At 44.4% G+C, this 56,546-nt stretch carries 60 protein-coding genes, 2 tRNA genes, 1 other RNA gene, 6 pseudogenes and 1 riboswitch (1 of these 70 running past the window's edge); of the genes and pseudogenes, 21 read left to right on the forward strand and 48 right to left on the reverse strand.

What is annotated here, in order from left to right:
- Positions 1–256: 256 nt before the first annotated feature.
- From BLR88_RS10535 to BLR88_RS10570, 8 genes are all read right to left on the reverse strand, one after another.
- Positions 257–523 (reverse strand): pro-sigmaK processing inhibitor BofA family protein, encoded by a 267-nt coding sequence (locus tag BLR88_RS10535; RefSeq protein WP_057897160.1) that lies wholly within the window; start codon positions 521–523, stop codon positions 257–259.
- Between the two features lie 63 nt (positions 524–586).
- Complete coding sequence (locus BLR88_RS10540) at positions 587–1,537, reverse strand: CPBP family intramembrane glutamic endopeptidase (RefSeq protein WP_091260627.1); 951 nt, start codon at positions 1,535–1,537, stop codon at positions 587–589.
- Positions 1,538–1,703: 166 nt separating this feature from the next.
- Positions 1,704–2,300, reverse strand: coding sequence for a recombination mediator RecR (recR, locus tag BLR88_RS10545; protein ID WP_057897162.1), 597 nt, complete (start codon positions 2,298–2,300; stop codon positions 1,704–1,706).
- 23 nt (positions 2,301–2,323) lie between these two features.
- The gene (locus BLR88_RS10550) at positions 2,324–2,644 is read right to left on the reverse strand and encodes a YbaB/EbfC family nucleoid-associated protein (protein ID WP_057897163.1); all 321 of its coding nucleotides are present in this window, start codon (positions 2,642–2,644) and stop codon (positions 2,324–2,326) included.
- An 11-nt stretch (positions 2,645–2,655) separates the two neighbouring features.
- The gene (gene dnaX / locus BLR88_RS10555; RefSeq protein ID WP_057897164.1) at positions 2,656–4,368 is read right to left on the reverse strand and encodes a DNA polymerase III subunit gamma/tau; all 1,713 of its coding nucleotides are present in this window, start codon (positions 4,366–4,368) and stop codon (positions 2,656–2,658) included.
- Positions 4,369–4,521: 153 nt separating this feature from the next.
- A complete protein-coding gene (locus tag BLR88_RS10560) occupies positions 4,522–5,988 on the reverse strand; it encodes a PAS domain-containing sensor histidine kinase (protein ID WP_254778298.1) in 1,467 nt (488 codons plus the stop codon).
- A 102-nt stretch (positions 5,989–6,090) separates the two neighbouring features.
- An RNA gene (ffs, locus tag BLR88_RS10565) (signal recognition particle sRNA large type) lies at positions 6,091–6,354 on the reverse strand.
- Between the two features lie 131 nt (positions 6,355–6,485).
- The gene (locus BLR88_RS10570; protein ID WP_057897165.1) at positions 6,486–7,208 is read right to left on the reverse strand and encodes a hypothetical protein; all 723 of its coding nucleotides are present in this window, start codon (positions 7,206–7,208) and stop codon (positions 6,486–6,488) included.
- 457 nt (positions 7,209–7,665) lie between these two features.
- On the opposite strand from BLR88_RS10570, the gene BLR88_RS10575 reads away from it, so the two are divergent.
- Positions 7,666–8,292, forward strand: coding sequence for an IMEF encapsulin system ferritin-like cargo protein (locus BLR88_RS10575; RefSeq protein WP_236781992.1), 627 nt, complete (start codon positions 7,666–7,668; stop codon positions 8,290–8,292).
- Between the two features lie 25 nt (positions 8,293–8,317).
- Positions 8,318–9,166: a family 1 encapsulin nanocompartment shell protein gene (locus BLR88_RS10580; protein ID WP_057897167.1), complete on the forward strand. Its 849-nt coding sequence runs from the start codon at positions 8,318–8,320 to the stop codon at positions 9,164–9,166.
- Between the two features lie 45 nt (positions 9,167–9,211).
- Here BLR88_RS10580 and BLR88_RS10585 read toward each other — a convergent pair whose 3' ends face one another.
- Together BLR88_RS10585 and BLR88_RS10590 are read right to left on the reverse strand one after the other, a co-directional pair.
- Positions 9,212–9,694 carry a hypothetical protein gene (locus BLR88_RS10585; protein WP_057897168.1) on the reverse strand — a complete coding sequence of 161 codons (483 nt, stop codon included), beginning with the start codon at positions 9,692–9,694 and terminating at the stop codon, positions 9,212–9,214.
- A 409-nt stretch (positions 9,695–10,103) separates the two neighbouring features.
- A tRNA-Ser gene (locus tag BLR88_RS10590) sits at positions 10,104–10,196 on the reverse strand.
- A 414-nt stretch (positions 10,197–10,610) separates the two neighbouring features.
- Here BLR88_RS10590 and BLR88_RS10595 point away from each other — a divergent pair.
- The 3 genes from BLR88_RS10595 to BLR88_RS10605 are packed head-to-tail and all read left to right on the forward strand — an operon-like array spanning position 10,611 to position 13,801.
- Positions 10,611–11,201 carry a TetR/AcrR family transcriptional regulator gene (locus tag BLR88_RS10595; RefSeq protein ID WP_057897169.1) on the forward strand — a complete coding sequence of 197 codons (591 nt, stop codon included), beginning with the start codon at positions 10,611–10,613 and terminating at the stop codon, positions 11,199–11,201.
- A gap of 33 nt (positions 11,202–11,234) precedes the next feature.
- Entirely contained in the window at positions 11,235–12,593 is a 1,359-nt protein-coding gene (locus BLR88_RS10600; protein ID WP_091260629.1) for an HlyD family secretion protein, read from the forward strand.
- Between the two features lie 2 nt (positions 12,594–12,595).
- Positions 12,596–13,801 carry an ABC transporter permease gene (locus BLR88_RS10605; protein ID WP_057897171.1) on the forward strand — a complete coding sequence of 402 codons (1,206 nt, stop codon included), beginning with the start codon at positions 12,596–12,598 and terminating at the stop codon, positions 13,799–13,801.
- Positions 13,802–13,876: 75 nt separating this feature from the next.
- On the opposite strand, the gene tadA is transcribed toward BLR88_RS10605, so the two are convergent.
- The 9 genes from tadA to BLR88_RS10650 form a co-directional block, all read right to left on the reverse strand.
- Positions 13,877–14,347 (reverse strand): tRNA adenosine(34) deaminase TadA, encoded by a 471-nt coding sequence (gene tadA / locus BLR88_RS10610; RefSeq protein WP_057897172.1) that lies wholly within the window; start codon positions 14,345–14,347, stop codon positions 13,877–13,879.
- Between the two features lie 163 nt (positions 14,348–14,510).
- The gene (locus tag BLR88_RS10615; RefSeq protein WP_091260658.1) at positions 14,511–15,149 is read right to left on the reverse strand and encodes a cyclase family protein; all 639 of its coding nucleotides are present in this window, start codon (positions 15,147–15,149) and stop codon (positions 14,511–14,513) included.
- A gap of 5 nt (positions 15,150–15,154) precedes the next feature.
- Positions 15,155–16,708, reverse strand: a complete 1,554-nt coding sequence (gene zwf / locus BLR88_RS10620; protein ID WP_254778300.1) for a glucose-6-phosphate dehydrogenase — start codon at positions 16,706–16,708, stop codon at positions 15,155–15,157.
- A 265-nt stretch (positions 16,709–16,973) separates the two neighbouring features.
- Entirely contained in the window at positions 16,974–17,681 is a 708-nt protein-coding gene (locus tag BLR88_RS10625; protein WP_057897174.1) for an alpha/beta fold hydrolase, read from the reverse strand.
- 10 nt (positions 17,682–17,691) lie between these two features.
- On the reverse strand, positions 17,692–18,828 hold the full coding sequence (locus BLR88_RS10630; RefSeq protein ID WP_057900184.1) for an acyl-CoA dehydrogenase: 1,137 nt from the start codon (positions 18,826–18,828) through the stop codon (positions 17,692–17,694).
- A gap of 4 nt (positions 18,829–18,832) precedes the next feature.
- Entirely contained in the window at positions 18,833–19,693 is an 861-nt protein-coding gene (locus BLR88_RS10635; protein WP_057897175.1) for a 3-hydroxybutyryl-CoA dehydrogenase, read from the reverse strand.
- Positions 19,694–19,715: 22 nt separating this feature from the next.
- On the reverse strand, positions 19,716–20,477 hold the full coding sequence (locus tag BLR88_RS10640) for an enoyl-CoA hydratase/isomerase family protein (protein ID WP_057897176.1): 762 nt from the start codon (positions 20,475–20,477) through the stop codon (positions 19,716–19,718).
- A 208-nt stretch (positions 20,478–20,685) separates the two neighbouring features.
- Positions 20,686–22,053 (reverse strand): sigma-54 interaction domain-containing protein, encoded by a 1,368-nt coding sequence (locus BLR88_RS10645; RefSeq protein WP_091260633.1) that lies wholly within the window; start codon positions 22,051–22,053, stop codon positions 20,686–20,688.
- A 406-nt stretch (positions 22,054–22,459) separates the two neighbouring features.
- Entirely contained in the window at positions 22,460–23,173 is a 714-nt protein-coding gene (locus tag BLR88_RS10650; RefSeq protein ID WP_057897178.1) for a serine/threonine-protein kinase, read from the reverse strand.
- A gap of 479 nt (positions 23,174–23,652) precedes the next feature.
- Between BLR88_RS10650 and BLR88_RS10655 the strand changes: the two genes are divergently transcribed.
- Together BLR88_RS10655 and BLR88_RS10660 are read left to right on the forward strand one after the other, a co-directional pair.
- Positions 23,653–23,934 (forward strand): hypothetical protein, encoded by a 282-nt coding sequence (locus tag BLR88_RS10655; RefSeq protein WP_057897179.1) that lies wholly within the window; start codon positions 23,653–23,655, stop codon positions 23,932–23,934.
- Complete coding sequence (locus BLR88_RS10660; RefSeq protein WP_057897180.1) at positions 23,931–24,593, forward strand: PspA/IM30 family protein; 663 nt, start codon at positions 23,931–23,933, stop codon at positions 24,591–24,593. The genes BLR88_RS10655 and BLR88_RS10660 overlap by 4 nt, the downstream gene beginning before the upstream one ends.
- A 74-nt stretch (positions 24,594–24,667) precedes the next feature.
- On the opposite strand, the gene BLR88_RS10665 is transcribed toward BLR88_RS10660, so the two are convergent.
- Together BLR88_RS10665 and BLR88_RS20385 are read right to left on the reverse strand one after the other, a co-directional pair.
- Positions 24,668–24,946, reverse strand: coding sequence for an HU family DNA-binding protein (locus tag BLR88_RS10665; RefSeq protein WP_057897181.1), 279 nt, complete (start codon positions 24,944–24,946; stop codon positions 24,668–24,670).
- A 159-nt stretch (positions 24,947–25,105) separates the two neighbouring features.
- Positions 25,106–25,231: a hypothetical protein gene (locus BLR88_RS20385; RefSeq protein ID WP_257721581.1), complete on the reverse strand. Its 126-nt coding sequence runs from the start codon at positions 25,229–25,231 to the stop codon at positions 25,106–25,108.
- A 37-nt stretch (positions 25,232–25,268) separates the two neighbouring features.
- On the opposite strand from BLR88_RS20385, the gene BLR88_RS10670 reads away from it, so the two are divergent.
- Complete coding sequence (locus BLR88_RS10670; RefSeq protein WP_091260635.1) at positions 25,269–25,490, forward strand: hypothetical protein; 222 nt, start codon at positions 25,269–25,271, stop codon at positions 25,488–25,490.
- Positions 25,491–25,551: 61 nt separating this feature from the next.
- On the opposite strand, the gene cobA is transcribed toward BLR88_RS10670, so the two are convergent.
- The 16 genes from cobA to BLR88_RS10750 form a co-directional block, all read right to left on the reverse strand.
- Positions 25,552–27,027, reverse strand: a complete 1,476-nt coding sequence (gene cobA, locus BLR88_RS10675; protein ID WP_091260637.1) for a uroporphyrinogen-III C-methyltransferase — start codon at positions 27,025–27,027, stop codon at positions 25,552–25,554.
- Positions 27,024–28,436: a cobyrinate a,c-diamide synthase gene (locus BLR88_RS10680; RefSeq protein WP_057897184.1), complete on the reverse strand. Its 1,413-nt coding sequence runs from the start codon at positions 28,434–28,436 to the stop codon at positions 27,024–27,026. The genes cobA and BLR88_RS10680 overlap by 4 nt, the downstream gene beginning before the upstream one ends.
- Before the next feature lie 17 nt (positions 28,437–28,453).
- Entirely contained in the window at positions 28,454–29,599 is a 1,146-nt protein-coding gene (locus BLR88_RS10685; RefSeq protein ID WP_082705816.1) for a cobalt-precorrin 5A hydrolase, read from the reverse strand.
- A complete protein-coding gene (gene cobM, locus BLR88_RS10690; protein WP_057897185.1) occupies positions 29,596–30,372 on the reverse strand; it encodes a precorrin-4 C(11)-methyltransferase in 777 nt (258 codons plus the stop codon). The genes BLR88_RS10685 and cobM overlap by 4 nt, the downstream gene beginning before the upstream one ends.
- A complete protein-coding gene (gene cobI / locus BLR88_RS10695; protein WP_057897186.1) occupies positions 30,369–31,079 on the reverse strand; it encodes a precorrin-2 C(20)-methyltransferase in 711 nt (236 codons plus the stop codon). The genes cobM and cobI overlap by 4 nt, the downstream gene beginning before the upstream one ends.
- Positions 31,076–32,284, reverse strand: coding sequence for a bifunctional cobalt-precorrin-7 (C(5))-methyltransferase/cobalt-precorrin-6B (C(15))-methyltransferase (locus BLR88_RS10700; RefSeq protein ID WP_057897187.1), 1,209 nt, complete (start codon positions 32,282–32,284; stop codon positions 31,076–31,078). Before BLR88_RS10700 ends, cobI begins: the two co-directional genes overlap by 4 nt.
- Positions 32,263–33,369: a cobalt-precorrin-5B (C(1))-methyltransferase gene (locus tag BLR88_RS10705; protein WP_057897188.1), complete on the reverse strand. Its 1,107-nt coding sequence runs from the start codon at positions 33,367–33,369 to the stop codon at positions 32,263–32,265. The genes BLR88_RS10700 and BLR88_RS10705 overlap by 22 nt, the downstream gene beginning before the upstream one ends.
- A gap of 2 nt (positions 33,370–33,371) precedes the next feature.
- Positions 33,372–34,022: a precorrin-8X methylmutase gene (locus BLR88_RS10710; RefSeq protein ID WP_057897189.1), complete on the reverse strand. Its 651-nt coding sequence runs from the start codon at positions 34,020–34,022 to the stop codon at positions 33,372–33,374.
- Positions 34,000–34,800 carry a precorrin-6A reductase gene (gene cobK, locus BLR88_RS10715; protein ID WP_057897190.1) on the reverse strand — a complete coding sequence of 267 codons (801 nt, stop codon included), beginning with the start codon at positions 34,798–34,800 and terminating at the stop codon, positions 34,000–34,002. Before cobK ends, BLR88_RS10710 begins: the two co-directional genes overlap by 23 nt.
- A 1-nt stretch (position 34,801) precedes the next feature.
- Complete coding sequence (locus tag BLR88_RS10720) at positions 34,802–35,722, reverse strand: sirohydrochlorin chelatase (RefSeq protein ID WP_091260639.1); 921 nt, start codon at positions 35,720–35,722, stop codon at positions 34,802–34,804.
- A gap of 20 nt (positions 35,723–35,742) precedes the next feature.
- Entirely contained in the window at positions 35,743–37,359 is a 1,617-nt protein-coding gene (gene cobJ / locus BLR88_RS10725; RefSeq protein WP_091260641.1) for a precorrin-3B C(17)-methyltransferase, read from the reverse strand.
- Between the two features lie 24 nt (positions 37,360–37,383).
- On the reverse strand, positions 37,384–38,229 hold the full coding sequence (locus tag BLR88_RS10730) for an energy-coupling factor ABC transporter ATP-binding protein (protein WP_091260642.1): 846 nt from the start codon (positions 38,227–38,229) through the stop codon (positions 37,384–37,386).
- Between the two features lie 5 nt (positions 38,230–38,234).
- Positions 38,235–39,026 (reverse strand): cobalt ECF transporter T component CbiQ, encoded by a 792-nt coding sequence (cbiQ, locus tag BLR88_RS10735; protein WP_175493606.1) that lies wholly within the window; start codon positions 39,024–39,026, stop codon positions 38,235–38,237.
- The gene (locus tag BLR88_RS10740; RefSeq protein ID WP_057897195.1) at positions 39,010–39,321 is read right to left on the reverse strand and encodes an energy-coupling factor ABC transporter substrate-binding protein; all 312 of its coding nucleotides are present in this window, start codon (positions 39,319–39,321) and stop codon (positions 39,010–39,012) included. Before BLR88_RS10740 ends, cbiQ begins: the two co-directional genes overlap by 17 nt.
- A gap of 6 nt (positions 39,322–39,327) precedes the next feature.
- Complete coding sequence (locus BLR88_RS10745; RefSeq protein WP_057897196.1) at positions 39,328–40,086, reverse strand: energy-coupling factor ABC transporter permease; 759 nt, start codon at positions 40,084–40,086, stop codon at positions 39,328–39,330.
- A gap of 199 nt (positions 40,087–40,285) precedes the next feature.
- Positions 40,286–40,498: riboswitch (cobalamin riboswitch) on the reverse strand.
- A 257-nt stretch (positions 40,499–40,755) separates the two neighbouring features.
- A complete protein-coding gene (locus BLR88_RS10750; RefSeq protein WP_091260646.1) occupies positions 40,756–40,959 on the reverse strand; it encodes a CDGSH iron-sulfur domain-containing protein in 204 nt (67 codons plus the stop codon).
- Between the two features lie 311 nt (positions 40,960–41,270).
- Here BLR88_RS10750 and BLR88_RS10755 point away from each other — a divergent pair, with 311 nt between their 5' ends.
- Both BLR88_RS10755 and BLR88_RS10760 read left to right on the forward strand, forming a co-directional pair.
- The gene (locus tag BLR88_RS10755; protein WP_057897198.1) at positions 41,271–41,480 is read left to right on the forward strand and encodes a hypothetical protein; all 210 of its coding nucleotides are present in this window, start codon (positions 41,271–41,273) and stop codon (positions 41,478–41,480) included.
- 338 nt (positions 41,481–41,818) lie between these two features.
- A complete protein-coding gene (locus BLR88_RS10760; RefSeq protein WP_322787666.1) occupies positions 41,819–41,962 on the forward strand; it encodes a helix-turn-helix domain-containing protein in 144 nt (47 codons plus the stop codon).
- 65 nt (positions 41,963–42,027) lie between these two features.
- Here the strand turns inward: BLR88_RS10760 and BLR88_RS19550 are convergent, their stop codons facing one another.
- Positions 42,028–42,183 carry a hypothetical protein gene (locus BLR88_RS19550; protein WP_156423973.1) on the reverse strand — a complete coding sequence of 52 codons (156 nt, stop codon included), beginning with the start codon at positions 42,181–42,183 and terminating at the stop codon, positions 42,028–42,030.
- 286 nt (positions 42,184–42,469) lie between these two features.
- Here BLR88_RS19550 and BLR88_RS10770 point away from each other — a divergent pair, with 286 nt between their 5' ends.
- Together BLR88_RS10770 and BLR88_RS10775 are read left to right on the forward strand one after the other, a co-directional pair.
- Positions 42,470–42,784 (forward strand): hypothetical protein, encoded by a 315-nt coding sequence (locus BLR88_RS10770; protein ID WP_082705818.1) that lies wholly within the window; start codon positions 42,470–42,472, stop codon positions 42,782–42,784.
- 1,064 nt (positions 42,785–43,848) lie between these two features.
- Positions 43,849–44,055, forward strand: coding sequence for a hypothetical protein (locus BLR88_RS10775; RefSeq protein ID WP_057897200.1), 207 nt, complete (start codon positions 43,849–43,851; stop codon positions 44,053–44,055).
- 96 nt (positions 44,056–44,151) lie between these two features.
- Here the strand turns inward: BLR88_RS10775 and BLR88_RS19955 are convergent.
- Both BLR88_RS19955 and BLR88_RS10785 read right to left on the reverse strand, forming a co-directional pair.
- Positions 44,152–44,259: pseudogene (locus BLR88_RS19955) on the reverse strand (ATP-binding protein); the annotation flags it as partial.
- 90 nt (positions 44,260–44,349) lie between these two features.
- Positions 44,350–44,562 (reverse strand): annotated as a pseudogene (locus BLR88_RS10785) (helix-turn-helix domain-containing protein); the annotation flags it as partial.
- Positions 44,563–44,880: 318 nt separating this feature from the next.
- Here BLR88_RS10785 and BLR88_RS10790 point away from each other — a divergent pair.
- Positions 44,881–45,087, forward strand: a pseudogene (locus BLR88_RS10790) (tyrosine-type recombinase/integrase); the annotation flags it as partial.
- Between the two features lie 180 nt (positions 45,088–45,267).
- Here the strand turns inward: BLR88_RS10790 and BLR88_RS10795 are convergent.
- The gene (locus tag BLR88_RS10795) at positions 45,268–45,465 is read right to left on the reverse strand and encodes a hypothetical protein (protein WP_057897202.1); all 198 of its coding nucleotides are present in this window, start codon (positions 45,463–45,465) and stop codon (positions 45,268–45,270) included.
- A 212-nt stretch (positions 45,466–45,677) separates the two neighbouring features.
- On the opposite strand from BLR88_RS10795, the gene BLR88_RS10800 reads away from it, so the two are divergent.
- Positions 45,678–46,409 (forward strand): CsxC family protein, encoded by a 732-nt coding sequence (locus tag BLR88_RS10800; RefSeq protein WP_091260650.1) that lies wholly within the window; start codon positions 45,678–45,680, stop codon positions 46,407–46,409.
- 246 nt (positions 46,410–46,655) lie between these two features.
- On the opposite strand, the gene BLR88_RS20390 is transcribed toward BLR88_RS10800, so the two are convergent.
- Both BLR88_RS20390 and BLR88_RS10805 read right to left on the reverse strand, forming a co-directional pair.
- Complete coding sequence (locus BLR88_RS20390) at positions 46,656–46,790, reverse strand: hypothetical protein (RefSeq protein ID WP_257721582.1); 135 nt, start codon at positions 46,788–46,790, stop codon at positions 46,656–46,658.
- A gap of 159 nt (positions 46,791–46,949) precedes the next feature.
- Positions 46,950–47,759: a copper amine oxidase N-terminal domain-containing protein gene (locus tag BLR88_RS10805; protein WP_057897204.1), complete on the reverse strand. Its 810-nt coding sequence runs from the start codon at positions 47,757–47,759 to the stop codon at positions 46,950–46,952.
- A gap of 338 nt (positions 47,760–48,097) precedes the next feature.
- On the opposite strand from BLR88_RS10805, the gene BLR88_RS10810 reads away from it, so the two are divergent.
- Positions 48,098–48,466 (forward strand): MmcQ/YjbR family DNA-binding protein, encoded by a 369-nt coding sequence (locus tag BLR88_RS10810; protein WP_057897206.1) that lies wholly within the window; start codon positions 48,098–48,100, stop codon positions 48,464–48,466.
- A 7-nt stretch (positions 48,467–48,473) separates the two neighbouring features.
- Here BLR88_RS10810 and BLR88_RS10815 read toward each other — a convergent pair.
- Positions 48,474–48,858, reverse strand: a pseudogene (locus BLR88_RS10815) (ArpU family phage packaging/lysis transcriptional regulator).
- A gap of 384 nt (positions 48,859–49,242) precedes the next feature.
- Here BLR88_RS10815 and BLR88_RS10820 point away from each other — a divergent pair.
- The gene (locus BLR88_RS10820; protein WP_057897207.1) at positions 49,243–49,452 is read left to right on the forward strand and encodes a helix-turn-helix transcriptional regulator; all 210 of its coding nucleotides are present in this window, start codon (positions 49,243–49,245) and stop codon (positions 49,450–49,452) included.
- 1,133 nt (positions 49,453–50,585) lie between these two features.
- Here the strand turns inward: BLR88_RS10820 and BLR88_RS20550 are convergent.
- Positions 50,586–50,903, reverse strand: coding sequence for a transposase (locus BLR88_RS20550; RefSeq protein ID WP_057897209.1), 318 nt, complete (start codon positions 50,901–50,903; stop codon positions 50,586–50,588).
- 473 nt (positions 50,904–51,376) lie between these two features.
- On the opposite strand from BLR88_RS20550, the gene BLR88_RS10840 reads away from it, so the two are divergent.
- The 5 genes and pseudogenes from BLR88_RS10840 (at position 51,377) to BLR88_RS10855 (ending at position 54,066) form a co-directional block, all read left to right on the forward strand.
- Entirely contained in the window at positions 51,377–52,882 is a 1,506-nt protein-coding gene (locus BLR88_RS10840) for a malate:quinone oxidoreductase (RefSeq protein WP_057897210.1), read from the forward strand.
- 320 nt (positions 52,883–53,202) lie between these two features.
- Positions 53,203–53,301, forward strand: a pseudogene (locus tag BLR88_RS20555) (tyrosine-type recombinase/integrase); the annotation flags it as partial.
- Positions 53,302–53,310: 9 nt separating this feature from the next.
- Complete coding sequence (locus BLR88_RS20140; protein WP_156423975.1) at positions 53,311–53,478, forward strand: hypothetical protein; 168 nt, start codon at positions 53,311–53,313, stop codon at positions 53,476–53,478.
- A 24-nt stretch (positions 53,479–53,502) separates the two neighbouring features.
- A pseudogene (locus BLR88_RS10850) lies at positions 53,503–53,715 on the forward strand (tyrosine-type recombinase/integrase); the annotation flags it as partial.
- A 54-nt stretch (positions 53,716–53,769) separates the two neighbouring features.
- Entirely contained in the window at positions 53,770–54,066 is a 297-nt protein-coding gene (locus BLR88_RS10855) for a tyrosine-type recombinase/integrase (protein ID WP_236781934.1), read from the forward strand.
- 100 nt (positions 54,067–54,166) lie between these two features.
- On the opposite strand, the gene BLR88_RS10860 is transcribed toward BLR88_RS10855, so the two are convergent.
- From BLR88_RS10860 to serS, 3 genes are all read right to left on the reverse strand, one after another.
- Positions 54,167–54,243, reverse strand: a tRNA-Arg gene (locus tag BLR88_RS10860).
- 224 nt (positions 54,244–54,467) lie between these two features.
- Positions 54,468–55,265 carry an SDR family oxidoreductase UcpA gene (gene ucpA, locus BLR88_RS10865; protein WP_057897211.1) on the reverse strand — a complete coding sequence of 266 codons (798 nt, stop codon included), beginning with the start codon at positions 55,263–55,265 and terminating at the stop codon, positions 54,468–54,470.
- Between the two features lie 177 nt (positions 55,266–55,442).
- On the reverse strand, positions 55,443–56,546 hold the 3' portion of the coding sequence (serS, locus tag BLR88_RS10870; RefSeq protein ID WP_057897212.1) for a serine--tRNA ligase. It continues 183 nt past the right edge of the window; 1,104 of the gene's 1,287 nt are visible here — the last part of the coding sequence; its start codon lies off the right edge, out of view; the stop codon is at positions 55,443–55,445.

Genomic DNA, 56,546 nt, shown 5'->3' on the forward strand with positions numbered 1-56,546 from the left:
ATCAACTTTGAAGCTGACCTTCACTTTCATGGGATATTTACCTCGCACACAAACGAGTGTCACTGTTCAGTTTTCAAGGAACTTCTTTTATTTCGCCTCTTTTTAGTGGCGACTTTATAAAATTATCATAAACAATTTTAGGTGTCAATATCTTTTGTTCATTTTCTTGAACAAAGTTTACATTAACAAAAATAAAAGCCCGTAACGGCGGACTTTTGATAATTTATCATAGTTAACAATCCATCGGCAACAAATTTTATAGAATAAATTGCTTTATAATAACAAGTGCGACCAGTCCCGGAAAGCCTAAAAAACCCGTAATCGTAACAGTAACAGGGTTTACAGGGATTTCAAAAGAAAAAGACTCGGCAACAAGGTTAAAAAGAAAAAGAATGATACTTCCAATCACAACGTTCCCTAATCCCCATCCAATCCATTTTACCCACCCCCATGCTGACTGGTTCATTAAAAGAAAAACCAACACAGCCACCGCCACGACAAGTCCAATTGTTAAATTATCCATTCTTCCGCTCCTTTCTTTAATTCTATGGGGATCATGACCATGGACTGAAGATCTACTTACATTTTATTGAAAAAAATAAATGAGCACAGTAATCGTATTATTTAGCGCATGAAACATAATGGGAACCCAAATGCTTTGGTAATAATGGCGTAAAAAACCTAAAATCAGTCCCATTGTAAATAGCGGTGGAAACAAAACAGGATCTACATGAATCACGCTAAATAATAAACTGGAACCCAATATACCAGCCAAAGCACCAAATCGCTCTACCAACGCCGTTTGCAACACACCGCGAAACATCGTCTCTTCGGCCACCGGCACAAACAAACCAACAAGAATAATTTCAATCATACTTGCAAACCAGCTAACATTTTTGGCCTGCAATACCTCACCGGAAATTTGTTCTTCCCGCCAAGAATCCAATTCAAAATTAAAATAATCAGCTATCGGTACTGTAACCACCAAATCAAGCAAAAACGTAGAAAATAAATAAAAAATAATGATGACCCAAAGTAATTGTTTACCTTTAGCAGGGCGAACAAATCCTAAGTCACGCATTCTGTCCTTAAAAAGTAAAAGCGCCAACAACAGCATTATGAACTGCGACAAAAATGCTTCAAAAAATCCCCAGATAGAATGTTCGGAGAACCAAGGGTATTGAAAAAACAGATAAAGAAGGGAGATAATTCCGTGAAAGATCTGATATAAAGCGAAATAATACATAGCATATCTTCCGGAAACTCCTGTTTCCCAACCAAGAAATTCATTTTTCCTCATTTTTAACAGGGCGGGAATAAAAAAGAAAGCAGGAATAATACTTAAAAATAAAGTACTGACAAAAAGAAAAAAACTAAATAAGGTTACTTCTTCAGACGATTCTACACGCCATTTCCCTTGCTCGGTGGGCACCCACTGCAAAAATGAAAACTCAAGCCCTATGCTGGACGCATAACCCGCCAGCAATAGCAAAGCAGAAAAAAACGCTATTTTTTCCCACCGTTCATTTCTGTTCACATACTCACCTCTCTATACCCTGTATCAGCATATTTATTCACTTTGTCCAACAAAAAGAACAAACATAAAATAAAAAGCGGCGTTTCAACAAATACTGGTCCCTGATCCTCAAAGAGGATGACCACAATGTTGAACATACCGCTTTCTTTTGAAAAGGATAGCACTTCTATAGCTCTCGTCTTCCTTCCAGCGCTTTCGAAATGGTCACTTCATCTGCATACTCCAAATCTCCGCCAACCGGGAGGCCATGAGCAATTCGAGTGACACGAATGCCAAACGGTTTCACCAATCGTGAAATATACATAGCCGTCGCTTCTCCCTCGATATTGGGGTTGGTAGCCAAAATCAGTTCTTTTACTTCCTCATTTTCTAGGCGGCGTAACAACTCTGGAATTCGGATATCTTCCGGCCCTATCCCCTCCATAGGGGAAATCGCGCCGTGCAATACATGATAATATCCATTATATTCCCGCGTTCTCTCCATCGCAACCAAATCTTTCGGTTCTTGTACAACACAAATTACGGACTGATCGCGAGATGTATCGGAACAAATCCGACAAGGATCCACGTCGGTAATATTCTGGCACACAGAGCAGTACACCAAATTTCGCTTAACATTTACCAATGCCTTCGCGATCTCTAAGACATCATCTTCTTTCATACCCAACACAAAAAAAGCCAGACGTGCTGCCGTCTTTGGCCCAATGCCTGGCAATTTCATAAATCCGTCAATCAGTTTCGCTATCGGTTCGGGATAATACACGTAGGTCTCCCCTATATCTCAGATTAGAATAATCCTGGTAGCTTCATGCCTCCGGTAAATTTACCCATACTTTTTGCCACCAGTTCATCAGCCTTGTTCATCGCTTCTGTAACCGCAGCCAGCACCAAATCTTCCAACATTTCTACATCATCGGGATCTACAGCTTCCGGCTTAATTTTTACCCCCAGTACTTCTTTATGACCATTGACCGTCACGGTCACCATACCGCCGCCGGATGTGCCTTCCACCGTCTGTTCCTTCAACTCTTCTTGCGCTTTTTGCATTTGCTGCTGCATTTTTTTCATTTGTTTCATCATGTTTTGCATATTTCCGCCACCAAACATATTGTTTCCTCCTAATCTTTTATATCTACCAAGTCTTCACCAAACAACCTTACCGCTTCCTCCACGATAGGATCAGGTTGCGATTCCGCTTCTGTATCTTGCTTCGCTCCCCCTTCGGTAGAAACAGCCAAAGATTCACTGATTTCTTTCCATTGATTCTCCATTAACGTAAACAATTCAATGGGACGGTTGATAAATCCTTTTACAACTTCTTCAATGAGCTGCTTATTCAGTTCACGGGCCGTTGTTTCGCAATGAATCACGCTTTTAAAACAAACGACCAATCCCGTCTGAGATAACGCTACAGGACGGCCGTCCAGAAGCCATGCATGTAGACGAAAACTTCTCGCTTTCACCTGCTGGAGAATATCCGGCCAAATGGCGCATAGCCGTTTAAGTTGAGGTTCAATGGAATTGGCTGCTACTTCCCGGATTCGCGCGGTCGGAATTTTCACAGTCGGCTGCATGCTAGAACGTCTTGTTTCCCTGCGAGACGTAGAAGCCAAAAAGCTTGCCTGTCCTGTAGCGCCTCCTTGTTCCAACTGTTTAACCTGTTTCTCTAACATATGAATACGCCGCTTTAGTTGCTCTACATCTTCAGATAAACCTTCCGTCTCAGCAGCGGAAACCTGGCTTTCACCTTTGCTCTGACAAAGCTGAATCAGAATGAGTTCCAGCATGATTCGAGGCTGACTCGCCCGTTTCATGTCATGTTTCGCTTGATTCAGCCTTTCAATGATAAAAAACAAGCGGGAACGATCAAACGTATCCCCAAGCCCCTTAAATTCGGGATCAAGTATCATACGATCCTGAATCTCTTCCAATTGAGGCGCCGTCTTATAAAGTAGAAGATCACGAAAATAAAACAATAAATCATCCAAGAACTGATCCGGACTCTTACCGTTCTGAACAAGGCGCTGTACAATATCCAGCACGTCGGAAGCGGAACCTTCCTCAATACTTTTGGCTGCCTCCGCCAGCATCGTATGCGGGGCAGCGCCGGTAATCGCCATCACATCTTCAAGTTCAATTCTCTCGCCGCCGAATGAAAGCGTCTGATCAAGAAGACTGAGTGCATCACGCATACCGCCCTCCGCCATACGCGCGATAAACGTAAGCGCCTGGTCAGAAACCTGCACATTCTCCCCGGAAATCGCCTGCTTCATCCGTTTCACAATTAACGCGCTGCTAATACGCCGAAAATCAAAGCGCTGGCAACGCGAAATAATCGTGGCTGGAAGTTTATGTGGGTCGGTTGTAGCCAAAATAAAAATAACATGAGCCGGTGGCTCTTCTAACGTTTTTAATAACGCGTTAAACGCTTCCGGCGTCAGCATATGAACTTCATCAACAATATATACTTTATACCGAACTTGCGTTGGCGCATACTTCACTTTGTCGCGGATATCGCGAATCTCTTCAATACGGCGGTTGGAAGCGGCGTCTATTTCCATGACATCAACAACTGAGCCTTCCGTAATCCCACGGCAGGCAGCGCATTCGTTACACGGCTCAGGTGCGGGTCCTTTCTCGCAATTCACCGCCTTGGCCATCACTTTGGCCGCGCTCGTTTTCCCTGTTCCCCTTGGTCCATTGAATAGATAAGCATGGGAAAAACGCTGTTCTTTAAGCGCATTCTGCAAAGTCCGCGTTACATGCTCCTGGCCTACAATGTCCGCAAACGTCTGCGGACGCCAAATTCGATACAATGCTTGGTAAGCCATTTTGCATCTCCATCTTTCCTGTGTGCATCTATTACAGTCTGCAAACTTCCATTACTCTATACAAATGCAAAAAAATGCACAGCCAATTAAAATTTTATGCGACTTTCATTATACCACTTTCTTTACTCGTCGGAAAAGGGAAAGAGAAAGCGGCTAGCAAGAAGGAAGGAGAACATGAAAAATGGTTCCGTAGCCTTTGTTCGACACTCGAATGCTACCACCCATGTCATGAACAATCTTCTGACATACAGGCAAGCCAAGACCTGTTCCTTCTTCCTTCGTTGTAAAAAAAGGCTCGAAAATTTTATCAGCTAAATATGGAGGAATACCAGGCCCAGTGTCATGGATGGTGATCTCTACATAACTATCCGTATGGAAAAGCCGGATGGTAAGCGTCCCCTGTCCTCCCATCGCTTCGATTCCGTTCTTCGCAATATTCAAAAAAACTTGCTTCAGCATCTCGCTATCGCCCATAACAAGCGGAAGTGGACTTTCTTTTTCCACCAATACTTCCACTCCGTGCAAAAGAGCCTCATTCTCAACAATAGGAAGAATTTCCATAAATACCTGCTCTACATCAACCAGCTTGTACTGAATTTCTTTCTGCTTGCTTAAAAGCAAAAATTCGCTTACCAATTCATTGATACGCTTGATTTCAGTCAACATAATGTCTGTATAACCCTTCTCTCTTTCCATTCCTGCTTCTACAAGCGATTTGCGGATCATTTGCAGAAATCCGTTGATGGAAGTTAACGGATTGCGTATTTCGTGGGCCGTTCCAGCAGCAATCTGACCAATCATGGCCAACTTATCGCTCCGCTCGATTTTATCTTCTAGAGAGCTCATATTTGTCACATTTTTAAAAATATAATATCCGCCCGTAATCTCCCCTGCTGCATCTCTTAACACATTAGAGTCCACAATCAATTCGAAGCGTTGATTGCCATTAAACCAGGAATAGGCTTTATCGGAAACGGTAACTCCTTTTAGCAAAGCTGAAGAAATAACCCCCTGCTCTTCCTTCATTCCTGGAAACGCATCCTCAATGGTGCGGTTAATTACATGACACTTCTCTACGCCAAGTATCTTGCAGGCTTCCTCACTAATTTCGGCGATACAAGCATCCTCATCTAATATAATAATTCCCAGATTAATGTTTTTGATAATTTGCTGGTAAAAACAAGATAACAGCGAATGATTGGTGTTCTCCTGGATAGTGGGTAGAGTAATATAATGCGCCTCTTCTCCTCTGAAACTATAGCTGTAAATCAGTATATCACATGCACACGTTTTCCCGGAGCGTAACTTCAATAAGCCGCGCGGCACACGGTTTGACTTTTCGCTCATAATCCGAAAATGCTCAAGCCATGCACCAAAAGAATCTTTCGTCACAAACAAATCATAGTGGGTCTTCTTCTTTATTTGTTTATACGTATGACCAGTTGCCTGAAGCAATATCGAATTCGCTTCTATCACCCGCCCCTCCTTGTCGAAAAAAAAGGCGGCGTAAGGAATACTATGTAAGTGACACATTAACTCATCCATACCCATTCTTAACTGCAAAATGTTTCCCGGCATCTTATCTCTCACCCCATCTCCGGAGATATTTACCATATTCATATATTCTGTTTATTTCTACAAACTCCTTTTTTGGGGCTTGGCTTTATTTATGAGAAAAACTCCTAGCGCTTTTATACGCTAGGAGTTTTTATAAAACTAAAGCCGCACACCTGCCGTCGATACGCTCATCCGGGCGAATCCATGTAGTTAGCTCAAACCAGGCTCCCCTACGGCACACGAAATGATCCACTTATGGCTGCTTCCTTCCGGACCTGACCAGGTTCATGGGTTTCCGTTGCGCAGGACCCGGTTCTCAACACCACTTTCACAGACCTGACCCCACATGAAACGCACCTCGGGCAGGAATTCAACCCCGCTATAGCGGATTGCGGGTGCAGGGCACCGCTACCTCCCCGTCTAGTACGGCAAACTTATACACAATGTTTAGTTGCAGCATCGCTGCCTAATTATCTTATCAAAAAAGAAAAGACCGCGCAAGCCATACCCAAGCGACTTGCTCCTGTAAGTTATGGCACAGCAAAAATATCTTGTCTTGTTTACTTTTCTTGTTCAAGTTTGTCGAAGTTAACCAATTTATTAATTTCCTGAATCATCGCCGCAGCTTTATCAAATGACCCTTTCCCATTCGTAATATATGTATTTATCTCGATAAGCAGCCCGGTGACTTCCGGAAGTTCGAGCATATCCATATATTTTTGCAGTTCAGTTGTCCGTTTCATAATATCAAACGCCAATTCTGTTGAATACGGCCGTTTTGTCATCTCCGCAATTTCTTCGGTCATGACACGCACAATAGGAGCAATTTGCCCACGAAAAGGAGAGGCGCCCTCAGGTATTTTGGTAGCACGCCCTTCACGGTTAATTACAATTCCGTTCGTATATTTCGCATCTCCGGTAAATGGATCAATGGACATTTTATCAGGGCGTCCTTTGCGCGGCTGTTCCGCAGGTTTTTCAAAAGGCTGTTCGATAATGGAAAAGGTATCTTGTATTTTTTCCAAACGAGGATCCGAAACCGGAATTTTGGGCTTTTCCACTTTTTGATACACAAGGCTTTTGCGCATTTCTGCTTCAAATTCGGAAGGTGTAGCATTCTCGTCGATGTTGACTTGATAAGGCGGCTCGTTTATAGACCCAATATCTGTAATGTTTTCATCGTCCGCCTGCACATTCTGCATAATAGACGACACGATAAAAATTCCGACACTAATAACGGATGTTGCAACAATCAAGGATAAAACAATGCTTCTCTTTCTCATGTAGATTCTCCTCTTTCCCCTTTCTCAAAAAGGAAAAGCCATTCTTCCTCTAAAGAAATTCTTACATGTTTCCGCATTTTAGTCCAGAAATTTTTTCTCTTTAATAAGTCAATAAAAATAAGTCAATAAAGTTCCCGACGAGGCAAATTTCTTGGAGGCTCTCCTAACCATTCTGTATGTCTTCTAATAAGCCATGCCTTCCGCTAAGCCGATCCAACAAATTTTTCGGCAGATTTGTTCATATGTCAGCATATTGCCTTTGATCCATAAACTGAATAAAGTCGTTGATATACTGAAATTTATATGGAATTCCTTCCTCAGTGAAACTTAAAAGGACGTCATGTTTACATTACTTTTCCTAGCTATAATGTTTTAGCAATTGGAAATCCTACCTAATGGAATTGTAGTTATCATCAATTGTATTTTATAAAACCCTGTAAAGAGGCGAAATGTGATCATGATTGAACATTTATTAGAACTTTCCCATGTATTCAATCGCAATCGGGATAGAATCCGTATCTTTATGGACATGCTCTCTCCCGTGATTGCTCAAGCTCAAGACGAACATGAGCGCCTTTATTTTCATCACATTTACGAAGAAGAAGAACAACGGCTAGAACGGCTTGATGAACTTATGCCTAAATTGTCCCGCTTTTTAAATAACGAGCAGACGATTCGCATCACAAATCAAGAGTTCATTCATCTTCTCCAAGATATAAACCTGGAAAAATTGGGTCTGCACAACTTTTTGGAGCATCTGGATTTAGCGATGTACCACTTTAAAGACGAGGAACATAACCAAATGCTACATTCCATGTTAGAGCAAACAAAAGCGGATTATTTATGGGTAAAAAAAATTCTTTCTCTCATGAACGAGAATTTTCCTTCTAATAATTCCGTATCCGTCAAGGAATCAGAAAAGCATAATGTATTAACAGCAGCCCATGATCATGAACATGAAGCGAAAGAAAAAAAAGAGGCTCATCTTTCAGTCCCTGCGGTAAATTCAGCATTTCCTAAACCAAGCCTTTCTGTACGCCACAAGAAAGGATTAACCGTAGGAAGTCTTAAAACGTTACGTTAACATCAAACCAGGAGGTTTCAACATTATGGACAAACTAAGAAAGTTCCCTGATTCTCCTCTGACCGAACAGAATTGGAATAGAATGGAAGAAATCGTAATAGAGGCAGCCAGAAGACAGCTTATTGGTCGCCGTTTCATTGATATTTACGGGCCATTGGGAGAGGGAATTCAAACTGTAAATAACGATATCTTTGAGGAGCCTCAAGATGGAGGAATCAGCCTACGCGGAGAATCTTTAGAGCTGTCCCAGCCTACTCGTCGGGTCAATTTGTCTATCCCTATGTTATATAAAGACTTTATTCTTTACTGGCGTGACCTAGAACAAGCAAAAACGTTAGGAATCCCTATTGATATGAGCCCTGCTGCGAACGCCGCCGTCCAATGCGCCCGTTTGGAGGATAATCTTATTTTTAACGGTTCTCCTCAATTTGAACTTTCTGGACTCATGAACGTCCCGGGTCGTCTTACCCACATCCGTGGTGAGTGGATGAAGTCAGGACAGGCTTTCGAAGATGTGGTTGAAGCGATTAGCAAACTACAGCAAATGGGATACACCGGCCCTTATGCTATGGTCTTATCTCCTGAACTCTACTCCCTTCTTCACCGCGTTCACCCTGGAACCAATGTCTTAGAAATTGAACACGTGCGCGAACTCGTAACGGACGGTGTATTCCAATCACCAGAAATTAAAGGAAAGGCTGGCGTGATTGTAAATACGGGCCAACATAATTTAGATCTGGCCATTGCCGAAGACTTTCACACCGCTTACCTTGATACCGAGAATATGAATCATTTGTTCCGGGTACACGAAGCAATTGTTCTCCGTATCAAACGCCCCAGTGCAATTTGCACTCTGGAGGATTCTGACAGTTAAAACAAAATCAAAAGAGGCACCTTCACAGGTGCCTCTTATCTTTTTTTATGCTATTCTTATCCGATTTCCCCTTTTTTTGTCTTCTCTCCTTGGTTCCATAAAGGAGAGATCAACCTCATTGGCAGCTACATTCACTCCAATATCATCTACCAATTGTTCCACTTCTTTTCTGAACGTTGGGGTACAGCTTCCTGCATTTGCTTGAAGTAACTTTTTTAAGTATTTTAGCTTTTCAACCGTTTTGATCTGTCTATAAGATTCATTTGACATTTCACAAATGCGCTTATGAACCGGTTCTAAAATAATGCTGATTTCATCGACATGAGCAATAAATTGCTTTCCTTGCTCTGTAATAAAACCTACAGAATAAATGGCGTTACCAGCCATTTCAATACTCGTGATCACGGCATTCGGGAATTGTTCTCCACTGCGCAAGCGAAGGTATTCTACCTCAATAACTCCGCCCAGTTTTCTCTCATTAGACAAAACAGTGTGGATATCCATCAAACCTTTTACTTGATACCCCATTGCTGTCCCCCTCTATTACTCGTAAGCGCTTTTGTTGATATTGATTCTCAGTTTCATACTACTAAAGGACAGGACTCTTGTCAATAGTAAGAATCATTCTCGTCCCTTCCAATCCGTAGAAGTCAAAAATAACATATTGGTTCAACTAACAAACCACGTATGCTTCTTACGCCCAATACGGTTGTCACGTACATTCATTTTTTCAACAAAAAACCTCCTTCCATGTTTATCCATGTTAGGAGGCATATTCATAACATATATGTAACTGTAGAAAAATAGTTCTCGCTCATTCACCTTGCTAATTTTCGGATGAATCAGTCGCCTCGATTTCAACTATATCAACGTATCGCTTCCTGAATACACTAGCGTTCAAAAATGTTGATTTATCAAGCTTTGCATATGATATGTATGGCGGAGATGGAGGGATTTGAACCCCCGCGCGCCTTGCGACGCCTAACTGATTTCGAGTCAGTCCCCTTCAGCCGGACTTGGGTACATCTCCGCAAAAACTAAAACATGGAGTCTAGAAATTATGCTAGCATAATCTCTTCGGAAGAATCAACCCTCCACTTTCCTTTGCCACAAAATAACGATACATATACATAATTTGTAACATTGTCGTTACAATAAACAACGACATTTCCAAGTCTGATACGAACGATTACCTTAATTATTCAGAGATTACAGACCGACCTGTTTGGCTTTCGGCGTACTGGCTATCATATTCATCCAGCAATAGTGATCCCGTTCCAAACTTCCAAAGAAGTATAAAAAATATAAATTTATGCCCTCTTGCATAAAGAAAGTACTTTTTATACCTAAATCTATAAGTATTGATTTTCCTCTTCTTCCCTTTTATAATAAAAAATGAATTTGAACTGACTAGTCAGTATAAAATGAGGTGGACAAAAAAATAATGCGCGCAAAAACGAAAGAGCTAATTTTCCAAGGAGCGCTTAAAGCGTTCGCAGAAAAAGGCTTTAACGAAACGACAATGGAACAAATCGCCGAAATTTGCGGCGTGGCCAAAGGCACGCTCTACTACAACTTTAAGACGAAAGAAGACCTGTATATATTCGTTATGGAATCCGGCGTCCAGAATTTTATAGGCATGATTCATGATTATGTGGACGTAGTGAACAAAAACGACTTCCGACAACGTGTCATTCGGTTAATCGAGGCTCATTTGGACTTTTTTCAGAACGAACAGGACTTCTGTCGTTTGCTGCTCAGCCGAAGTTGGGGCACACAGGAACGCCACCATACCATCCGCTACGTGCTGCAGGAATACTTCGTGCTTCTGGAACAAGAACTGCAAACGGCGAAAGAAAAAGGTAAGTTGCCGTCAAATATTGAAGTGAACGCCGTCGCCAGCAGTTTCTTCGGCATGATTGGTTTTACGGCTATGCGCACCATCATTCACGAAGGAACGCTCGACAATCCGGGACTGCGCTATAGCCTACAAAACTTGGCCCTCCATATGTTGGGCATTTTCGAAGAAGATTAATTGTAAAGATAAATAAACAGAGGTGGGAGAGAAATGAAAGCTATCCGTATCATTATGTTCAGCATCATGGTACTGCTGATCGGAAGCGGTGCGTATGCTCTGTCTTCTTACGGGGAAACAGGCCGCATCAAAGCGGCTTCTGTCAGCCAGCCAATCTCATATGTGGAAGCGACCAACATGAATGTAAGCTTTAAGATGAGCGGACGCATCAGCGAAATTTATGTTAAAGAGGGCGACCACGTAAAAAAAGGGCAGCTTCTGGCCCGTCTAGAAAGCAAAGAGCTACAGGATAAGGCGGCGCAGGCGCAAGCGACTCTAAACAAGGCAAACGCCGGCGTTGAACAGGCACAAGCCGCTCTAGAGGCAGCAAACGCCGGCGTTAAACAAGCGCAAGCAGGTGTATCGGCAGCTGAGGCGAAAAAGACGCAGGGCCAAAACGCGGTTAACGTAACCGCCCAGACAGCCGAACGCAAAGTCGCGCAAGCACAGGCGGCCGTAAAAGCTGCGCAAGCGCAACTGGACGCACTAAAAAATGGGGCCCGTAAAGAAGAACGCGAACAGGCAAAAATTAAAGCTAGTGCTGCGAAAGAAGCGTTCCGTATCGCAGAAGATAACTATAACCGTATGAAAACTCTATTTCAACAAGGCGCCGTACCGCAAGCGAAAGTGGATGAAGCAAAATTGAACTATGAGAAAGCAAAAGCGGAATACGAAGCAGCGCAAAAGCAATTGGAAATGGTACAAAACGGTCCGCGTCCAGAAGAAATCAAAGCCGCTGAAGCGCAGCTTGAACAGGCGAAAGCCGCAGCGGCACTGGCGGAAGCAAGCAAAGGAGAAGTTAAACTACGCGAAAGTGATGTGCAAGCGGCAGAAGCAGGTATTTCTCAGGCGTCGTCTTCCGTTTCTTCAGCTCAAGCCAACGTTACCAAGGCGCAAGCGACTGTGAACGAGGCAAATGCCAGCGTTGAACAGGCACGAGCGGCGCTGGCGGAAGCGAAAACATACCTTAGCTATACGGAACTCCGTGCGCCGAGTGATGGGATCATTACCTCTCAATCAGCACAAATCGGTGAACTGGTAGGAGCCGGTTTCCCGGTATTTACAATCGAAACAACACAAGATCGCTGGGCCAAATTCTACTTCCCAGAAACCGAGCTCAGCACCCTTAAAGTCGGCGATATTGTGAATATGAAACTGATTTCAACTGGAAAAATGGTTAAAGGGAAAGTTACCGTCATCGAACCAGCCGCCGATTTTGCGATTCAAAAACCAAGCCAAAAAATGGGGGATACGGATATACGCTCGTTCGGCGTAAAAGTTACGTTAATCAATTTGCCGGATACCGTAGCCACGGGTATGACGCTGCAATGGCAAGGTAAAGGGGCGAAGTAACAATGCAATCTCCGCTCAAAGTGGGAGACATTATCCGCGAAGAGTGGCTCAACATTCTTCGCGACCGCCGTCTCTTTGCCATTCTATTTCTGGTACCACTGCTTTATACAGCGCTATTCGGCTACTTGTACAGCACCCAGCGTCTCGTTGACATTCCAACGGTCGTCTTCGATGGCGACAATAGTCAGTTGAGCCGGCAAATCGTTCAAGCTTTCGAGCAAACCGAGGCATTTCATATTATCAAGCACACGTTATCGGAAAACGAAGTGCAACAAACGATAGAAAGCGGGCAAGCACGCGTTGGAATTATCATTCCAAATGATTTCTCCACGCGCTTAAAGCACGGAGAAAACGTACCGGTATTAACCTTGGTGGACGGCAGCAATATGCTCTTCTCCAACTCGGCTACCCGTGCGGCCAACCAGGTAGTTACGACGTTCAGCTACGGGGTGTCTTCTGTTAAACTTAAACAACAAGGATTGCAGGACGAACAAATTGCGGCGACTTTCGCGCAGATTCCGTTCCGTTCCCGCGTTCTGTATAACCCGCTGTTTAATTATAACGAGTTTCTTGTATACGGCCTTATTGGTGCTATCCTTCAGCAGGTGCTTCTGCTTGGCGTAGCACTGACTGTGACACGGGATAAAGAAAAAGGCATCTGGAACCGTTTCGCAGTATGGCGCGGCTTACCCTGGAGAATCGCGTACGCGAAGACCGCTCCGTACTTCCTTATCGGACTTGTGAACAACGTCAGTGCATTTGCACTTGCGCTGTACGTGTTCCACCTGCCTTTCCGGGGTTTATTCCTGCCTGCATTTGCATTAGCAATCAGCTTTGTGTTCGCTCTGCTCGGCATCGGATATTTGGCGAGCCTCTTCTCCGGGAATCAAGTAGGATCGACCCAGATTACGATGCTTATCGCGGTACCATCCTTCCTTTTATCCGGCTTTACATGGCCGTTTGAAGCAATGCCGCACTCCTTGAACGTATTGGGGCACCTGCTTCCGCTCACATATTTTCTGGATGGGGTACGCGAAATATTTATCAAAGGACATGGTTTCGAAGCGATATGGCGGGATTGCGTGACGCTCGGACTTATGGGGGCCGTTACGTACTTTATCGCTTTCGTGATTACTCCGCTTTTTGTGAAGGCGGAAAATCAAGCTGAAAAGCAAGAAGAAGTGCGCCAGCCCTTTTTCCCTGCTTGATTACGGTAAAGACGTTGCCTAATACTGAAAAGCGCGAAAGGCCAGCAATAAGGCTTTCGCGCTTTTTTGATCAGCTTATTCTGTTTTCTTTTTTCGTTTTTCCCGCAAAGCGCGAAAAAAATCTTTCAGCAATGCGCTACACTCCGCTTCACAAATTCCCTGCACCACTTCTACCTGGTGATTAAAACGTTCTTCCTGAAGCAAATTCATCAAACTGCCGGCGCAACCTGCTTTCGGGTCCATCGCACCGTACACAACGCGGGGGATACGCGCCTGCACAATCGCACCCGCACACATTGGACATGGCTCCAATGTGACATACAGCGTTGTTCCAAGCAAACGCCAGCCGCCTAGCGTTTCGCTCGCTTCCTTTATGGCGATAAGTTCGGCGTGCGCAATCGGGTCTTTTGCAGTTTCCCGCAGATTGTATCCCCGGCCCACCACTTTACCGTCTCGCACAATGACGGCACCAATCGGTACCTCGCCAAGCGCTTCCGCTTTTTTCGCCTCTTCAATCGCAAGACCCATATAGTATTCGTCACTCATCTATCTCACCATCGTATTTTCTTTTCATTCCGCTTTATTTTCGCAATTTCTCTAGTCTCCTGTCAATTTTTATACTGCTATTAAGCTTTAAAGCAACATAAGGGGGGTTACCCCTACCACGAAAAACGACCTCCCAACTAAATGAGAGGCCTAGCGCATATCACTATTTTTTGATTGTCAATCCTGCAAAAAGTAAAACACGCGCCGGAGCTGCTTCCGTCTCAAGCACTTTCAGCGGTGCCGCTACCATAAAATATTCTCCCTCCAGCACCTCGCCAAGACGCAATCCTTCAAGAATAATAACACCGGCTTCGAACAATGTTTTATGTGTGGGATGGCCTGGCTGATCGCGCTCGATACCAAGCGCGTCAATTCCTACGCCACGCACCCCAATATCCGCCAGGTAACGGGCTCCATCTTCCGCGAGATAAACAAAATCGACCGTAAAATTATCTGTTAATGAGTTGTATGTTTTCAACAAAACAAACTCGTCTTTTTGCAATTGAAATTTCTCAAGATCTGCGCGCGTAATGCCGCCATTTACTTCCGTCACGTCAAGCACGCGGCAAAAACCCGACAGACGCTCTACCGGAATATCCGCCATCGTACCGCCATCAGGCAACATATGCAGCGGAGAATCGACATGCGTTCCTGTATGCATGTCCATGTCAATCCGTGATTCCCGGGCAGAAGACCTATTAAAATCCTGAACTACCCGGATATGGGGCTGCTTTTCTTCTTTATTCTTATACACTGGCATACCATGATAAATCGGCATTGATATGTCATATATTTTGTACATCGCCATTATTCCTCTTCTCTTTGATATTTCGGTCGTTCCACCGCTCTGATTGTTTTACGTTCGCGATGATCGCTTCCTGTCCACCAGCGTTTCCCGTCTTTCTGCAACAACTCATGTGCTTCCACTGGTCCCCATGTACCCACTTCGTATTCCGCAAGCGAACACGGGTCTTTATCCCAGGCGCAACGGATCGGATCGATAAACTTCCAGGCGAGCGCTACTTCGTCCCAGCGCGTGAAAAATGTAGAATCTCCCAAAATCGCATCATGAAGAAGACTTTCATAAGCTTCTGGTGAAGCGGCTTCGCAATCGTTGCAATACTCCATCCCAATCGGAATAATTTGACTGTCTGTGCCCTGCTTTTTCGCATTTAACAACAAAGTAATCCCTTCGTTCGGTTGAATACGAAAAATAAGCAGATTCGGCATTAAATCGTTATTTTTATTAAAGTACAACCGTTTCGGCAACTCTTTAAACTGAATCACAATTTCCGTTAATTTCTCCGGCATTCGTTTGCCTGTGCGGATATAAATCGGAACATCCGCCCACCTGAAATTATCAATATAAAGTTTAGCCGCTACGAACGTTTCGGTTGTGGAGGCCGGATTCACATCCGGCTCTTCCCTGTAACCCAAAAATGACTTTCCACCTATTGTTCCGGCAATATACTGTCCCCGTACAATGTGCCTGTCTACCTCTTCCTCCGAAAATCTACGCAGCGCACGCATAACCTTTACTTTCTCATCCCGGATCGCCTCTGTTTTCAAGCGGCTCGGCGGTTCCATGCAAACCATCATGACCATTTGCAGCATATGATTCTGCACCATATCGCGGAGCGCACCCGCACGATCGTAGTATGATGCGCGATCTTCTACTCCCACCGTTTCGCTGGCCGTAATTTGAATATTATCAATGTGACGGTTATTCCAGAGCGGTTCAAACATGGAATTGGCAAAACGGATAACCTGAATGTTTTGCACCATTTCTTTCCCTAAATAATGATCAATGCGGTATATTTCTTCTTCCGCAAACGATCGTTTAATTTCTTCATTTAATGCTTCGGCGGACGTATAGTCGTGACCGAACGGTTTCTCAATGATCAAACGCTTCCAGCCTTTTGTGTTCGTCAGACCACTTTCTTTCAAATTAGTTGCCACCGTACCAAATAGCTGTGGCGCGATCGCCAGATAAAACATGCGATTGCCCGACAATTTGTTCTCTTGCTCTTTCGCTTCTACCAACGATTGTAAAGCAGCATATTTTGCAGTATCTTTGACATCGAACGATATGTAAGAAAATCGAGCGGCAAACTGTTCCCATTCTTCGCCTGCACACAATGAAAGTCTGCTGAATTCTGCAATCGAATTCTTTACCCAAGTACGGAATTCAAAGCTATCTATATTTTTACGTCCAACACCAATTACCGCAAAATTGCACCGCAGTTGTTTCTCACGGTATAAGCTATATAAAGCTGGAAACAATTTACGCTTTGCCAGGTCTCCTGTAGCACCAAAAATGGTGAAAATAAAGGAAGGGATTGTTTCCTGTTGCGTAGACAACGACCGCACTCCTCACTTCGGAAATTTTTCCTCAAAAATATTCATCGTATATTATATCCTGTTTTCTTATTACGAGAATTACAATTATTTTACCATGTTGAACTTATTTCAGCCATTCACCCTATTGGTCGAACCAGCGAAACATCTGTGTACCTCAAGAAGGGAGATAATTGATGGAGAGAAAGTATACAATAAAAAAACGAGACCCCAAGCTTATTGGGATGTCTCGTTTTTCTCCGCTTCCTTGTATGTTTCCTGTTCGCCTTCATATGCCCGCCAATACAAACCGACGAAACTCAAGTAGTGCCTGTGCGAATGGCTCTATCTTCTCCAGCATGATATAATGCCCTGCTCCTTCAATGACTCTAGTCTGTACATTCGTATTTGCTGCGACCGCTTTTTCCAACGCGCCTTTCGGCAGCAATTTATCTTCAGATCCATATACCGCTAAAATCGGAATGTTCAGTTGTTTAAACGTGTCTTCCCCTTTGTATTGATTGCAAGCAAAAAAATCATCATGCACAATAGAGGTTTCTACCCAGCTGAGCTGCTCTCGCTCTTCTTCCCACAATTCAATGGGCGTCTCTTTTCCATAAGAAGCTTTAAATAAAAATTCTGGGAAACTACCGGCCACAAGTTCTTCAAGGATTTTCGGATGAACCGGCATCTCATAATGACTTGCGTCAAGCACAAGCCCTTTCACATTTGGATTGCGGGATGCCATTTCAATTCCGATCATACCACCCATCGAATGGCCGACTACAATCACATCCTGTCCGCCAATCTGCCCGCTTACCCAATCGGCGTACTCTTCAATGCTTTTGCAGCGCATGTTCGTATTTTCACCATGACCGGGCAAATCAAGCGCAATGCAGGAAACTCCGTCCATTCTTTCTACGAGTCCGCGAAATTTTGCTTTCGTTCCGCCCGCACCGTGAATCAATACAAAAGGAAGCTTTCCGGATTGGCTCATCGTTTTCCCCCTATAACAATGATTTTGAAATAACTACGCGCTGAATCTGGTTCGTGCCTTCGTAAATCTGGGTAATCTTCGCATCACGCATCATGCGCTCTACCGGAAAATCCTGAATATAGCCGTATCCGCCCAGAATTTGCACCGCATCTGTCGTAACCTTCATCGCGACATCGGAAGCAAATACTTTCGCCATAGAAGCCAGGCGCATCAACGCCGGTTCTTTCCCCGTGCTTTCGAGATTATCAAGCGCGCTGGCTGCCCGGTAGACAAGCCCCCGCGCCGCTTCTATCTGTGTCGCCATGTCCGCCAACATAAACTGAATCCCCTGGAATGAGCCGATCGGGCGTCCAAATTGTTCGCGCTCTTTGACATATTCAAGGCAGACGTCCAGCGCCCCCTGTGCGATGCCGAGCGCTTGCGCACCGATACCTGGCCGGGTCTTATCCAGCGTTTTCATCGCCACAAGAAATCCCTGGCCTTCCTCTCCAATAACATTTTCCTCCGGTACACGACAATCTTCGAAGAATAATTCCGCTGTCGGCGATCCTTTAATTCCCATCTTCTTTTCGATCTTTCCTATGCTTAATCCAGGTGTTCCTTTTTCGATCAAAAAAGCAGTAATACCTTTATCCGTCTTCGCAAAAACCGTATATATATCGGCGATGTTGCCGTTTGTGATAAAGCATTTTTGACCGTTTAGCCGGTAGTATTTCCCGTCTTTTTCTGCCCTCGTTTTCATACTTTTTACGTCAGAACCAGCGCTCGGCTCGGTCAGTCCGAAGCAGGCAAGCTTCTTCCCGGTCGCCAAATCAGGAAGAACCCTCCGCTTCTGTTCCTCGTTTCCGCTCAGCAATACTGGAAGGGAACCCAGTTCCTGCACAGTGATGATCTGGGAAGAAGAGGCGCACACACGCGCCACTTCCTCGACAATCAAGCAATAACTCAACAAATCAAGCCCGGCTCCGCCATATTCTTCCGGCAGATTAGCACCGATGTATCCATACTCGCTCAGCAAATCCTTAATATCAAACGGATATTCGCCTTGCTCGTCGATTTCCGCCGCACGCGGCTTGATTTTTTCTTGTGCCAGCTTATGAATTTCCCGCTGAATTTCCTTCTGCTCTTCCGTTAATGCGAAATTCATCATCTTACTTCGTTCCCCTCGTGTAATCATAGAATCCTTTTCCGGTCTTGCGTCCAAGGTGACCCGCGCGTACCAGTTTGCGCAGCAGTGGCGCGCTGCGATACTTCGAGTCTTGTGTTTCTTCATACAGAGAGTCTTGCACATACAGCAGCGTATCGAGACCGATAAGATCAGCCAGCGCCAGCGGCCCGATCGGATGGTTCGCGCCAAGCTTCATGCCCTTGTCGATGTCCTCGGCGCTTGCCGTCCCTTCCATCAACACGAAAATCGCTTCGTTAATCATTGGAACGAGAATACGATTTACCGCAAACAGCGGCGCTTCTTTAACATCGATTGTTTCTTTGCCCATCTCTTCCACAAGAGCCTTAGCTTCCTGGTATGTCTGCTCTGTTGTGCTCTGGCCACGAATAAGCTCTACCAGCTTCATGACTGGCACCGGATTGAAGAAATGAACGCCGATGACTTTTTCCGGCCGATTCGTTACGCTGGCGATTTCCGTTACGCTCAAACCTGAAGTGTTCGTCGCGAGAATAACATCTTCGCGTACAATCTCATCCAATTTCTTGAACACTTCTTTTTTCAATTCCATATTTTCGCTGACAGCTTCAATAATGAAATCAGCGTCTTTAAGGCTGTTCCAATCTACTGTCGTTGTCAACACGCTTTCCAGTTCTTTTTTCCGCTCTTCCGTGAGGCGTCCCTTTTCAATGCTACGGTTCCAGTTTTTCTGAATGCCCGATAGTCCACGGTCAAAAAACTCTTCTTTCTGTTCTACAGCCACTACCGTAAAGCCGGCTTCCACTGCCGCCTGCGCAATACCTGAGCCCATTGTGCCGAAACCGATAATCCCGATTTTTTTTGCCATATTGTTTCTCCCCCTGTTTTTATTATTTATTCTGGAACCTAGGCTCCCTGCGTTCAAAGAAAGCAGCGACCCCTTCGTTCTTGTCTTCCGTTAGACAAATCTCACCGAATGCCTGCGCTTCCATCTCCAATCCTTCACTTAACGATGCTCTCAGTCCGTCATCAATCACCCGCTTTGCCGCACGAACGGCAAGCGGTCCGCGCTTCATAATGATACCCGCCCAGCGCTTCGCTTCTTCAAGCGCGTTTTCTTCCACTAGGATCTCTACTAGACCTATACGATACGCTTCTTCAGCAGAGATAAATTCACCGGAGAAAATCAACTGTTTTGCTTTGCCTGGCCCAACTAAGCGTGCAAGACGCTGCGTTCCGCCATAGCCGGGAATGATGCCAAGCTTTACTTCAGGAAGACCAAGCTGGGACTTGCGGCTCGCCACGCGAAAGTCGCAGGCCAGCGCCAGTTCAAGACCACCGCCCAGCGCAAAACCATCAATCGCTGCAATTACCGGCTGCTTCAATTCCGCAATGCGCTGAAAAATTCGCTGTCCTCGCCGGCAAAGTTCGATGCCATCTTCCTTCTTCAATTCCGGAAACTCTTTAATATCCGCACCGGCTACAAATGCTTTGTCGCCCGCACCACAAATCACCACCACATCGCAGCTATCGCCGATAGTATGTAAAATTTCGTCCATCTGTTTGAAAAAGGCTTTGTTTAATGCGTTTACCGGGGGAGCATCAATCGTAATTAGACCAAGCCGGTTATCTACTTCCCAAGTTACTTTCAATTTTCCGCACCTCCATAACGTCTATTACTTATCTTGGTTCAGCATTTATGATTCAAAAGCAATAATGGTGCCAATTTTAAAAATTTATCGCCCCTAGAAAAATAGTAATTTATATAAAAAGGAAACAAAAAATTTGTTTCATTAAGAAACGAATTTGTTTCCTTTTTGGATTATCAATTCCTTAAAGATACAGATTTAAAGCCATTGCTTATTGTATGTTGTACTTTTTTAACCTTTGATAGAAAGTTTTGCGACTAATACCTAGCCTTCGAATTGCCTCCGTGCGAGTCCGGCTTGTCCTAAGCACTTCTTCCAGCATTTCTTTCTCTGTTTTTTCAATCAGAGCTGGAAGATTTAAAGCATTGGTGCCGGACGCATACTGTCTCGATGGCTCTATGGGAGATTCGCTCAATACGCTTCCTTCCCGCACAAATGGCGGGACATCTTCCGGCACAAAGTAAGACTTGGAGCATACAGCAATCATACGCTCCAGCACGTTACTTAGCTCACGGACATTTCCCGGCCAATCATATCGTTCAAAAATTTCGTATACTTCTTGGGTTACGGTAACTTGCTTGCGATACTTCGATTTTAATTCACTTAAAATATTATTCATCAAAATAGGCAAATCCTGTTTTCTCTCCCGTACCGGGGGAATATGGATCGGCACAATATTCAATCTATAATACAAATCTTGACGGAATTTCCCTTCCCGCATTAATTTCTGCAAATCGCGGTTCGTGGCTGCAATGATGCGTATGTCAAGCGGATATATCGTCGTGCCACCTACTTTGATAAACGCTCTTTCTTGCAATACTCGAAGGAGCTTGGCCTGAAGAAAAAGCGAAAGCTCGCCGATTTCGTCAAGAAACAAAGTTCCGCCGTTCGCCAGCTCAAATAACCCGCGCTTTCCACCTTTGCGGGACCCAGTAAACGCGCCCTCCTCAAATCCGAACAGTTCGCTTTCAAATAATGATTCCGGAAGCGAGGCCATATTAATTGCGATAAACGGTTTATCACCGCGCGGGCTCGCCTCATGAATCGCACGGGCAAACACTTCTTTCCCTACACCGGTTTCCCCGAACAACAGTACTGTCGCTTCCGAATCAGCCACCTTTTTCGCCATTTCAACTGCCTGCCGCATGCCGGGCGCATGACTTTCTAGCAACGAAAAAATTTTTTGGTTTAGCTGTTTCTCAAGCTGTGTAGAATATGTTTTATACCGCTGCAATTCCTCCTGCAAAGCGTAGAATTCGCTAATATCCTTCATGATCGCGACCGCTCCGATCAACTCCCCTTTTTCAATTAGCGGAGTCATATTAGCAAAAATATGAATATTAAGCGAATCCAGATAGCTATAATCATTAATCAACGGCTGTCCCGTTTTAAGAACTTCCAGAATCCGCGCTTTCGGTTCGACTTTGCTAAGTTTTTTGCCGATAATTTTGTGCACAGGTACACCGAACTGTACCGAATAAGCGGTATTAACGTATACGATGGTGCTATCTTTACTGATAACTAGTACTGCGTCATGCATTGACTCAAGTATGGAAAGCAGATGATTCTCCAGCTTCACTGTCCTCATCCCCCCTTTTTTTCTATGATATATCATCTTGAATTTTTCAGCATTTGTACGCTGGTAGATGAAGATGATCATTATTTATATACACATACAGGGAGAAAGTAACAAATAATGAAAATTCCAAATAAAAAAACTATGAATTTCTTGAAAGTTCCTTATGGACATCTTGTTTGATTAAATTATAATGAGATATAGTGTAATGATTAAATAAGGCAGGGAATTCAGATGGAACGATTAAAGTCGGCGCTTACACTATTCATGACCATGTCACTTATTGTTTCAGTATATGTTCTTATTTGTCTTGGCATTTCATACATTTAACTTTCCTTGCTTACATTATACAAAATAAGGTGGTTCTCTCCAAAAGAGGCCACCTTATTTCTTATTCCTTCCATATCCTTCACCCTATCGTTTCCTCTCCGTTCTTAAAACGGAGCGTTTTTTCTTTATCATAAAAAAACAGGCGGAACAACGAAGCTCCAAATGATTTGACTGAAAAATCTGTGTCTTTCTGACTTTCATATCTTTTTTTTACAAACTCGATGACCGACTTTGGAATTCTCTGCCGGGCAATAAAACGGTAAAATAAACGATATCCTTCTTTCAAATGCTCCCAGCGTTGGTCGCTGTCCTCTTTTACATACTCGGAAACGTCAATTAATTTCACACCCGACTTCTGCAAAATAATATTTTTTAGATGAATGTCCCGTGGATTTAACCCTACACTGCGCGCATAGCGTATCGCTGCGTCCACTTCTTCAATAACCCAAGGGGCAATATAAATTCCTCTTAAGAGACAGTCATACAAATTGAAACCTTGTTCGTAGCTTATCACAATAAAGTTATCGCCTCTGCCGTAAAAGCGAGGAAAATATGAGGTTTCTCCCAAGCGGCGGTACGCTTCTATCTCATTCGCCAATTTTTCTTCCCGGCCCGCCGCGTACACTTTAAATGCATATCTTCTGTGTTTCCAGTACACAAACACAGCCGCATCCGTCCCGCGTCCCACGCACTCCATCTCTTTCGGCACATACGCAATATGCACAAGTTCATTCCCATCAACCGGGACAATTTTAATTTGCTCGATCAACGGAACGATCGGTTCCCACATCATACGCAACAACCTTTCCTTCGCTGTTGTTTGTATTTCTGTAACAAAAAAGACCTCCGCACACCGCCAAGAAACGCCCGGGCAATGTGTGAAGGTCTTGCATACCCAATGGTTCAAAAAGGGCTCGGCATACCGAGCGATTGCATCGCTGTATTGACGATATGCCGACCGGATTGTATCCGGTAGCTACTCCCCTAATTGGAGTCAGATTTATGTCTAACTCCAATCACACTCATATACATTACATGTCATGCCTTAACAACATTTTGTGGTTCGATAATTATTATATCACACTATCCTATTGCTTATAAGGTAAAAAAATGATCTAGCACATTCTTCCATTTTCGGCTTAAGGCTGACTCGCTCCTCCGTCCCAGGACGTAGAAAAAATCAAACGGACGCCTGTTATAGTAAAAGTGCTTGTCAGGTTAAGATAAACTCAAGAAACGGAACATGAAACAAAAAATGAAGGAGGAAAGGGAATGAAAAAGAAAGGCTCCTATCTTTTCGGGATGGGATTAATGGGATTTGGTGCCATTATGCTACTTGGCATCCTCAATCTCGGGTTTCTAATTCCACTATTCATCGCCGGATTTTTCATCTATACCGGCTGGAATCTTATCAAAAAAGCCCGGGGAAAAGCAGCGGTTACTACAACCAATCCGTTATACGATATGATGCCACGCCATCCCTATGAAACCAAACAGGTCGATGAATTAGATTTATGGGAACAAAAAATAAACCAAGGAGGAACAAATTCATGAGTATTTTAAAACGTATGCGTAATATTACACTGGCAACTATGAATCAAGTATTGGATCATGTAGAAGATCCAGTGGCGATGCTAAATCAATACATACGGGATATGGAAAGTGAAATCTCGCAAGCAGAACTCGCGATCGCCCGCCAAGTAGCTATTGAGAAAAAATGGAAAATGATGCTCGATGAAACGGAAGCACGCATCGAAAAACGCAGTCGTCAGGCTAAACTGGCAGTAGAAGCCGGAGACGAAGCCATTGCCCGCCGTGCGCTGGAAGACAAATTAATCTGCGAAAGCAAAGCAGAAGAGTACCGCAAGCAATACGAAACCGTCCGTGGGCAAACCAATGTTCTGCGCGGACAACTACAGGAATTGAAAGATAAATTCTATGAAATGCGCAACAAGAAAGCTGCGCTTATTGCACGAGCTAACGCTGCGCGAACAACCAAGCGAATGAACGCCGCCCTTTACTCTATTGACACAGAAAACGTGACCAAAGGATTTGAAAGAATCGAAGAGCGTGTCATGATGATGGAGGTGGAAGCGGAAGCCGGACAACACATACGCGCTGCCCACCTCTCGCTCGAAGAGCAGGAACGCCAAGCTATCCTCAACGCCAAAGTGGAAGAAGAATTGAACAAACTTCTTCAAAGTAAAGCATAATCGGGTTTAATAGGATGGAAAGAAGATGCAATATAAAGACTGCCGAGGGAATGTCCCTGTGGCAGTCTTTATTTTTATCGTCCGTTAACCGCGTCTTTTAATGCTTTACCAGGAGAGAATGCCGGTACTTTTGTCGCCGGGATTTCGATTTCTTCCCCTGTTTGCGGATTGCGGCCTTTACGAGCTGCGCGATGGCGGCTTTCAAAGTTTCCAAAACCAATTAATTGCACCTTTTCGCCAGCTTTCAGTGCTTCCGCAATAGATGTCAGGATCGCATCAACCGCCTGAGATGCTTGTTTTTTCGTCATCTCTGTAGATTCTGCCACTTTCTCAATCAGCTCTGTCTTGTTCATACATATCCTCCTTTATAATAAAAGTTTTGATGGAATCTTTTATTATATACTCATTCTTTCAAAATACAAGCAATTTTAAACATGATTTAGAAGATAAAGCCAATTTTTTTGCTGTTTTTAGCGTACTTGATACCCAAATCTTCCAATTCTCTGACAATATCATTCTCCTGCTCTTCTATCATCATACTTGCCAATAAGCAGAATGACAATAATATTTTCGAATTCAAAGATAGCGAATGATTGCTTTGCAATGTCAGGATAAGCTCTTTCTTCATACACTGCCATAAAATCAAAAAATCTTGTGGAAAAGGGGGGAAATGATATGGTGAAAGCAGGAAAAAAGTCGGCCACTAAACATAAGTACGAACAAATCCCGCCAGAAGAACGTTATAAATTTACGATGAAAATTGTCACCTCAGACAAATGCATCGTCTGTAAACAACAATGCGAACGTGGTCTGACATATATTGAAAAAATGTCGCAGCCAGGTGCCATCGGCTATGGAGTACCCTGCATTTTAACGAAAGGAAAAGCCTACAAATAAAGAAAACCCGGCATACAAACAAGACAAGGCCTGCGTTTTATGCCGGGTTTCTTTATCGCATTTAGTTAACGATCGTTTCTTGCATAAGACAAGCCATCAAGTCCTCAATCGAAGGAGCGGCGGCAACATGAACCGTGCCACAACCAACCGAGCGGACAGCATCTGCTGTTTTTTCTCCCATACAGACAAGCATTTTGGAAGAGAGGAAAGGGAGCGGGTCGATCTCCTCGCGTTCCAGTGCATCGATAAGTATAGGCACGGAAGCTGCACTCGGAAATACAATCGCATCCACTCCTGCATCTTTCAACAAACGCACCATATTCACATTATATTCCATGCACTCTTTTTTTTCATATACAGCCAGTACGTCACATTCGCCCCATTCCGCTTCGTAGCTTTCCGTTCGCTCCACCACCGAAACATCGCCTACGACAAGCACTTTTTCCCTATCTGCCAGTGAAGACGGTCGCTCAGAATGTAAACCCATTTCACGAAGCTTGCGCTCTGTGCGCTGAGAAAGCGTATAAAACCGTGCTTTCAGCAAACGGATATCCCGGTTGCTACGACGATATGCCGCAAAAAAGAAATCAACGCTCTCCGGGGAAGTAAACAAAATGTGTTCATATTCCCCGCTTCGCTCGATTGTTTGCTGCACCGTCTCATCATCCCGTTCACAGACAGCAAAATAGGGGTATTCTATAACATCGGCTCCCTGTTCCGTCAACGCTTCCGCTAGGTTTCCTTTTTCTCCGCCGGTACGCGCTACAAGAATCCGTCTTCCGAACAGCGGTTTGCGCTCGAACCATTGAATCTTGTCACGTATGCTTACAATGTCTCCCACTAGCGTAATAGCAGGGTTTTTTAAATCGGCTGCGTTAACTTCGCGCACAATCGTTTCCAGCGTGCCCTGTACAGTTTTCTGCCGCCCCAGCGTTCCCCAGCTAATAAGCACGACCGGCGTTTGAGGCTTGCGCCCGTGCTTCATCAAATTCTTACAAATATGTGGCAAGTTCTTTACACCCATATAAAAAGCAATCGTATGGATTCCAGAAAGCGATGCCCAATCGACCACCGGCTTTCCGTCCGCCGTTTTCGCATGCCCGGTCACAATGGCAAAGCTTGTGCCGTAGTCCCGGTGCGTCACGGGAATACCTGCATACGCAGGTGCCGCAATCCCCGCAGTAATTCCTGGTACAATCTCGTATTCCACACCGTGCTTGGCCAACTCTTCCGCTTCTTCCCCTACCCGGCCGAATACGGAAGGGTCGCCACCTTTTAAGCGTACAACTCGTTTGCCTTCCTGCGCTTTTTGGACAAGGAGCTCATTAATCGCTTCCTGGCGCAATGTATGATGCTTCGGGAACTTGCCGCAGTAGATAAATTCCGCGTCCGGCCTCGCAAAACGTAAAAAACGCGGATTGGCCAAACGGTCATACACAATGACATCAGCATTTTTAAGGCATTCAAGTCCGCGGACAGTAATCAATTTTTCGTCTCCGGGGCCTGCCCCCACCAGATAAACTTTCCCGGTTCTCATGGCTTCATCTCCCTATCAAAGGCCTGTTGCGAACAGTTCTCCTTATATTTCAAACAGGCGGAAATCCACCGTTTGACAAGAGAAGGCTGAGAAGCAAAATGAAGGTGGGTATATCCCGCCACAAGATTTTTCAGAATGACGCCTTCCCGCTTACTGCCGAATCGGCTGCGTGTTTCATACGCCGGCTGAAAATCCGCTCCTGGTTCAAACGTCGAATAGTGGAACTCATGTCCGCGCGCTATTTCCCCTTCAGAAAGCAGGAAATTTCCTTTCATCCCGGTCACTTCCCGGTACCCAAGCGCGGCACGCTTTGTATGCATTCTCGTCCGGCCCGGAATCACTCCGACCATATGATAGCTTTCACCATCAGTTGTCACAATTTCCTCGGTCAGATACATAAAGCCACCACACTCAGCGAACGTAGGCACTCCTCTCTCGATGGCGCGCCGTATTGAAGTGCGTACGCTCGCTTCGCGGGCCAATTCTGGTGCAAATTCTTCAGGAAACCCTCCTCCGATATATAAGCCGTTCACATCTTCAGGCACCGTCTCTCCGGCCAGAGGACTGAAAAATACACACTCCGCTCCCGCAGCTTCCAACATTTCGATGTTTTCCTGATAGTAAAAGTTAAATGCCGCATCTTTTGCAACAGCAATACGCACGATAGGTGCTTTGTCCAAAACAATGCTATCAGCTTCAGCATTAGCCTGCGGAAGCGGTGGAATATCAGCCAATTGAAGCAGACGGTCTACATCGATATGTTGCGCAATCATTTCCCCAAGGCGGACAAACAACGGCTCCAGTTCTCCGCGCTCTACTGCCGGAAGCAGGCCAAGGTGGCGTTCCGGAATGCGCACTTCTGGCGTACGCGTAAGTGTTCCAAGCAATGGGATGCCGCATTCTTTTTCCACCGCCTCCCGGATCAGTTTACCGTGCCCTTCGCTTCCGGCGTGGTTGGCAATCACGCCAACAATGGAAACCTTAGGGTTAAGCATCTGAAATCCTTTGACAACCGCCGCCGCACTACGCGCCATGCTTTGAACGTTCAATACAAGCACAACCGGGGTTTGTGTAAGAATGCTGATCTCCGCCGTGCTTCCGATATCTTCCGTTGGACTCTTCCCATCATAAAGACCCATAACACCTTCAATGATAGAGATATCAGCGTCTCTGCTGGCACGGGCAAGCACGCCGCGCATAACGTCCTCTTTGAGCATCCAGCTATCCAGATTGCGTGACGGACGGCCTGTAATCGCGGTATGATATGCCGGATCGATATAATCCGGTCCGCACTTAAATCCCTGTACGGTTAAACCTCTCTGTTTCAGTGCAGCCATTAAGCCAAGCGTAACCGTTGTTTTTCCGGCCCCACTTCCGGTCCCGGCAATAATTATACGCCTGTTCCCCATACTCTCCCTCCTCTCTGCTACGCAAGTATACCGACCGAAATCGTTACATTCCCGGATTTCTTCTTAGTTAACACAAGTTTTTCATTTCCGCTATACCGCTTGCAAGCCGGCTCGCTTACGCCGTATGCGCCCGTGAATTTAAACACTGTCTCAGAGGGCTCTTCAATGTTCATCTCATTCAATTCCTGCGGCGTATAATAGACAAACTCCCAGCCGTATTTATCACAAACGGAAAGCAATCCTGCCTCATCCTTTTTCAGATCAATAGTGCAGATCGCTTTTACACTCCAAATGGAGAATCTAAGTTCATTCAACGTATCTTTGATGACGCTCTCTATTTCTTCCGCCGCAGTCCCGCGGTTACATCCGATGCCAAGTGCGATTACTTTCGGACGATACAGAACACCATTTTCCAGAATCGGCATCTCCTCCGGACGAAGCATGCGGTGTGTAATCACAAGTGCCGCATCTGGACTTGCCTCTATCGCCGCCTCAATCGAATCATAGATTTTAAGAGACGGAGGCATCGGCGTATCATGCATCCACCAATCTGTCTCGCCTGACTCCTGAATAATCGCTACATGTTCCTCATTAACTACGGAAGCGCTAACCGGTGTTAGCTTCTTCTCAGAATCCGGGTCCCAACGCCAGCCAAAACGGCGCCCGAATAAGTCGACCGGAATCGTCTTTTGCACATCAGAAGCGGTGGTAATAACCGGCTGTGCGCCAAGTAAAGCCGCCACCTCCCGCGTCAATTCGTTTGCTCCACCTAAATGCCCGGACAATACGCTGATAGCGTGCTGTCCTCTATCATCAACCACTACGACACCAGGATCTGTCTTTTTATCTTTCAGCACCGGCGCAATCATCCGCACAACCGCACCGAGTGAAATAAACAAAATAAGGCCTTCATATGCCGGGAAAAGCGCCGGAAACAGCAGCCGCACAGAGCCGTTGAATAGCTGAATACCCGCCGCTTCCTCATCGCCGTGCGCAAATTTGCTCATGTAGTATAAGTCAGCTTCGGGAAACTTTTTCTTAAGCGAACGCGCCATCTCAACCCCGTGCTTCGTAATCGCGACCATCGCGTATTTTCCCGTTTGTTTAATTTTCGGCACAACACCTTCCATAAGTTCAATAATGGCCGTTTCTGTGCGGCTCATGACGGAACCCCCTTACGGTAACGGTGCGTAAATTCTTTATCGTATAGTTTGGAACGAAATTCTTCATGGTTCGTAATATCCGGATCAAGAGCCCAGCCGGCTAATATCATCGCATGTGAGCGAATCCCCTTGGCACGCATATCCTCAGCCAAATTCTCCAGCGTAGAGTGGACAATGATTTGATCTGGCCAGCTTGCGCGGTACACTACAGCAACCGGCGTTTCTTTGGCCCAGCCCGCCGCCAAAAACTCTTCGACTACTTTTTTTACAAGAGTAGCGCTTAAAAACAGCGCGACCGTGCAGTGGTGAGAAGCCAGATCGCGCAACTTCTCCCGCTCCGGAACCGGCGTCCGTCCTTCAGCGCGCGTCAAAATCACCGTTTGCGTTAAATCTGGAACCGTCAGTTCAGCGCCAACCGCCGCGGCGGAGGCAAAGACGGAGCTAACACCCGGCACAATTTCGTACGCTATCCCGTTCTTTTTCAAAAGCACCATCTGTTCAAGAATCGCACCGTATACAGCCGGATCGCCCGTGTGAACGCGAACCACCTGTTTGCCCTGCCGCGCGCGGTCCACCATAATATTGACCATCTCCTCAAGCGTCATTCCCGCTGTCTTTATCACTTCCGCTTCCGGTTTCGCCCGCGCGATAAGATCTTCATTCACAAGCGAATCAGTCCATAGTACAACATCGGCCTGCTGCAGCAACTTGAGACCTTTAACTGTAATCAAATCCGGATCGCCCGGGCCTGCTCCGATAATGTAAACTTTCACTTTCTCACCACCATCAGCGTTAAATATTCAAGCTCCAACCCTTTCAGCTCCGCCACGTTCGGCCAAATAACTTCTTCACCTGAGGTTACTTTCGTGACAACAGAAGCTTTGGAGAGCAAATCCAATTCCGCTAACAAATCAACCATCATATCGATAACCTTGGCCACTTTCAAAAACACGACGCAATCGTGGGTTAACAGCGCCTGTTTCATTTTTTCGCGATCTTCCGTCGCAGGCACTACCGCCACGTGTTCATCCCCATCCGCCAACGGCAAACCAAGCCGGGAAGCAACCCCATTAATAGAAGAAATGCCTGGTATTGAGACAACTTTAACCTCCGGATACTTCTCCTGCATCAACCGCATCATATGGATGAACGTGCTATACAACATCGGGTCCCCTTCCGTAATAAACGCCACATCTTTCCCCTGAGATAGCCGCTCATACACCTCATCCACTGTGTTGTTCCATTCCCGCTCCAGAATGTCCTTATCTTTCGTCATAGGAAACACAAGGCCCAGCATTTCCTTCTCTCTCTGGTCGATATACTGCTCGGCAATCGCGTACGCGTAACTTTTGCTGCCTTTTCGTTTGCGCGGATAGGCAATAACTGGCGATTCTTTCATAACCCGGTAGGCTTTCACAGTCAAAAGCTCCGGATCTCCCGGACCTACGCCTACTCCATATAATGTTCCTTTCGCCATCATTTCTCCTCCTTTCGTTTCGCCGTGACGATATAGATCGGATTCAGTCCTTCGAATCGGTTCATATGTAAAATCGGTTTGCTGCGTGAAATTTGAGCAAGCGTCACCGAAGTCTCGAAGCCTTCCGCTGCAAACGCCTGCATTGCTTCGTACAATGTTTCAATCGTAGCCGCATTCAATACAATGCGTCCGCCCGGTTTTAAACGCGAACAGCAAACATGCAGCAACTCCTTCATCTCACCGCCCGTACCGCCAATAAATACCGCATCCGGATCTGCAAACTCTTCCAATCCTGCGGGAGCACGCCCATGTACAACGGTAAAATCGGTGCGGAACTTCCGCATGTTCTCCCTGCAGTTTTCCAAATCGGCCTCATTCTTTTCAATAGCGAATACTTCTCCCTTGCGACAGATGCGGGCCGCTTCAATCGCCATCGAACCTGTGCATGTGCCGATATCCCAGACGATGCTGTTCGGTTTCAATTCCAGGGCGGCCAGACTGAGCACACGAACCTCCCGCTTCGTAATCAGTCCTTTATCCGGCTTACGCTGTGCAAACTCTTCATCCGCGATCCCTAGCGGCCAATGCGGGGCCGGAGCCTCGCGTTTCAAAACTACAAGATTCAATGGCGCACATTCCGCCTCCGCCATTTCCTCCATGGTCATCCAGCGCGTTCTTTCCTCTACTCCACCAAGATTTTCAGCCACAAACGCCCGGTACTCGTTGACGCCGAACGAAAGCAAATAACGTGCAATCGCGGCCGGATTATTCGCTTCATCAGTCAGCAAACATACTTTGTCCAAGCCGTCAATTTTCTGGACAAGCCCTTTCATGCTGCGACCATGTACGCTCAAAAATTCACAATCCTGCCAGCTTTCCTGCATTTTCGCAAACGCCTGCTGAATGGAGCTTATGCCGGGGTAAATTTCCACCGGTAGCTTCTTAGCCAAATACGAACCAATGCCATAAAACAGCGGGTCGCCAGAGGCAAGTACAACCGTCTTCTTGCCCGATTCCGCAATTTTGGACACGATAGCCGAAAGACCGCCTTTTACCGTAAGTTTCTCCCCATGGTATTCCGGGAAAAAACCCAAATGCCGTTCGCCACCAACCAAAAGTTCGCTTTCTTCAATCCACTGCCGGTATACGGGCAGCAGGCTTTCCGCTCCGTTATCTCCGATGCCTATCACTTTGACCGGGCTCTGCAATCGACTCTCTCCCTTCCCAATATCTCGTTTTTCATAGTAATAATCACCGTTTCTATTTCTGCGTCACCGTCCATTTCTTTCAAGCCAGATTCACATACATAGCGGCACAAAAGCCGGAAAAATTCATCACAGCCTTGCTCCCGCATCAGATCGCCTACCTGGGAAGCAGTATTCGCTTCCCGGATCTGCTTCACAAGCGGTTCCGGCACGCCCGCTTCTTCCGCAACCCGGGCCAGAAAGCCGAAATCGACCGGTGCGCTTTTGGAATGCACCATCATAACCCCTTGGGCAACTTTGGAGAACTTGCCCATCATGCCGACAAGCGTCACGCGCTTCACGCCGTACTTCTTGCACATCTTTAGCGTAAAACCGACGAAATCGCCCATTTCGATAAACGCCTCTTCTGGATAGTCTTCATACAGCTGCATGGCGAATTTTTCGCTGCGTCCCCCGGTAGTGGCAATTACATGTTCGCACCCGCATTCCACAGCAACCTGAATGGCCTGGGCAATACTTGCTTTAAACGCGGCGGTCGAAAACGGAACAACTGTCCCTCTCGTTCCAAGGATGGAGATGCCACCAATGATCCCCAGACGGGCATTCAACGTCTTCTTCGCAATTTCCTCTCCATCCGGAACGGAAATGACAATATGTATCCCCCGTTCCATACCATATTGATCCAATACTTCCTGCGCTGTCTCCATAATCATGCGGCGTGGTACCGGATTAATCGCAGCTTCCCCTACAGGTACAGGAAGGCCCGGTTTGGTCACTCTTCCGACGCCGACGCCACCGTCCAATGTAATACCTGGATTTTCCTTCCAGCTTACAGTTGATACAATAAGAGCCTTATGCGTTGCGTCAGGGTCATCGCCAGCGTCTTTAATAACCCCTGCCGTCGCGTTTTCCTCCCCAAATTCTACATTTTGCATATGAAAAGTCACCCGCTCGCCAATCGGAAGAAGAATTTCGGCTTCCGTCACAGCTTCCTGCCGGATAAGGGACAAAAGGGCGGCTTTTGTGGCCGCCGTCGCATTTGATCCCGTCGTATAGCCATGACGCAATGTTTTTTCTTCGTCCGCCATCTTTATCCCCGCTTTTCAGCCATGATGGATAACGCGTTGACTGCTGCAACCACAATTGTACTTCCGCCTTTGCGTCCGACGTTTGTAATAAAAGGAATATCCAGCTTCGCTAACTCCTCTTTCGATTCGGCTGCAGACACGAATCCGACCGGCATGCCGATAATAAGTCCCGGACGGGCTACGCCCTCCTTCACGAGTCGAATCAGTTCTAAGAGCGCAGTTGGCGCATTTCCGATAGCAAAAATACCGCCGTCTGCTTCCTTCACCGCTTTCCGGGTTGCCACGATAGCCCGCGTTGTATTCAGGCGTTTCGCTTCCTCAATCACATCCGGATCAGAGATGTATACATGAACACTTCCCCCGAACTTCTCAATGCGAGGTTTGCTGATGCCTACCTGTACCATCTGAACATCAGCAACAATCTTCCGTCCTTCACGGATTGCGCGAATCCCTGCTTCAACAGCGTCCGGGTGAAACACCATACTCCTTCCAAGTTCAAAATCGGCCGACGCGTGAATCACACGTTGCACAATTGGATATTGCTCCTCAGTAAATGGATGCTCTCCCAACTCTTCTGTAATGATTTCAAAACTTTTCCCTTCAATCTCCTGCGGCTGTACGGTTAACGGTTTAAACTCGGTATGAAAATCCATCGTTTGCTGCCTCCTTCAATTTTTCTTTCAGTGTCTTAATCACTTCATCAAACTCAGAAAACACAGTTCCATACTCGATTTTCGGACGAGCGATCATAATTGTCGGAATCCCCATCTCCAGCGCCGCTTCCAGCTTTTCGTCCACAGAGCCGACTTTTCCACTCTCTTTCGTAATCATAAGCGTCACATCGTACTGCTTATAAAGTGCAGCATTTAGCTCTTTGGAAAACGGGCCTTGCATAGCTACAATATTTTTCTGTTCAATGCCAAGCTGTTCGCACTTTTCCATGTTGTCTTTGCGCGGCAACATGCGGGCCACCAGTGTAACATCAGGCAACCCCACCAGCTTTTCCGCGAAAATGTGCAATGTTTTGCTTCCGGTAGTCAGCATAATCACGCCTTTGTGACGTGCGGCCAGTTCAGCTGCCTCTACGTAATCGCGCACCACTGTAATCAAAGGGTGCGACTTCCTTTCAATGGATGCGCGTTCGTAGCGAATATACGGCACATCCGCCCGTTTCGCGCCTTCAAGCGCGTTGCGCGAAGCTTCTTCCGCAAACGGATGGCTTGCGTCAACGACCGCGAAAACTCCTTCTGCACGAATCAACTCACAAATTTCATCCGCGTTCATTCTACCAACACGCACAGGGAGTCCGGCTTCTGTCATGCTTTTGGCAGCGTTCTCCGTGACAACCGTTGTCAACAGTGGATACCCTTCTCCCTGAATGCGAAACGCCAGCTCCCTCGCGTCGCTCGTTCCTGCAAGCATAAGAATCATATTAAGCCTTCTCCTTTTCCTTTTCGTGAGCTTCATGATGATGAGCATGGTGAGCATGCCCATGATGATGGTGGTGATGATGGTTACCATGATCATGATCGTGGTCATGATGCAAATCCATATGCTCTAACGCAAACAAGCGATACTGGCACGTATCGCAGTTCATCTTAACCTCATCTTGCAACGCTTCCTCAGCCCGCTCACAGAAAATATAGCGTAAGCCCGGATGAAAGCCAATGTATTCCGTCATTAAAAATTCACGGTCAGAATATTGAGACCGGAAGTGCTCCAGTTTGTCTTCCATCCGCTTCATGAGAATGCCGGTAAATAAAAGGTATGGAATGAGTACCACTTTTTTCGCGCCGAGTTTAAGACAGCGGTCAATTCCTTCTTCAACCGAAGGGCGGGTAACGCCGATAAAACATGTTTCTACCCAACGCACATGCAGACGTTCCCATAAAAGCCGCGAAAGTTTAAATACATCGCTATTGGCGTCAGGATCGCTGCTGCCGCGCCCAATAATCAAAATTGCCGTATCTTCCGCTTCTTCTTCCACGTCAAATCCCGCCTCTGTAAGACGCGACTGCAAAACGTTCAGCACTTCGTTATGAATACCAATTGGACGCCCATAAATAAACCGGACATGCGGATATTTTTCACGCGCTATATCCAGCGCAGCAGGAATATGAATTTTCGAATGTCCTGCCGGAAATAACATCATCGGAACAACAGCGACATAGGTCGCTCCCCGCACCACGCACGCATCAAGTCCCTGCATAACATCCGGCTCAGCAAATTCAAGAAAACAAGTCTCCACTACTGGAACGGGAATCTCCTGTTTTATCCCATCGACGAACCGTAGAATTTCTTCATTCCCCTGCGGATCTCGGCTCCCGTGTCCCACAAATAACACCGCTTGCATGGTATTCCTCCTTTCCCCGTTTAATCCCCACAGACCGCTTCTACCAGCACCCGCACTGGAGCGTCTTCATGTTTAAAGCCCTCGATCTCTTTTACGCGCTTAAAGAACTTGTGGAACCGTTCATTTGGATGTCCTTCTTCCTTGTACTTGCGCAAAATCCGTTCAATCAGGCCGACAACCTCTTCCGGTTCAATTCCTTCCGCTACCGGCTGGCCCACATGAGCGTTACGACCCGTCGTCTTTGCACCAAGGAATAAGTCGAACTTTCCTTTTCTGAAAACAAGCCCAATATCTTCCGTTACCGCACCATAGCAGGCCATTCCACAGCCGTTAAAGCCAATCTTAAGCTCCTTCGGTACCTGCATGCCGCCGAACAATTCATCGATTTGCTCGGCATATGGAATTGCGTCCCTTTTCTCCCCGTCGCAGAAATCGCACGCCTTCAGCGTCACTACATCACCGACCGGCTGCACAAGCAGACCAGCCGCCCGCAATTTAGCGGTAATCTCCTCTGGCTTTACCGTTGGAACACTGACCCGAATCTGGTGATGTGGCGTATATTCCATCGTTCCTTTTTCGCCAACAATCTCCGCCAGCACCAGCATTTGCTGAGCCGTAATTTTTTTGTTAGCAACACCCGGAGATACAGCAAATTCAAAGATAGACTCCTGCACAAATCCGGCTGTCTCCAGGGGATTTGATTCAGGCGCCGTACCATACAACTTGCCAAGCGCTTCTTCTGCAAGCGCACGGGTGTATGATTTTTCGGCCTGTTGTTCCTGCTCACCCGCAAACACACTGTGAAGCGCCCACGGTTCGTTTTCTGGACGTAAACGCTGATGTGGAGCCAGCGCCTGCTTGTCCGCATTTAACGTATATTTGCGCTGATAACCGCGCGGCGTAATCATTTTTCCATCATAAAGCCGAGTCGAATTGTTTCCAATAATAACAGTGGTCAACATGCCGATTTCATGGTCCAGCATATGGGCCAAATCCGTAATGACGATTGACTGTCGCTCCCGATACGCGCTCTTGACAAGTCCAACCGGCGTGTCCGGCGAACGATATTTCAACAATATACGCTGAGCCTCTTCGATTTGGCGCGTCCGGCGCCCGCTTTTCGGATTGTATAAAGCAATAACAAAATCAGCCTGTCCGGCCGCCTCCAGCCGCTTTGCAATCAGTTCCCACGGAGTCAAATGATCGCTCAGGCTAATGGTGCAGGCATCGTGCATAATCGGAGCACCAAGCAAGGAAGCACACGAATTAATGGCTGAAATTCCAGGTATAACTTCGACCGCAATCCCTTCTTTCTCCGTCCATCCCTTTTCCATAAGCACTTCATATACCAATCCGGCCATGCCATATACACCAGCATCACCACTCGAAATAACGCCGACTACTTTGCCTTGTTCCGCCTGACGCACTGCCTCCTGAGCGCGTCCTACTTCCTCCGTCATACCGGTCTGAACCACGATCTGGTCTTCCCGCAACAACCCGCGAACAAGTTCCACATACGTGGTATAGCCAAGAATCACTTCGCATTCTTCAATTGCTTCGCGGGCTCGCTGCGTAATGTGCTCAAAGCTTCCAGGTCCAAATCCGATAATTAGTAATTTTCCGCGTTTTCCATCCATATATCTCACCCCATTACCGTTTTATTAATCAACCAAACATCTCGCTAACCGTTCTTTCAAATCCGCAACATTACGTGGCCTCGCTTCTGTCTCAGGGAAAAACGAAGGTACGAGTGCTTCCCATACATCAAACAAAAGAGGAACACCCAACTGTAGCCCTTCCAGCACATCGCGCCGCGCAAACACCTCATTCGGTGCACCTTCCAATGCAAGCCGTCCATCTTCGATAACAAACACCCAATCCGCCCACTCATAAGCTAGATCGATATCGTGCGTCGCCATCACAATGGTTGTCCCTTCTTCTCTGTGAATTCTTTCTAACTCTTTCATCAAAAGACGCGTATGCAGGCGATCGAGATATGCTGTTGGTTCATCTAGAAGTAAAAGCTCCGGTTCCAGTACCATTACTCCGGCCAGTGCTACTCTTTTCTTCTGGCCAAGGCTTAAGTGATGCACCGGACGCTCGCGGAAATGTTCCAGGCCGAAACGAACGAGCGCCTGTTCCACCTTCCGCTTCGCTTCATCATCCGAAAGACCTGCGCTGCATAAGCCGTATGAAATATCTTCAGCCACTGTGCTGGCGATAAGTTGCTGTTCCGGATCTTGAAAGACCAGTCCGACTTTCTGCCTGATTTGGCTGAGAAACGTACGCCGATAAGAGAATGCTTCCCCTTTCCACTTCACGACCCCGCGTTCTGGTGCATAAATTCCGTTCATATGCAAAAACAATGTCGATTTTCCGCAGCCGTTATGTCCGAGTAGTACGCAGCGCTTGCCTCTGGGCACCCGCATTGTCAGACCATTCAAAGCAGGAGTTTCACTTCCCGGGTATGTGTAGCACACATCCTCGATTTCCAAAAGCCAGTCCATTCTTCTCACCTTCCCGTCCACCATTCAAGCGCAACCAACAGCAAAAAAACTGCTGCCGCCTCGGCCGCGTATCTTCTCGAAACAAAAGCATGTGAAGAAGCTACTACCCTCAAGTCTCCATCAAATCCGCGCGCCGCAAGTCCAATCGAAAGCTGCTGATAACGCTGTACTGTCCGGGCAAATAATCGCGCAACCAATCCGCCGGCATCCCGCATCTTGCGCGAGAATCCATGTCGGGCTCCCCTTGCTTTATAGGCAATCCAAAGCTGTTCCACCGTTTCTAAAAACACGAAAACAAACCGATACATAACAAGCAACAAATCTGTCACCATACAAGGGACACCAATCCGCCGCAGCACGGCTAAAATTTCCGTAAATGGAACCGTCAACAAAATAAAATACAAACAAGAAACGGAAGAAAGCGAACGAAGCAATAACGCGCTCGCTTTCTTCATACCGGCCACGCCAATATATACATGAAAAACTCCGAAAGAATAAATAAATACCGTCTGCTCTGTTATCTCCGCTATTGACCGCGCCGTAATTTCCAGCATAATTGGCGGCAAGCTAAGCGCAAGAAATAAAGAAATTGCCCCCAATAGCCGCAAATAAATACGCCAAGGAATGCCGGCATAGCCCACAATCCAGACACTCATCCATACAAAAACTGCTATGTGAGTAGGCGCGTGCGCCACCATAACAAAACAAAGCATAATAATGCCAATTACCAGTTTCTGAATCGGAGATACATGGCGCAGGCGATTCGTATAAGCAAGCGTATCAAGCTGAATCTTCATCCGAACATTCCCGCTTTGTAGCCCGACCCTTATAATAACCGATGCCATACCCTATAATACCGGCGCCAAAGGCCGCCTGAAGCGCGAATAGAAGGCTTTCCGTCTCACTTCCCGGCGGTTCAAAAAGCGGCTCGAACCACGGTTTGTATTCTGGTGCCATTTCTGTCACCGCCTGTTCCGCCGCGCCGTCCGCTCCGCCAAAATCCGAATCTTTAATCATGACAAGCGGAATCACCATCAACGCAGCTACTACCAAAATAATCAATACATTCATTTTCCAAACCGAATTTTTCATAAAGAATTACGCTCCCCGTTTAATAGATTGCAGCGTGTTTAATTCTTGTCTGTTATACACCATAAGCCAGTTCCATACCAGCACCGTCAGCAACCCTTCGCTAATCGCGAGCGGAATCTGAGTAACCGCGAAAATTCCAGCAAACTTTGCGAAAGAAGCCAGCACTCCGCCACTTGCCGCCGGAAATGCCAGCGCCAACTGTAAAGAAGTAACAACATAAGTCGCCATATCGGCTAATGCCGCCGCCAGAAAAACGGCCAAACGTTGCTTTCCCGTTGAACGAACAGTCAATCGGTACACACTATATGCTACGAACGGCCCAACCACGGCCATGGAAAACGCATTTGCACCCAATGTGGTTAGTCCACCATGTGCCAAGAGTACGGCCTGAAACAAAAGCACAAAGCTTCCTAACACTGTCATCGCCAGCGGGCCAAACAATACCGCCCCCAATCCCGTCCCGGTCGGATGAGAACTGCTTCCTGTCACGGATGGAATTTTCAGCGCTGACAAAACGAATGCAAATGCGCCCGCCAACCCGAGAAGCAATTTCGTCTCCGGTTGCTCTTTTGTTAATCGCTTAAGAGAACGAAGTCCCATCAGGAAAAAAGGTAAAAACAGCACCCACCAAAAAACGGCCCAACCTACTGGCAAAAAGCCTTCCATAATGTGCATCGCATAAGCAGTGTTAGGTTCGTTAAGCGAAAAATAAAGCGCGAACCCCGCAACAACTGCAGCAAACGAGAGCATACGTTTTCTTTTCATTCACTTCTTCCTCCCTTTCATACATGCAATTTCTATCAGCAATAAGAAAATCTAGCAAGTTGCGCTCTCATCCTTTAATAATGAAAATAAAAAAGCATCTTTTCCCACAGAAAAGATGCTTCGGTAAACAAAAGCGCAAAATCAATCTACGTGCCTGTGTTATATGCCCCTTTGAACACCTCACCATCCTCGTGGTTTTGCAGTGTTTCTCTTCACGGCAGGTCTCCTGGCTTCGGGTCTGACGAACAACCGCCCCCTTCCCATTTCACAGGCAGAAATAGTGGGTTTAATATCAGCAGTGTTCTTCCCTTCACAGTGGCGGGACCGCGTCGGATTTGCACCGAACTTCCCTTTTAAGTTCTCCATTCCAGCATCTGGTGGAACTTTGAACACCGTAAAGTTTACATATACAGTTGTAAGTGAGCCCATGATAACATGAATTTGAAAATAATTCTACTGGTAAACACTTATTTTTTGAAAAATTATAGACTTTAGTACAGGAAAGAAATCAGAATACTAGTAACAGCGCCAACCTAATTTATAAGACTCAGGCTTACTATTACTTTCATGTAGATCGAATCAAAAGAAATAAGAAACCCTGCCTTTTGGCAGACAGGGGCGAAATTCAACTATTTAAGGCGATTAAAGTTTGGTATGGGTACCATCACATTACGGTAAATTCCCGGATTTTCCGCACCCGCAAATCGCGACTGTTTTCGGTTCTTCAATATTCACAATGAACGGCTGTTTTCCTGTCCCTTTGTGAGAGCCATCACAATACGGAGGGTTCCCAGTCAAACCACAAGCACAATAAGCTTTTTTTCCGGGTTTCTCTTGTATTACATAGGGTTGCTTCCTATCATACATAGCCATCTCCATTCCTCCTATATCCATCTTTTTTGCTCTTTCAACGTTCGTATTGTGATGAGAAAAAGGGTCGATTTACCAATTCCATTTTTTCCTAATACGAGACGGAAATATTCATCCGTTATTTAATCAATCGTAGAAACAAGAAGAAGCGGAACATGGAACTTATTTGATTTTATCTTTTTGCAAACACAACATTGGTAATTTTGCACATTATTTGATTCTAAAGCAGGGAATTCTTTTTCAAATTTCCATGGTCGAAGCCGTCTCATTTGGCAAATATATAGCTACCGATTAAGGGGTTAACAAACGGTTATTTGGCAATACTGGCTCTTATCATCACAATGATAAGGAGCGGATTATGTTATGAAAAAATCACTGATTACAAACTTACGAATGAAGCATTACGAAAGGAAGAGCGTGCGATTTCTGATGCTTTTTTCCGGCAGCGTGTGACGGCCGTTCGACTGATTCTTGAAGGTTTTTCTACGGTAAAAGCTGCAGAAGTACTGGGCATTTGTCACTAGTCTGAGACGCCTTAGAAAAAGGCGCCGCTCACGTAAATAACACCTGAAATTTTTCAAACGAAGAAAGGGAACTGACCCTTCCCTATCTAAGTTAAAAATATGCTTAAGAAATTTTCGAAATCACAAGTATGGATAATTGCTTTAGTGGTCTATGTGCTAAGTACCATTAATTACAAAAATCCTTCTACACTTGATAAGATATCCATTACTTTGGCATGTATCTTATCAGCTCTTGTCATCTGGAATTTCGTATTACACTTATATAAAGAAAGGATTGAAAAATGAACTATACCTTTAACAGTACAAAAGAGTTAAAACAGTTTATCGCAAAGGAAGTCTTGAGCTCGGCTGAAGCTATTGAATACCTAGGGATTAGTCGTGCACGTCTAAGCCAGTTAATTAAGAACGGCAAACTTATCCCCATCAAAAAACTGCAACGGGATAGTCTGTTCCTAAAAATCGATGTAGAGAAAAAAAAGTAAGAGCTTGAAGAGTTAAGGAAGAAATACAGACCATATGATTAAAAATAAGACCCGGCTACACCGAGTTATTTTTGTTCTGGCATCCATGTGAATACGTAGTCAGGTTTCGAATTCTTTAGGACAAGCTGACCGTTTTCTGTATGTACTTCCCGTTTGCCTGTATCGATAAGCTTCTGAAGGTCTTCGGGTAAGGGGATATTGCCGTTTCCTGTTGCGGCCAAGTAAAGGAATCTCTATCTCTGTCTGAGCTCACCTTTCGCTGTGAATGTGGTTTTGTGGCAAACAGGGACTAGAATGCTGCTACCAATGTCAAAAATGAAGGATTGCGACTGTTAACATAACTATAAATAGAGCATGGAACAGGCTCAATAGCTAAGTAAATTTCGTACTGTTAGGTATGATTACCTTAGAAGCCCCCATCTCCAAGCGAAGCGTAGGTGACGGGTAATTCACATTGAATATAGGTTTTTGTCTATGTCATAAACCTATATATAAACATAATTTATGATGAGCGCTAACACTCGAAATATAAAGGAGGTATACTCGATGTACTGGTATCATGATCCAAATTATGTGCAGCAGTATAGTCCGGACATACAACAATATGATTACTACGTTTATCCTGACCTTGAGAGACAACCACAACTATTTGGGAGAGTTAATCAACTTGAAAGGCGTGTAAATGAACTAACCTTGCAAGTAAATCAGCTGCAAAATACGGTGGAACGTCATACAAGAAGGCTAAATCGGTTAAATCAACGTCTACGTGTAGTTGAGAATAGGCTGCAAATACCTTTTACTCCTTATGAAGGTGGATTTTAATCAATCCAAGACCTTAAAAAACCTAATATAGGAAAAATCCTCATTTAGGGTTCTTAAATCGTTAATGTACAAAAGAATTGTAAATCTACAGCTTGATGCTCAACGTCCGATAAGCTCTGTTATGCATAATCTGTTATGCATAAAGAGATTATCGGACGTAAGCAAACAAATGTAACTTACTTACTATTCTCCATCACGTTTTTATGGTGCAATTTTTGTTCCCATAAGTGAAGGAAGTGTATAGGATGTCAGATTATTTCCAATTGGATTAATTCCAGTTGTGAATTCGAGCCTAATGGATAGTCTATCATTTGCATTTAATCTGCGTTGTATTTTTCTTCCTACGGTATTGGTTCCCGTTGCTCCAGTGGGACATGAAATCACAGCATTACCCTGTATGCATCTGTGAAAATTGCTCATTATTTTCATCTCTCATTCGTTGTGTATAGGTATTTATTATTCTATTTTCTGAAAGTTGTCCTTGAAGCGGCATGTACCTACTAGAAATATCTTTCTTGAGATTTTACGTCTGATAACGTTCATTAAGTAGGCTGACTTAGATTAAAGTAACAGCAAAAAATCCCCGCCATCCATATGGATAGCGGGGTATCTTTTACCATTTCATTAAATTTTTATTGCAAAATTTCAGCTTTTTTAGTGAGATAGTTGCAAATATGATTTTGCAAGCCAGCTATAAGGTTGTTTCTATCCCTCATAGGTAAGCTACAAACTCATTTTACATGAAAACATACATAATGAGAATCCTGGCGGTAGACGATGGATTTTAACTGTTCATTTCCATAACTATCCTTATATACCAATATTTTTAGACTTAGCGTACAATTTTTCCGAAATATTGGTTGTACCCCTCTTTCTAAATCAACAAAGAACTGATTGCGCTTCAGTCAACCAGTTCTTTATATTAGAAATTCTGTGAAATAAATTTTAAAAACTTGGGGAATGGATATAAATTCTTTCGCTATTTTTAATTACGATGATTTTATTTTTTTCTTTCCGAAAAAGTGATACTATTTGTTACATAAACAATATAAGGTGGAATTCTTATGCAAAATAAATCTATTTTAGCTTATACTCTAATTCTTTTACCTCTCGCAATATCAATTTATTTTTTAATTAACCCCAAAGCTTTAATACCTAACGGATATGAATTAGCCATTGATGGTTATGTAATATCCAGAACCTTAATATTTATTTTTACTTTTTATTTATTATCTAAACTGGGATATTTTATTACTAACAAAAAAGATTAGCTAATTTACGCTAATCTTTCAGCTTGTAGACAAAGTCTAACTTCCAGGCAGGTCTACAAGCTGAAATGCAACCTTCTTTTCCTATAATCTGTAACTTTAATCTTTCATATTAAAGATACGAGAATGATGCAGAAGTCGATCCAACATCGCTGTCGCAAGAACTGGCTCTCCCAATACTTTTCCCCATTCACCAAATGACTTGTTAAATAAGTAAACTTGGCTTTACGAATGTGCGAAGCTTTTTCTCCAACTTTCCTTCTTGGTCTGCTTTTCGTAACTGAGAGTTGAGTTAGCTCCTGCTTCTATCATACGTTTATGCAAATAGTCTTTATAGCGGTCTGGTTTACTTCCTCGGCTCGTTCGTTTCTTTTTCAAAGGCAGGGAGTTTTCCCAAAGATACTTACGAACTGTTTTTCGATCAATCCCAAACTGCCGGGCAATGTCAAAGATAGACATTCCTTTCCGGTATAACTCCTTAATCATAAAAAATTCCCCTCTCGTAATCATGAACCATAGCTCCTCTCAGATATCTATGGTTCTTATTGAAAATAGTATCAATATGTAACTACTCCTAGAAGGTCATTAACCTATGTCAATGTACTAGATTCCCTTTACCAACTAATCACAGTGAAAAAGACATCGTCTTCTTTCCTTGTTCCCTTTTCTAGCATTTACCCGCTACCAAAACATTACCAAAGGCACAGAATTGCCCCTAGAATAAATTCTAGATTATTGAATTAAAAACCCAGATGGAACGGCCTTGTTGTATGCAGCACGATTGGCACTCCGCTGCTTGCTCGGAATTTCGACCGCGCCTAGTACTCCCTGCTGAAAAAATCGGGTCTTCCAAAGATTCGCTTCCACGATTTACGTCATAGACACGCTACTCTTATGTTGAAACAAGGAGTACATCCAAAAATCGTAAGCGAACGGTTAGGTCACTCAAATATCAACATCACGTTAGATACGTATTCGCATGTCTTCCCAGGACTGCAAGAAGCGGCTGCAAAAGAGTTTGGAAAATCGCTTTTCGGAGCCAAAAAAAAGGTAAAAATGCACTTTAGCAAAATAAAAGTTTGCAAAATGTTTGCAAATAGCCTCAAAACACAAAAAGACGCGGGTGCATAAAATCGCGCAAACCCGCGTAATTACTGACTTTATCGTGGTTTATTATCATAATTTCGTGACCATTTTGGTGACCACCTATGACCATTAAAAACCCCGGCCTTGTGCCGAGTTATTTTTGTTCTGACATCCTGTAAATGCGTAGTCAGGTTTCGGGTTCTTTAGTGCAAGCTGGCCGTTTTCTGTATGTACTTCCCGTTTGCCTGCGTGGACAAGCTTCTGAAGGTCTTCAAGTAACAGGATAGCCCCTGTTTTGTCTACACGGGAGAAATAGCGTTTGTTCATTTGCACACTTCCTTTTTGTTCTATATCACAACAAAAAGAAGATATGGGGAATGTTTTTGGGCAACCAAAATAGTGTTGAAAAACGGCTCACAAGTCAGCTTTTCATTTTTAAATACAAACAATGTACATTTGTCCTATGTGATACATCCATACACAATCCGTTTTCCTTCATAGTATGTAGTATGTCAAATTTGGAAGGAGGAAATTTGTAAATGTCAATTAATTTTGATGAAACAGCTAATGTAAATGAATGTGATGCGCGCGCGGTCCAACCTACCCTAACAGGAGGCAACCCTATTATCAAAATTCCAGTACTACTTCAGGAAGTGTCGGTGCAGCTGCCGCTAAGAGCGCGTATTACTTTTCCAGAAGATGTGCTTGAAATCAAGAAAATTAAAAAGCGCGTAAAATTAACGCAATGCCGTCTTATCCAACCGCGTACCTTGCCGGGTGAAACACCCCGCAGTAAACTGTTCCTAAGTGGTTTTGTGCGCAAAAATATTCAGTATGCAACACCTACATGCCATAGTGATGAGGATGAGGTACGCTCTGTGATTCATTCGCTAACGGTTGATGTCCCGTTCGATTGTGTGGCGGAAATTACGACGTTCCTTACGCCCCCGGTGGGTCCTTTCTTTAATGTGCGCAACGAATTCGATTTTCTTGTAGAGCAGCCGCTACCCGCTGGCTTTCCGTCCAAAGACCGCCTCATGTCCACAGATTTATCCCAGTTTCATCAACAAAGCGTTGAATTTTTCAACGAACAGGTCTTCTGCGAACTGGTTCGCGCTGATATTACCGAATGGGATGAAGCGACCGATCGGGAGCCACTGGTAAATGGTCCATTCGAAGAAGGAACGTTCAGAAACATTGTAGAGAAGATGGTGCTCGATATTACGGTCAAAGTCTTACAGAACCAGCAAGTACGCGTTGACAGCCTTTAATATCTCCAGAATATTTTAAAGACGTATGAAGAAGCAGCCGCTGGCACAAAGGAATATCGACTTTGATTTGGTCAGCACGGTTCGCAACAAATAAAAACACCCCGCCATCCGGACGACCGGATAGCGGGGTATCTTTTACCCCTTTCTTGAATTCTGGTTACAAAACTTCAGCTTTTTTAGTGAGATGGTTGCAGCGATGATTTGTCAAGCCAATTTATACGATTGTTTCTATCCCTCATAGGTAAGCTACAAACTGAGAAATTGAACCTTGATACTCGACAGTAACCTAGCATCAGCCGTCACAAGTCCCTTTAGAAACGCTTGTACATCTGCATTTTCTTTGTTTTCTTCTAAAAACTTTTTGATTTTTTCAAGGTTCATTGTTCATTCCTCCTTGCCTTGCAGTACGAGCCTACAAGTCATATTCGCCCGGTTTTATGCCGTATGGTATGGGGCAATAAAAAGGCTACCTTAAAATGCAGCTAGTTTTTTCTTATTGTCTACAGTTTTGGACCTTTACCAAAAAAGGCTGGCTTTTCATTATTTAACAAGAAAGAAAGTATATTTATCCGATGGATTCTCTATCTCAAACACGATTTTATCCCCATTACTATCATATTGTTGGTTAGGAACTAATTCTTTCGTTTTATTTATCGTATCGAATTGATATACTTTTGCATCTGAATATCCTTTAAATTCTAGTTGAAATTTTTCATAAGGTCCTCTGATTTCTACGGTTATAGGATTAGATATCGCACCTAAAGATTTGACATCATTTAAGTACTGCATATCTTCCCTTAACACTACTGAATGATTTATATATTTATTTTTAATATAAAAACTCCCTTTAACATTAGAGGAGTTACTCAATTTTAACTCATGAACACCTATTTCTTCGCCATCCTCTATACCATTATTATCACTGTCTTTGTTGTTGGGATTTAAATTCATTTCTATTTCTATACCATCATCTATCCCATCGCCATCTGTATCTTTTAGTGTAGGATCAGTATGATATTTTTCTATCTCATCTTGGCTATTAAGTCCATCCCCATCTTCATCCACTTTTTTGGTTAAAGCAGGTTTTTTTCCCACATAAATAGATAGCGTCTTTTGATCCCATTCGACTTCTTTACCAAGTGATTCAGAGAAAAATCTTAAAGGTACATATACGGTTCCGTTATAAATAAAACCAGGTTTAGATGTTGTTTTTTGTTCTCCATCGAAATAATACTTTAATGGTAAAAAGTCTACCTTGATAGAACTAGCAGCATAGACTACTCCTGAGCAGAAAATTGTTCCTGCTAAGAAACCAGCAGAAAGAAGCTTGATGTTTTTCGCCTTGCTCACAGAACTTTCCTCCTAGTCAATAATTCAATTATAAACATTTATAACATTCTTACTGATATATCGTTATTAACCAGGACTAATTATACATGTATTTAGACTTATTTATAATTTTTGTTATAGATATTACTTTTCTCCATTGCTCATACGTCATGTCAGACGGTACATAAATCACTTTACTTTTCGCATCCCGTGCGATGCGCTTACCAAGCTGTTCAGCAGCCTTGATGCGGTCTTTTATGCTCGGTGTTTTGTCGACAAAATATAGTTGCAATGAAATCTGAAATACTCAATAGTAAATATCAGGATAATAAACTAATGAGAGAGGCAGGAATCGAATTATGGATTTACATACTGTTCGTACCTATTGCTTGGAGAAAAAAGGAGCCATCGAAGATTTTCCGTTTGGTAAGGATATACATGTGTTCAAGATATGCGGAAAAATGTTTGCTCTTCTTTCGAATCGAAATGGGAGCCTACACATCAGTCTAAAATGTGAACCAGAAATCTGTGAGATTTTACGCGAACAGTACCCTGCAATTAAGCCTGGTTATCATCTAAATAAACGACACTGGAACACTATCGAAGCCGACGGCAGTATTCCAATCGAGGAGATTTTCGGTATGATTGACCGTTCCTATCAGTTAGTTTTTAAAGGGTTGAAAAAGGCTGAAAGAGAGCTAATTACCAACTCGTTAAGAATAAAATAAAAAGCGCTCATATGATTCCGAGCGCCGTGGCGATTTGGAAGATCGCCTCCTTCTTTTTCATATAGTACTGCTCCTTTGTCAGTCCCATATCCAGATAAAGCGTAATATCCTTTACTCGCGTCGTCCCCAAGTACTTTTCTTCGATAATACGACGTTCTATTTCGTCCAATGTGTATTGTAAGGCGCGTTCAATCTGACGCACTTTCATTTCTTTCTGCTTATCTGATTCGTACAACGCAGGAAACAGCCCTCTCACACCTTGTTCTTCTTGCTCTTTCCGGTTCTGCACAGCTACCCGGAGAGCCTTGTACTTTTTCAGTTCTTTAACAACAACCTTGCGTACTTCTTTCTCAATTAACTGCTGATAAAGAGGATAATTGCTCAGCAACCATTTTCGACTCCCCCTGCTCATGGTAAAATATTCTTGTCGAGTAAGAGCAGGGAACCCCTCTCCGGTTGGTGGCCGGGAGGGGACTTTTGTTTTTTACTTCCAAAATATTGTGTTAAACTTGCTCTTTCGGCAGTTCTTCTGTGAAAATGCCGTCCACGTTATCTAATGCCCAAATCCGTTCCTGATAAGCGATAAGCTTTCAACCACAAATTCTTGAATTGCGCTACTGCTGAAAACAATTGTTATCTTCTGCATCCCGTTCGCTCCTTCTCACAAGTAATGTTAACTGTAAGTAGCTAAAACTAAAGTTAATTTTTAACATTTTGTCGTATATTATTTACATTTTGTCTTATATATTTTACAATAAAAACAGGAGGTGACATTATTGCTGTGGAATCGCATCGCAGTATGCCGTGCTGAAAAGGGATGGACACAACAAGAACTTGCTAAGCGCGTAGGCGTGAGTCGACAAACGATTGCGTCGATTGAAAAGAACAAGTATAACCCCTCGTTGATTCTTGCATTTAAGATTGCTTTGTCTTTTGAAAAATCCTTGACTGAAATATTTGGTTACCAGGAGGAAAATGAATTATGAAGATTCTTGGCATTTTTTTTATAATTACAGCAATCGTAGCCCAACTCTTTATTATGAAGTTTCAGGTCAGTCCTGAAGGAAATGACGAGCGTGGTAAATATATCCAAGTCAAAACCTCGTCTTTCTTGTATTCGTTTCTGTCTTGGGCCGTTGTCATCTCGTTCTTTCTTTCTAGCAAGAATGTTTTCACGTCAGAGCAGATGCTGAATTTGCTTCTATTTTTCTACGTTTCCCTCAATATCGTTGGTGCAGTATATATCTTTTGGAAACGCAAGACTTGCTAGGCATCCTTAGGGATGCTTTTTTACTTTGGAAAGTCTCGGTTCGCCAAAACTGTATAGAATGAAAGTATAAGAAAAGCTACTTTCCCTAGTAACGGTGTGTTAACTCGTTTGCTATTTTTTGCAACTCTCGCATTGGTACTTTATATTTCCTTCCTCAAGGAAAAATTAAAAGCCGGGAGCTTATATCAGGATTGTGGCAACATTTATAGGAACAACAGTACTCTCGCGCAACTTAGATCGCACTTGGTTTCGACTTATGAAAAAGGCCAATGTACCTCGTATTTGATTCCATGACCTACCTACGCTATACACATGCTACTCTTATGTTGAAGCAAGGAGTGCATCCAAAAATCGTAAGCGAACGGTTAGGTCGCTCAAATATCAACATCACGTTGGATACGTATTCGCACGTCCTCCCAAGACTGCAAGAGGCAGCCCTAAACAGTTCGCTGACACCCTTTTCCGGGGCAAAAAAGATGCCAAAAAATCGCTTTAGCGAAAAAAAGGGTTGCAATTGGGCTGCAATTTACCCAAAAACATAAAAGGACGCGGATGCACAAAACAATTCTTCTGGATTGTTATCCCGTTGCATTTTATTTGATTTTACCCTTTTGTAAACAGTTCGTTTGCAATTTGGTTTGCAGTTTCCATAATAAAAAATCTCGGACTTTGCACCGAGCTATTTTTGTTCTGGCATCCATGTAAATGCGTAATCAGGTTTAGAGTTCTTTAGGACAAGCTAGCCGTTTTCTGTATGGACTTCCCGTTTGCCTGCATGGACAAGCTTCTGAAGGTCTTCGGGTAAGAGGATAGCCCCTGTTTTGTCTATGCGGGAGAGGCAACGTTTGTTCATTTGTACACTTCCTTTTTGTTCCATTTCATAAAAAAAGGATCGCCTCCGAAATAAACATCTATAATGCAAATATAGAATTTACCTCTCATTCTATAATTTCTATATTTATTACAGATGATGTTGCAAAACCAGCATAAAAATCCAATATTATGAATAAAAACACACGGCTGACAATGAAAGTGATAGCGATTTTTACCGTGCCAGCGTGGTTGCTCCATTCCCTGTTTATTTTTCAAAAAGGAGAAGACACGTTCAATTTCTGAACGACGCTGGAATAAAGCACGACCAAAGGTCGTCTTTAGGAAAGTAAGCATAACACGGGCAAATGCATCTTTTCTCCTCCCACATTTTCTTTTATTTAAAGGGTCAACATAACTTTTCTTGAAATGCCAAGTCTTCCTGTTACATATTTCGTTTAAGGAATATCTAGCAGTCTATAAACGTCAGAACATGTTGTAAAACAGGGTCCTTGCATTATCTGTTAAAAATTTGGGCATCATAAGAGTATCCATCTCGTTGGTTAATGGTTTGTGTGGTACTCACCATTCTTCCCAAACAGGTGGTTTTTTTATTGCCAATTATTCATAGAGTGTGTTTGCAACGCCCTCTATGATATAATAGTAAAAAATATTTTTAATCTATAAATAATAGTGATACACTATGATAGGATAGGATTATAATTGATCCAGAAAAGGTGTGTGACTAGGTCGCGCCTGGCTTGCTATAGCGCCTAAGCAGGAGCGCCTACATCCTTTCTGCAAATCTTAGGGTATAAGGGACGGTAAAAATGAGTAACAGACAAACTAGAACAGACGTTATCTTAATTGGTGCCGGAATTATGAGTGCGACTTTGGGAACACTGCTGAAAGAATTAGTGCCGGACTGGAAAATTACAGTGTTTGAGAGGCTCGCAAACGCAGGAGAGGAAAGTTCTAACGAATGGAATAATGCGGGAACGGGGCATTCGGCACTATGCGAGCTTAACTACACCGTCGAAAAACCGGACGGATCCATAGATATTAGCAAAGCTATAAAAATTAATGAACAGTTTCAGCTTTCAAGACAGTTTTGGTCTTATCTTGTAAACAGCAATCTGATACGTAATCCGAAGGACTTTATCATGCCATTGCCTCATTTAAGTTTAGTACAAGGGGAAAAAAATGTAACGTTTTTAAAAAAACGTTTTGAAGCGCTGTCTAAAAATCCCCTGTTTCAAGGGATGGAATTTTCCGATGATCCTCGAAAACTGATGGAATGGATTCCGCTTATTATGAAAGACCGTAAATCGAATGAACCTATAGCGGCAACAAAAATCGACTCTGGAACTGATGTCAACTTTGGCGCTTTAACACGCATGTTATTTGACCACTTAAAGAGTAAAAACGTTGATATAAAATTCAAACATAATGTTGATGATATTAAACGTACTAGCGACGGCTCGTGGGAATTGAAAGTGCGGAATGTCGATAGCGGTACCGTCGAACGCCATACTGCAAAATTCGTCTTTATCGGCGCCGGTGGAGGAAGCCTGCCTTTACTGCAAAAATCCGGTATTCCTGAAGGAAAACGTATTGGAGGATTCCCGGTAAGCGGACTATTTATGGTGTGTAATAATCCAGATGTTGTAGCGCAGCATCATGCAAAAGTATACGGTAAAGCTAAGGTTGGTGCTCCTCCAATGTCTGTTCCGCATCTTGACACAAGATTTATCGACAATAAAAAATTGTTGCTCTTTGGACCGTTTGCCGGCTTCTCACCAAAGTTTTTAAAAAACGGTTCAATGTTTGATTTGTTAGGTTCCATAAAACCGAATAATGTCTTAACTATGTTGGCAGCAGGCGCAAAAAACATTCCATTGACAAAATACCTGATCCAGCAAGTTATGTTATCGAAAGAAAAACGCATGGAAGAATTACGCGAGTTTATTCCGAACGCCAAAAGCGAGGATTGGGATATAGTGGTAGCGGGCCAACGTGTGCAAGTTATCAAAGATACTGAGGCCGGCGGTAAAGGAACACTTCAATTTGGTACGGAAGTTGTTAGTGCCGCTGATGGCTCGATAGCTGCATTGCTCGGCGCTTCTCCGGGTGCTTCTACTGCCGTTCACGTTATGCTTGAGGTATTAGAAAAATGCTTCCCACAACATATGAAAGAGTGGGAACCGAAAATAAAAGAAATGATTCCTTCTTATGGCGTGTCACTAGCGGAAAACCCAGAGCTTTTCCAAGAAATTCATACTTCAACAGCGCAGACGCTTGGCTTAGCGGTTAAAAAACAGTACGCATACGCATAAAGACGGTCCTTATTTGTCACGACCATGCCGGACACAGAGGGACGGTTCTACTGTATGTTCAGACATTTCCTTATGCTTATATTTATTACGGAAACACTATGTCCATAGGAAGGCAAATCAGCAATGCCGTACTAGTAAAATTGGCAAATCCGAAATAACCGAAAAACCCGTATGTGAAAGGAAGCATAAATTGCCGTTTTGGCAAATTTATGCTTCCTTTAGTTTTTTAACGAACTAAATACCGGTATGTTCGTAGAACCGTCTAACGAAACATTTGGTATCTACCTGGAGAATTGGCTAGAGGATAAAAAAACACAGTCCGGCCTAGTACATGGAAATCATACCGCTGGCTTGTCCGCCGCATTCTCCCGCACCTGGGCCATGTTCCTATTGCCAATCTAAAGCCACAACAGCTACAGAAAATGTATGTGTCCCTGCAAACAGAGAACAAACCGCTATCCTCCCGCTCCGTCCTTAAAGCTCACCTTGTCATTAAAGAAGCCTTGGACAGGGCTTTGAAATGGGGATTGGTACAGCGAAACGTAGCGGATATGGTAGACCCACCACAGCCGACAAAAGCAGAAATCAAAGTATAGGATGCAGAAAGCGCAGTAAAGTTCCTAGAGCTGGCTAAAAAAACCCGGTACTACATCGTGTTTATGCTTGTACTCACAACCGGTATGTGGAAGGGAGGAATCCTTGGACTACGTTGGGAAGACATTGATTTAGACATGGGGCGGTTGTCTATCCGGCAGGCATTAGGCAGAGACAGGCTACTCCCTTCAAGAGCCGAAGTCCCGCAGTGGCTTCCGCATGGTTTCACTTACCGATGAAACTATAGAGGCGCTGCGTGCCGGTGAACTTTACCAAGACCACGGCCTTGTTGTATGCAGCACGATTGGCACTCCGCTGCTTGCTCGAAATCTCGACCGCGCCTGGTACTCCCTGCTGAAAAAATCGGGGCTTCCAAAGATTCGCTTCCAGATTTACGTCATACACACGCTACTCTTATGTTGAAGCAAGGAGTGCATCCAAAAATCGTAAGCGAACGGTTAGGTCACTCAAATATCAACATCACGTTGGATACGTATTCGCACGTCCTCCCAGGGCTGCAAGAGGCAGCTGCTAAACAGTTCGCTGACACCCTTTTCCGGGGCAAAAAAGAGGTCGAAAAATCGCTTTAGCGAACAAAAGGGTTGCAATTGGGTTGCAATTTACCCAAAAAAACAAAAAGACGCGGATGCACAAAATCGCGCAAACCCGCGTCATTCCTGACTTTATGTATGGCGGCCCCGAGAGGACTCGAACCTCCGACGCACGGTTTAGGAAACCGACGCTCTATCCAGCTGAGCTACGGAGCCTTGTAAAAATCGATACCTAATTTATTATACACATATGCCTTTCTTTTTTCAAACTCTCACCTTACTATCTAATACAAATCACAACTGCACACTCGCCATTATATCGCCGATTTTCCCGGAAATTGCCCGGTAACACTTCCAAAACAACAAAACTAAACGACCATTTTTCGCAAAAAAGAAAAAGGGACTTTCTTATGAAAAGCCCCTCTCTTACTCCCCTTTGCTTACGATGTCACGCCTACAGAAACAGTTTCCGGCAATGTGCTTCCACCATCAATCACCACATGCGTTCCAGTAATGTAGCTTGACTCATCAGAAGCCAAAAAAGCCGCCAGCTCTCCGACTTCCTCAATGCGTCCCAGTCTTCCTAACGGTACTCCGCTTGCAATTCCATCAACGACGGCATTAGGATTCGTTGCATTCGATTCCTTCGCAATTTGCTCTGCCATCGGTGTCAGAATGTATCCAGGACAAATCGCATTCACTGTTATATTATAACGCGCGACTTCCCGTGCTAATGCCTTAGTAAAGCCTAAAATAGCCGCTTTTGTCGTCGCATAAGCCGTTTCCCCTTCATCAGCTACCATCGTTCCGGTCACAGAGGACATATTTACAATCTTTCCGTATTTATTTTCCACCATGTTTGGCAGAACAGCTTTTGTTACGTTCCATACACCCTTAATGTTTACATCAAATTGAAAATCTCTTGTATCATCACTCATATCCAAAAAGCTTGCAAGCCTAATAACGCCTGCATTGTTCACAAGAACATCAATTTTCCCAAAATCCTGAATGGCTTGATCGATGCATTGCTTAATTTCTGTAAAGTTTGTCACATCAACCTGATAAGCTGTAGCCGCATATCCTTGCGATTCGAGTTGTTGCTTAACCTCAAATACCCGTTCAGACATATCAAGCAGTACAACATGAGCACCGTATTTTGCAAAAGTTCTGGCAATACCTTCCCCATTTCCCATTGCTGCTCCTGTAACAACCGCAATTTTGTTATTGAGCTTTCCCATTCTCTCTCTCCTATCAATGAAATTAATCTATCCTAAATTATAATATTAAACGAACAAATATCTACAATAATACCATTTTTTCTACAAATTGTTCACAATTAGCCAGTGCTTCAAAAGTTATATAAAGCAAAAAGACGTACCACAGTTCTTATTGTGTACGTCTTTTCTGCTCTATGCTTACTTTGCTTTCGGTACAAGCTTTTCCAGACCGCCCATATACGGACGAAGCGGTTCTGGAATCAGAACGCTACCGTCTTCCTGCTGATAATTCTCTAAGATCGCAGCCATCGTACGGCCAATTGCTAGGCCTGAACCATTCAATGTATGCACGAATTCCGGTTTCGATTTAGCTTCACGCCGGAAACGGATTCCCGCACGGCGAGCCTGGAAGTCTTCAAAGTTACTGCAGCTCGAAATCTCGCGATACGTATCATAGCTCGGCAACCATACCTCGATATCGTATTTCTTCGCCGCTGTAAAGCCCAAATCACCTGTGCACATGCTCATTACACGATACGGAAGCCCAAGAATCTGTAGCACCTTCTCCGCATTATTTACGAGGCTTTCCAGCTCATCATACGATGTTTCTGGTTTAACGAACTTGACAAGTTCGACCTTATTGAATTGGTGTTGACGAATAAGACCACGCGTATCGCGCCCCGCAGACCCAGCCTCAGAACGGAAACAAGCACTGTATGCCACATAGCGGATCGGGAGCGTATCTCCTGGAATAATTTCTTCACGATGATAATTTGTCACCGGAACTTCCGCTGTCGGTATGAGGAAATAATCAGTATCCGCTACTTTGAAGGCATCTTCTTCAAATTTTGGCAATTGACCGGTGCCAATCATACTGTCACGATTCACAATGTAAGGTGGCATAATCTCTTCATAGCCGTGTTCAGTTGTATGCAAATCGAGCATAAAGTTAATCAATGCACGCTCCAGTCGCGCGCCAAGCCCTTTGTAGAACACGAAACGGCTTCCGGTAACTTTGGCCGCCGCTTCAAAATCAAGAATGCCAAGGCTAGCTGCAATATCCCAATGCGGCTTCGGCTCGAATGTAAATTTCGGAAGCTCGCCCCAATGGCGCACCGGCACATTGTCATCTTCCGTCAAACCGACCGGCACACTTTCATGCGGCACGTTCGGAATCCCAAGCATAATCTGAGAAATTTCTTCTTCCAGCACACGGATCTGTTCATCATATTCTTTGATTTTTGCGGATACTTCTTTCATCTCCACGATTAAATCATCCGCATTTTGCTTTTCTTTTTTCAA

It is taken from the genome of Aneurinibacillus thermoaerophilus (genome assembly GCF_900099925.1).
In the GTDB taxonomy this organism is placed as follows: Bacteria; Bacillota; Bacilli; order Aneurinibacillales; family Aneurinibacillaceae; genus Aneurinibacillus; species Aneurinibacillus thermoaerophilus.

Coding starts and splice junctions, on each gene's coding strand:
- BLR88_RS10535 (WP_057897160.1), bottom strand. CDS start 523: ATGGATAATTTAACAATTGGACTTGTCGTGGCGGTGGCTGTGTTGGTT.
- BLR88_RS10550 (WP_057897163.1), bottom strand. CDS start 2,644: ATGTTTGGTGGCGGAAATATGCAAAACATGATGAAACAAATGAAAAAA.
- dnaX (WP_057897164.1), bottom strand. CDS start 4,368: ATGGCTTACCAAGCATTGTATCGAATTTGGCGTCCGCAGACGTTTGCG.
- BLR88_RS10560 (WP_254778298.1), bottom strand. CDS start 5,988: ATGAATATGGTAAATATCTCCGGAGATGGGGTGAGAGATAAGATGCCG.
- BLR88_RS10570 (WP_057897165.1), bottom strand. CDS start 7,208: ATGAGAAAGAGAAGCATTGTTTTATCCTTGATTGTTGCAACATCCGTT.
- BLR88_RS10575 (WP_236781992.1), top strand. CDS start 7,666: ATGATTGAACATTTATTAGAACTTTCCCATGTATTCAATCGCAATCGG.
- BLR88_RS10580 (WP_057897167.1), top strand. CDS start 8,318: ATGGACAAACTAAGAAAGTTCCCTGATTCTCCTCTGACCGAACAGAAT.
- BLR88_RS10585 (WP_057897168.1), bottom strand. CDS start 9,694: ATGGGGTATCAAGTAAAAGGTTTGATGGATATCCACACTGTTTTGTCT.
- BLR88_RS10595 (WP_057897169.1), top strand. CDS start 10,611: ATGCGCGCAAAAACGAAAGAGCTAATTTTCCAAGGAGCGCTTAAAGCG.
- BLR88_RS10600 (WP_091260629.1), top strand. CDS start 11,235: ATGAAAGCTATCCGTATCATTATGTTCAGCATCATGGTACTGCTGATC.
- BLR88_RS10605 (WP_057897171.1), top strand. CDS start 12,596: ATGCAATCTCCGCTCAAAGTGGGAGACATTATCCGCGAAGAGTGGCTC.
- tadA (WP_057897172.1), bottom strand. CDS start 14,347: ATGAGTGACGAATACTATATGGGTCTTGCGATTGAAGAGGCGAAAAAA.
- BLR88_RS10615 (WP_091260658.1), bottom strand. CDS start 15,149: ATGTACAAAATATATGACATATCAATGCCGATTTATCATGGTATGCCA.
- BLR88_RS10625 (WP_057897174.1), bottom strand. CDS start 17,681: ATGAGCCAATCCGGAAAGCTTCCTTTTGTATTGATTCACGGTGCGGGC.
- BLR88_RS10630 (WP_057900184.1), bottom strand. CDS start 18,828: ATGAATTTCGCATTAACGGAAGAGCAGAAGGAAATTCAGCGGGAAATT.
- BLR88_RS10635 (WP_057897175.1), bottom strand. CDS start 19,693: ATGGCAAAAAAAATCGGGATTATCGGTTTCGGCACAATGGGCTCAGGT.
- BLR88_RS10650 (WP_057897178.1), bottom strand. CDS start 23,173: ATGATGTGGGAACCGATCGTTCCGTTGATCGAGCAAATTAAAATTGTC.
- BLR88_RS10655 (WP_057897179.1), top strand. CDS start 23,653: ATGAAAAAGAAAGGCTCCTATCTTTTCGGGATGGGATTAATGGGATTT.
- BLR88_RS10660 (WP_057897180.1), top strand. CDS start 23,931: ATGAGTATTTTAAAACGTATGCGTAATATTACACTGGCAACTATGAAT.
- BLR88_RS10665 (WP_057897181.1), bottom strand. CDS start 24,946: ATGAACAAGACAGAGCTGATTGAGAAAGTGGCAGAATCTACAGAGATG.
- BLR88_RS20385 (WP_257721581.1), bottom strand. CDS start 25,231: ATGGCAGTGTATGAAGAAAGAGCTTATCCTGACATTGCAAAGCAATCA.
- BLR88_RS10670 (WP_091260635.1), top strand. CDS start 25,269: ATGGTGAAAGCAGGAAAAAAGTCGGCCACTAAACATAAGTACGAACAA.
- cobA (WP_091260637.1), bottom strand. CDS start 27,027: ATGAGAACCGGGAAAGTTTATCTGGTGGGGGCAGGCCCCGGAGACGAA.
- BLR88_RS10680 (WP_057897184.1), bottom strand. CDS start 28,436: ATGGGGAACAGGCGTATAATTATTGCCGGGACCGGAAGTGGGGCCGGA.
- BLR88_RS10685 (WP_082705816.1), bottom strand. CDS start 29,599: ATGAGCCGCACAGAAACGGCCATTATTGAACTTATGGAAGGTGTTGTG.
- cobI (WP_057897186.1), bottom strand. CDS start 31,079: ATGATGGCGAAAGGAACATTATATGGAGTAGGCGTAGGTCCGGGAGAT.
- BLR88_RS10705 (WP_057897188.1), bottom strand. CDS start 33,369: ATGGCGGACGAAGAAAAAACATTGCGTCATGGCTATACGACGGGATCA.
- BLR88_RS10710 (WP_057897189.1), bottom strand. CDS start 34,022: ATGGATTTTCATACCGAGTTTAAACCGTTAACCGTACAGCCGCAGGAG.
- cobK (WP_057897190.1), bottom strand. CDS start 34,800: ATGATTCTTATGCTTGCAGGAACGAGCGACGCGAGGGAGCTGGCGTTT.
- BLR88_RS10720 (WP_091260639.1), bottom strand. CDS start 35,722: ATGCAAGCGGTGTTATTTGTGGGACACGGGAGCCGAGATCCGCAGGGG.
- cobJ (WP_091260641.1), bottom strand. CDS start 37,359: ATGGATGGAAAACGCGGAAAATTACTAATTATCGGATTTGGACCTGGA.
- BLR88_RS10730 (WP_091260642.1), bottom strand. CDS start 38,229: ATGGACTGGCTTTTGGAAATCGAGGATGTGTGCTACACATACCCGGGA.
- cbiQ (WP_175493606.1), bottom strand. CDS start 39,026: ATGAAGATTCAGCTTGATACGCTTGCTTATACGAATCGCCTGCGCCAT.
- BLR88_RS10740 (WP_057897195.1), bottom strand. CDS start 39,321: ATGAAAAATTCGGTTTGGAAAATGAATGTATTGATTATTTTGGTAGTA.
- BLR88_RS10745 (WP_057897196.1), bottom strand. CDS start 40,086: ATGAAAAGAAAACGTATGCTCTCGTTTGCTGCAGTTGTTGCGGGGTTC.
- BLR88_RS10750 (WP_091260646.1), bottom strand. CDS start 40,959: ATGGCTATGTATGATAGGAAGCAACCCTATGTAATACAAGAGAAACCC.
- BLR88_RS10770 (WP_082705818.1), top strand. CDS start 42,470: ATGAGCGCTAACACTCGAAATATAAAGGAGGTATACTCGATGTACTGG.
- BLR88_RS10775 (WP_057897200.1), top strand. CDS start 43,849: ATGCAAAATAAATCTATTTTAGCTTATACTCTAATTCTTTTACCTCTC.
- BLR88_RS10795 (WP_057897202.1), bottom strand. CDS start 45,465: ATGAACAAACGCTATTTCTCCCGTGTAGACAAAACAGGGGCTATCCTG.
- BLR88_RS10800 (WP_091260650.1), top strand. CDS start 45,678: ATGTCAATTAATTTTGATGAAACAGCTAATGTAAATGAATGTGATGCG.
- BLR88_RS20390 (WP_257721582.1), bottom strand. CDS start 46,790: ATGAACCTTGAAAAAATCAAAAAGTTTTTAGAAGAAAACAAAGAAAAT.
- BLR88_RS10810 (WP_057897206.1), top strand. CDS start 48,098: ATGGATTTACATACTGTTCGTACCTATTGCTTGGAGAAAAAAGGAGCC.
- BLR88_RS20550 (WP_057897209.1), bottom strand. CDS start 50,903: ATGCTTACTTTCCTAAAGACGACCTTTGGTCGTGCTTTATTCCAGCGT.
- BLR88_RS10840 (WP_057897210.1), top strand. CDS start 51,377: ATGAGTAACAGACAAACTAGAACAGACGTTATCTTAATTGGTGCCGGA.
- BLR88_RS10855 (WP_236781934.1), top strand. CDS start 53,770: ATGCAGCACGATTGGCACTCCGCTGCTTGCTCGAAATCTCGACCGCGC.
- ucpA (WP_057897211.1), bottom strand. CDS start 55,265: ATGGGAAAGCTCAATAACAAAATTGCGGTTGTTACAGGAGCAGCAATG.